This window comes from Thiohalomonas denitrificans (assembly GCF_900102855.1).
GTDB lineage: Bacteria > Pseudomonadota > Gammaproteobacteria > Thiohalomonadales > Thiohalomonadaceae > Thiohalomonas > Thiohalomonas denitrificans.
In genome coordinates this window covers 1-57,671 of the sequence record NZ_FMWD01000011.1, presented here as the reverse complement: position 1 = coordinate 57,671, position 57,671 = coordinate 1, and the positions used below count along the sequence as shown (strand labels likewise).

54 protein-coding genes (1 of these 54 running past the window's edge) are annotated in these 57,671 nt (G+C 60.2%); 27 read left to right on the top strand and 27 right to left on the bottom strand.

The window, feature by feature from the left end:
• Positions 1-70, bottom strand: partial view of an NAD-dependent epimerase/dehydratase family protein gene (locus tag BLP65_RS14660; protein WP_092998721.1) — the start only. The gene continues 2,432 nt to the left of window position 1, outside the view; the window shows 70 of its 2,502 coding nt (coding positions 1-70); its start codon is at positions 68-70; its stop codon lies off the left edge, out of view.
• Between the two features lie 139 nt (positions 71-209).
• Here BLP65_RS14660 and BLP65_RS14655 point away from each other — a divergent pair, with 139 nt between their 5' ends.
• Both BLP65_RS14655 and BLP65_RS14650 read left to right on the top strand, forming a co-directional pair.
• The gene (locus BLP65_RS14655) at positions 210-572 is read left to right on the top strand and encodes a DUF6164 family protein (RefSeq protein WP_092998719.1); all 363 of its coding nucleotides are present in this window, start codon (positions 210-212) and stop codon (positions 570-572) included.
• 96 nt (positions 573-668) lie between these two features.
• Positions 669-911 carry a hypothetical protein gene (locus BLP65_RS14650; RefSeq protein ID WP_092998717.1) on the top strand — a complete coding sequence of 81 codons (243 nt, stop codon included), beginning with the start codon at positions 669-671 and terminating at the stop codon, positions 909-911.
• Between the two features lie 14 nt (positions 912-925).
• Here BLP65_RS14650 and BLP65_RS14645 read toward each other — a convergent pair whose 3' ends face one another.
• The 3 genes from BLP65_RS14645 to BLP65_RS14635 all read right to left on the bottom strand — a co-directional run bounded on the left by BLP65_RS14645 (position 926) and on the right by BLP65_RS14635 (position 2,799).
• Entirely contained in the window at positions 926-2,098 is a 1,173-nt protein-coding gene (locus BLP65_RS14645; RefSeq protein ID WP_139181524.1) for an alpha/beta hydrolase family protein, read from the bottom strand.
• The gene (locus BLP65_RS14640) at positions 2,095-2,451 is read right to left on the bottom strand and encodes a nuclear transport factor 2 family protein (protein ID WP_092998713.1); all 357 of its coding nucleotides are present in this window, start codon (positions 2,449-2,451) and stop codon (positions 2,095-2,097) included. The genes BLP65_RS14645 and BLP65_RS14640 overlap by 4 nt, the downstream gene beginning before the upstream one ends.
• 114 nt (positions 2,452-2,565) lie before the next feature.
• Complete coding sequence (locus BLP65_RS14635; RefSeq protein WP_092998711.1) at positions 2,566-2,799, bottom strand: DUF3820 family protein; 234 nt, start codon at positions 2,797-2,799, stop codon at positions 2,566-2,568.
• Between the two features lie 217 nt (positions 2,800-3,016).
• Here BLP65_RS14635 and BLP65_RS14630 point away from each other — a divergent pair, with 217 nt between their 5' ends.
• The 5 genes from BLP65_RS14630 to BLP65_RS14610 all read left to right on the top strand — a co-directional run bounded on the left by BLP65_RS14630 (position 3,017) and on the right by BLP65_RS14610 (position 7,524).
• Positions 3,017-3,508 carry a GNAT family N-acetyltransferase gene (locus BLP65_RS14630; RefSeq protein ID WP_092998709.1) on the top strand — a complete coding sequence of 164 codons (492 nt, stop codon included), beginning with the start codon at positions 3,017-3,019 and terminating at the stop codon, positions 3,506-3,508.
• A 156-nt stretch (positions 3,509-3,664) separates the two neighbouring features.
• Complete coding sequence (locus BLP65_RS14625; RefSeq protein ID WP_092998707.1) at positions 3,665-4,318, top strand: CHASE domain-containing protein; 654 nt, start codon at positions 3,665-3,667, stop codon at positions 4,316-4,318.
• Positions 4,319-4,440: 122 nt separating this feature from the next.
• Positions 4,441-6,117, top strand: coding sequence for a sensor histidine kinase (locus BLP65_RS14620; RefSeq protein WP_092998705.1), 1,677 nt, complete (start codon positions 4,441-4,443; stop codon positions 6,115-6,117).
• On the top strand, positions 6,105-6,776 hold the full coding sequence (locus tag BLP65_RS14615; protein WP_092998703.1) for a class I SAM-dependent methyltransferase: 672 nt from the start codon (positions 6,105-6,107) through the stop codon (positions 6,774-6,776). The genes BLP65_RS14620 and BLP65_RS14615 overlap by 13 nt, the downstream gene beginning before the upstream one ends.
• 214 nt (positions 6,777-6,990) lie before the next feature.
• Entirely contained in the window at positions 6,991-7,524 is a 534-nt protein-coding gene (locus tag BLP65_RS14610; RefSeq protein ID WP_092998701.1) for a DUF2058 domain-containing protein, read from the top strand.
• A 94-nt stretch (positions 7,525-7,618) separates the two neighbouring features.
• On the opposite strand, the gene BLP65_RS14605 is transcribed toward BLP65_RS14610, so the two are convergent.
• The gene (locus BLP65_RS14605; protein WP_092998699.1) at positions 7,619-8,086 is read right to left on the bottom strand and encodes an Lrp/AsnC family transcriptional regulator; all 468 of its coding nucleotides are present in this window, start codon (positions 8,084-8,086) and stop codon (positions 7,619-7,621) included.
• Positions 8,087-8,588: 502 nt separating this feature from the next.
• Between BLP65_RS14605 and leuA the strand changes: the two genes are divergently transcribed.
• From leuA to BLP65_RS14580, 5 genes are all read left to right on the top strand, one after another.
• Positions 8,589-10,259: a 2-isopropylmalate synthase gene (gene leuA, locus BLP65_RS14600; protein ID WP_092998697.1), complete on the top strand. Its 1,671-nt coding sequence runs from the start codon at positions 8,589-8,591 to the stop codon at positions 10,257-10,259.
• 161 nt (positions 10,260-10,420) lie between these two features.
• Positions 10,421-10,825: a YajD family HNH nuclease gene (locus tag BLP65_RS14595; RefSeq protein ID WP_092998695.1), complete on the top strand. Its 405-nt coding sequence runs from the start codon at positions 10,421-10,423 to the stop codon at positions 10,823-10,825.
• Between the two features lie 104 nt (positions 10,826-10,929).
• Positions 10,930-11,643 (top strand): uracil-DNA glycosylase family protein, encoded by a 714-nt coding sequence (locus tag BLP65_RS14590; RefSeq protein WP_092998693.1) that lies wholly within the window; start codon positions 10,930-10,932, stop codon positions 11,641-11,643.
• Between the two features lie 106 nt (positions 11,644-11,749).
• Positions 11,750-12,106 (top strand): nucleotide pyrophosphohydrolase, encoded by a 357-nt coding sequence (locus BLP65_RS14585; protein WP_092998691.1) that lies wholly within the window; start codon positions 11,750-11,752, stop codon positions 12,104-12,106.
• 104 nt (positions 12,107-12,210) lie between these two features.
• Positions 12,211-12,456, top strand: coding sequence for a hypothetical protein (locus BLP65_RS14580; RefSeq protein ID WP_092998689.1), 246 nt, complete (start codon positions 12,211-12,213; stop codon positions 12,454-12,456).
• A gap of 126 nt (positions 12,457-12,582) precedes the next feature.
• On the opposite strand, the gene BLP65_RS14575 is transcribed toward BLP65_RS14580, so the two are convergent.
• Together BLP65_RS14575 and BLP65_RS14570 are read right to left on the bottom strand one after the other, a co-directional pair.
• Complete coding sequence (locus BLP65_RS14575) at positions 12,583-13,038, bottom strand: DUF302 domain-containing protein (protein WP_092998687.1); 456 nt, start codon at positions 13,036-13,038, stop codon at positions 12,583-12,585.
• Entirely contained in the window at positions 13,035-14,078 is a 1,044-nt protein-coding gene (locus tag BLP65_RS14570) for a c-type cytochrome (RefSeq protein ID WP_092998685.1), read from the bottom strand. The genes BLP65_RS14575 and BLP65_RS14570 overlap by 4 nt, the downstream gene beginning before the upstream one ends.
• 133 nt (positions 14,079-14,211) lie before the next feature.
• Here BLP65_RS14570 and BLP65_RS14565 point away from each other — a divergent pair, with 133 nt between their 5' ends.
• From BLP65_RS14565 to BLP65_RS14520, 9 genes are all read left to right on the top strand, one after another.
• Positions 14,212-14,808, top strand: a complete 597-nt coding sequence (locus BLP65_RS14565) for a DUF938 domain-containing protein (protein WP_217632011.1) — start codon at positions 14,212-14,214, stop codon at positions 14,806-14,808.
• A gap of 569 nt (positions 14,809-15,377) precedes the next feature.
• The gene (gene lysA / locus BLP65_RS14555; protein WP_092998681.1) at positions 15,378-16,625 is read left to right on the top strand and encodes a diaminopimelate decarboxylase; all 1,248 of its coding nucleotides are present in this window, start codon (positions 15,378-15,380) and stop codon (positions 16,623-16,625) included.
• Positions 16,626-16,923: 298 nt separating this feature from the next.
• Positions 16,924-17,583 (top strand): class I SAM-dependent methyltransferase, encoded by a 660-nt coding sequence (locus tag BLP65_RS14550; RefSeq protein WP_092998679.1) that lies wholly within the window; start codon positions 16,924-16,926, stop codon positions 17,581-17,583.
• Positions 17,584-17,732: 149 nt separating this feature from the next.
• Positions 17,733-18,563 (top strand): diaminopimelate epimerase, encoded by an 831-nt coding sequence (gene dapF, locus BLP65_RS14545; protein WP_092998677.1) that lies wholly within the window; start codon positions 17,733-17,735, stop codon positions 18,561-18,563.
• Positions 18,560-19,252: a DUF484 family protein gene (locus tag BLP65_RS14540; RefSeq protein WP_092998675.1), complete on the top strand. Its 693-nt coding sequence runs from the start codon at positions 18,560-18,562 to the stop codon at positions 19,250-19,252. Before dapF ends, BLP65_RS14540 begins: the two co-directional genes overlap by 4 nt.
• Positions 19,252-20,157, top strand: coding sequence for a tyrosine recombinase XerC (xerC, locus tag BLP65_RS14535; protein WP_092998673.1), 906 nt, complete (start codon positions 19,252-19,254; stop codon positions 20,155-20,157). Before BLP65_RS14540 ends, xerC begins: the two co-directional genes overlap by 1 nt.
• Before the next feature lie 354 nt (positions 20,158-20,511).
• Entirely contained in the window at positions 20,512-21,147 is a 636-nt protein-coding gene (locus BLP65_RS14530; RefSeq protein ID WP_092998671.1) for an alpha/beta hydrolase, read from the top strand.
• Between the two features lie 70 nt (positions 21,148-21,217).
• Positions 21,218-21,952 (top strand): lipoprotein intramolecular transacylase Lit, encoded by a 735-nt coding sequence (locus BLP65_RS14525; protein WP_092998669.1) that lies wholly within the window; start codon positions 21,218-21,220, stop codon positions 21,950-21,952.
• A 176-nt stretch (positions 21,953-22,128) separates the two neighbouring features.
• Entirely contained in the window at positions 22,129-22,722 is a 594-nt protein-coding gene (locus BLP65_RS14520) for a PEP-CTERM sorting domain-containing protein (RefSeq protein ID WP_092998667.1), read from the top strand.
• Between the two features lie 101 nt (positions 22,723-22,823).
• Here the strand turns inward: BLP65_RS14520 and hemE are convergent, their stop codons facing one another.
• The 13 genes from hemE to BLP65_RS14455 all read right to left on the bottom strand — a co-directional run bounded on the left by hemE (position 22,824) and on the right by BLP65_RS14455 (position 42,007).
• Positions 22,824-23,891: a uroporphyrinogen decarboxylase gene (hemE, locus tag BLP65_RS14515; protein ID WP_092998665.1), complete on the bottom strand. Its 1,068-nt coding sequence runs from the start codon at positions 23,889-23,891 to the stop codon at positions 22,824-22,826.
• Positions 23,892-24,180: 289 nt separating this feature from the next.
• Entirely contained in the window at positions 24,181-25,587 is a 1,407-nt protein-coding gene (locus BLP65_RS14510) for an FAD-dependent oxidoreductase (protein ID WP_092998663.1), read from the bottom strand.
• A 149-nt stretch (positions 25,588-25,736) separates the two neighbouring features.
• Positions 25,737-30,272: a glutamate synthase large subunit gene (gltB, locus tag BLP65_RS14505; RefSeq protein ID WP_092998661.1), complete on the bottom strand. Its 4,536-nt coding sequence runs from the start codon at positions 30,270-30,272 to the stop codon at positions 25,737-25,739.
• 198 nt (positions 30,273-30,470) lie between these two features.
• On the bottom strand, positions 30,471-30,722 hold the full coding sequence (locus tag BLP65_RS14500; protein ID WP_092998659.1) for a WGR domain-containing protein: 252 nt from the start codon (positions 30,720-30,722) through the stop codon (positions 30,471-30,473).
• Between the two features lie 322 nt (positions 30,723-31,044).
• A complete protein-coding gene (locus BLP65_RS14495; protein ID WP_092998657.1) occupies positions 31,045-32,199 on the bottom strand; it encodes a deoxyguanosinetriphosphate triphosphohydrolase in 1,155 nt (384 codons plus the stop codon).
• Entirely contained in the window at positions 32,196-33,284 is a 1,089-nt protein-coding gene (gene aroB, locus BLP65_RS14490) for a 3-dehydroquinate synthase (RefSeq protein ID WP_092998655.1), read from the bottom strand. The genes BLP65_RS14495 and aroB overlap by 4 nt, the downstream gene beginning before the upstream one ends.
• Positions 33,285-33,557: 273 nt before the next feature.
• Complete coding sequence (aroK, locus tag BLP65_RS14485) at positions 33,558-34,112, bottom strand: shikimate kinase AroK (RefSeq protein WP_092998653.1); 555 nt, start codon at positions 34,110-34,112, stop codon at positions 33,558-33,560.
• A 13-nt stretch (positions 34,113-34,125) separates the two neighbouring features.
• Complete coding sequence (locus tag BLP65_RS14480; protein WP_175452599.1) at positions 34,126-37,023, bottom strand: Ig-like domain-containing protein; 2,898 nt, start codon at positions 37,021-37,023, stop codon at positions 34,126-34,128.
• 62 nt (positions 37,024-37,085) lie between these two features.
• Positions 37,086-39,182 (bottom strand): type IV pilus secretin PilQ, encoded by a 2,097-nt coding sequence (gene pilQ, locus BLP65_RS14475; RefSeq protein WP_092998649.1) that lies wholly within the window; start codon positions 39,180-39,182, stop codon positions 37,086-37,088.
• 25 nt (positions 39,183-39,207) lie between these two features.
• Complete coding sequence (locus BLP65_RS14470; protein WP_139181523.1) at positions 39,208-39,756, bottom strand: pilus assembly protein PilP; 549 nt, start codon at positions 39,754-39,756, stop codon at positions 39,208-39,210.
• An 11-nt stretch (positions 39,757-39,767) separates the two neighbouring features.
• Entirely contained in the window at positions 39,768-40,355 is a 588-nt protein-coding gene (pilO, locus tag BLP65_RS14465) for a type IV pilus inner membrane component PilO (RefSeq protein ID WP_092998645.1), read from the bottom strand.
• A 6-nt stretch (positions 40,356-40,361) separates the two neighbouring features.
• The gene (locus BLP65_RS14460) at positions 40,362-40,934 is read right to left on the bottom strand and encodes a PilN domain-containing protein (RefSeq protein WP_092998643.1); all 573 of its coding nucleotides are present in this window, start codon (positions 40,932-40,934) and stop codon (positions 40,362-40,364) included.
• On the bottom strand, positions 40,934-42,007 hold the full coding sequence (locus BLP65_RS14455) for a pilus assembly protein PilM (protein WP_092998641.1): 1,074 nt from the start codon (positions 42,005-42,007) through the stop codon (positions 40,934-40,936). Before BLP65_RS14455 ends, BLP65_RS14460 begins: the two co-directional genes overlap by 1 nt.
• A gap of 173 nt (positions 42,008-42,180) precedes the next feature.
• Between BLP65_RS14455 and BLP65_RS14450 the strand changes: the two genes are divergently transcribed.
• Entirely contained in the window at positions 42,181-44,646 is a 2,466-nt protein-coding gene (locus BLP65_RS14450; RefSeq protein ID WP_092998639.1) for a penicillin-binding protein 1A, read from the top strand.
• A gap of 143 nt (positions 44,647-44,789) precedes the next feature.
• Positions 44,790-45,407 carry a hypothetical protein gene (locus BLP65_RS14445; RefSeq protein WP_092998637.1) on the top strand — a complete coding sequence of 206 codons (618 nt, stop codon included), beginning with the start codon at positions 44,790-44,792 and terminating at the stop codon, positions 45,405-45,407.
• An 89-nt stretch (positions 45,408-45,496) separates the two neighbouring features.
• Here the strand turns inward: BLP65_RS14445 and BLP65_RS14440 are convergent, their stop codons facing one another.
• From BLP65_RS14440 to BLP65_RS14425, 4 genes are all read right to left on the bottom strand, one after another.
• On the bottom strand, positions 45,497-46,753 hold the full coding sequence (locus BLP65_RS14440; RefSeq protein ID WP_092998635.1) for a malic enzyme-like NAD(P)-binding protein: 1,257 nt from the start codon (positions 46,751-46,753) through the stop codon (positions 45,497-45,499).
• Between the two features lie 22 nt (positions 46,754-46,775).
• Positions 46,776-48,245: a M48 family metalloprotease gene (locus BLP65_RS14435; protein ID WP_217632010.1), complete on the bottom strand. Its 1,470-nt coding sequence runs from the start codon at positions 48,243-48,245 to the stop codon at positions 46,776-46,778.
• A 120-nt stretch (positions 48,246-48,365) separates the two neighbouring features.
• The gene (gene rpmE / locus BLP65_RS14430; protein ID WP_092998632.1) at positions 48,366-48,572 is read right to left on the bottom strand and encodes a 50S ribosomal protein L31; all 207 of its coding nucleotides are present in this window, start codon (positions 48,570-48,572) and stop codon (positions 48,366-48,368) included.
• A gap of 119 nt (positions 48,573-48,691) precedes the next feature.
• Complete coding sequence (locus BLP65_RS14425; protein ID WP_175452598.1) at positions 48,692-49,048, bottom strand: DUF3135 domain-containing protein; 357 nt, start codon at positions 49,046-49,048, stop codon at positions 48,692-48,694.
• Between the two features lie 249 nt (positions 49,049-49,297).
• On the opposite strand from BLP65_RS14425, the gene BLP65_RS14420 reads away from it, so the two are divergent.
• Complete coding sequence (locus BLP65_RS14420; RefSeq protein ID WP_399352246.1) at positions 49,298-51,775, top strand: glycogen/starch/alpha-glucan phosphorylase; 2,478 nt, start codon at positions 49,298-49,300, stop codon at positions 51,773-51,775.
• Positions 51,776-51,914: 139 nt separating this feature from the next.
• Here BLP65_RS14420 and rho read toward each other — a convergent pair whose 3' ends face one another.
• Both rho and trxA read right to left on the bottom strand, forming a co-directional pair.
• A complete protein-coding gene (gene rho / locus BLP65_RS14415) occupies positions 51,915-53,171 on the bottom strand; it encodes a transcription termination factor Rho (RefSeq protein WP_092998626.1) in 1,257 nt (418 codons plus the stop codon).
• Between the two features lie 215 nt (positions 53,172-53,386).
• A complete protein-coding gene (gene trxA, locus BLP65_RS14410) occupies positions 53,387-53,713 on the bottom strand; it encodes a thioredoxin TrxA (RefSeq protein ID WP_092998624.1) in 327 nt (108 codons plus the stop codon).
• Between the two features lie 186 nt (positions 53,714-53,899).
• On the opposite strand from trxA, the gene rhlB reads away from it, so the two are divergent.
• Complete coding sequence (gene rhlB, locus BLP65_RS14405) at positions 53,900-55,213, top strand: ATP-dependent RNA helicase RhlB (RefSeq protein ID WP_092998749.1); 1,314 nt, start codon at positions 53,900-53,902, stop codon at positions 55,211-55,213.
• Between the two features lie 40 nt (positions 55,214-55,253).
• Positions 55,254-55,658, top strand: coding sequence for a YkgJ family cysteine cluster protein (locus tag BLP65_RS14400; protein WP_245688354.1), 405 nt, complete (start codon positions 55,254-55,256; stop codon positions 55,656-55,658).
• A gap of 44 nt (positions 55,659-55,702) precedes the next feature.
• Here the strand turns inward: BLP65_RS14400 and yrfG are convergent, their stop codons facing one another.
• On the bottom strand, positions 55,703-56,368 hold the full coding sequence (gene yrfG / locus BLP65_RS14395; RefSeq protein ID WP_092998620.1) for a GMP/IMP nucleotidase: 666 nt from the start codon (positions 56,366-56,368) through the stop codon (positions 55,703-55,705).
• Positions 56,369-56,698: 330 nt separating this feature from the next.
• Here yrfG and BLP65_RS14385 point away from each other — a divergent pair, with 330 nt between their 5' ends.
• Complete coding sequence (locus BLP65_RS14385) at positions 56,699-57,661, top strand: IS110 family RNA-guided transposase (RefSeq protein WP_092992258.1); 963 nt, start codon at positions 56,699-56,701, stop codon at positions 57,659-57,661.
• Positions 57,662-57,671: the final 10 nt, after the last annotated feature.

Genomic DNA, 57,671 nt, shown 5'->3' with positions numbered 1-57,671 from the left:
CTTGAGTGATCGCGGTGCCCAGCCTGCCGCCGGCGCCGGTAATGAGCACAATAGGGCGGTCCCGTTCCATGGGAAGACTCTCGCTCGGTCGTGAATGGATGTGTGCCCGCCCCCGAACCGTCCCGGTTATGGCGCGGGGCCTTCGTTTGGCCGTTCACGTCGATAGTGTAGTATGCGTCTGTCTACCTCCGCCGCCTGCGAAACCGAACATGCCCACGCTGCTTTTCAAGCTGACCAATGTTCCCGAAGACGAAGCCGAAGAGGTCCGCGAATTGCTGACCGAACACGGCATCGACTTCTATGAAACCGAGGCGGGACGCTGGGGAATCTCGGTGGCCGGGATCTGGGTAAAAGATGAGAGCCAGGTGGCAACAGCACGGGAGCTGATCGACCGGTATCAGCATGAACGGGGGGAACGGGTGAGGGCGGCCTATGAGGCAAAGCGGCGAGCCGGCGAGCACGAGACCATGGCCTCACGCTTTATGCACCACCCAATCCGATTTATCCTCTACCTGCTCGGCATTCTGGTCATCTTCTATTTTACCGTCATGCCGTTTCTCGACTGGGGCTAATGTACTGTTGCATGCTTGGCCGCCAAGCATGCAACAGTACACTGGAAAAACAATAAAAGGGAGGAGAGCATATTGGGCACTAACGACCGGTGGTCCGTGGATCCCAGCAACCAGACCGCCTCACACAGCAATGGACTGACCGTGAAACTCTCCGGGGGAGAGGTGATCGATATCCTTGAAATGCCCAAGGCGATCTCGACCCGCGAGCTGCCGGCACTTCTACAGGAGGCCGCAACGATCTACGGTCAGCAGAAGGCTTCCCCCCCTCCCCGACCTGCGACACCACCACCCACTGCCGGACCACGCAAGTCGAAGCTCTCGCTGGGCAAGCGAAAATAAGTCCCGTCAAAGCCCTACGGCGCGGTTACACGTTGCCGGAGCAGGGAATCGACGGCATGCGCCATTCGGTTCTGATCGAAAATGGAGAGTGCGCTGACATTGACGTGAAGCAGCCCTTCGAGGATAAACAGCTCCGTCTGCCCCTTCGGCAGTGCCTCGGCCAGACGCACGCTCTGGGTAAAAGGGATGATGTCGTCGCGACGGCCATGGACCAGGATTAGGTCTGCCTTGAGGGATGACAGGTCCCGGTTGGCGAGATCCAGCTCACGGATTGCCTCGCGAATTGCCAGCGGAAGCTTCCCGATGAGGGCCGGCACCCTGTCCGGATCGTCGTTGGTAACGAACCGATAGACATCCAGTGCCTCACCACTCAGCCCGACCTCCGGTTGCGGACCGGGACGCCCGGCCAAGTGCCAGTTCGCCAGCCGCCGTAGCGTGCGACGGTCATCGGAGTCAGCGAGCCGCGAGAGATTACTGAGTACGAACACCCACTTGCCATACTCATTGGGGCGACGGTATTGCCACTCGTCCTGCTGCCGGTAATAACCGGTGGTCGCAAAGGTCAACACCTCTTCCAGATCGTAGTAACCACCGACCCCGACCACGAAATCCACCTGGCCCGCCAGATCGGGACGCCGGGCAGCCAGCAGCACCGGGCCCACCGCGTAACTGAACGCGCCCGCGCCGATCCGTGGCGGTGAAGGGAAATCCCTGCCCGAAGCGAGATAGCTGATGGCATCCATCACGTGCTGAATATTGGCCGGCGTGACCTGCAGACGGCGCAAACCGGGTATGTCCGGCACCAGCACCAGGAAGCGGGCCCGCGCCAGTGTCTTCGCGGTGTTCACCAACCGTGGGTCGTCCTTGCCCTGCTCTGCCGCACCCGGCATCAACAGGATGCCGGCCTCCGGAACCGGTCCCGGTGCATAAAGATCGGCACGATAGCTCTGCTTTTCGCCGGAGAAGGTGACGGTGCGCCGTGAGGGCGTTGCGGTGATTTCCTTGAATTCGGTGGATGCCGGGCCGGCCGCCAAATCCTGCGCCACCAGCCGCGCCTCTTTTGGCGCCAGGGTACAGCCGACGGCAGTCAGCGCAGCGACGACAATGACAAGGACCACGCCTGCCTTCCTGGCAGTTGGCACACGTTCCGGCGACCGGTCCGACACCGCACCACTCATATCGGTCAAGGCGGGATCACCGTGTAGTGGATGGTCATGACCCGAATCCGGCCGTCGCGAATGAGATAGGAGTCGGCCCCGTCTTCGACTCTGGCACCGTTGTCGGCCTCTGCGGTCCATTCCAGAAACCCCATTTCCGCTTCCGCCATGACGGTGCGGTACTCCCAGCGGCCACCGGGCAGCTGGTCACTGAGCAATTGCACTTTTTCCCGCAGGCCCGCCACTCCCCGGAAGATCCCGTAACCCGTCAGCAAAACGATGTCAGCCGAGAAGTTCCGGGCCAGGTCCTCTTCGAATGCCCAGCTTTTGGCGAGCCGCAGATGGTCATCCAGCACCTCTCTCGCCGTACGCAGCCTCTCCATGGCGCTCCTCCTCAGCGGCTGAGTCCTCTTCCAATCGCAATTCTAGAGCACCAAAACGATAAAGCCCGAAGCGCAGCAACAGGCCCGTCGACGCAGGGGCGTCCTTGCGGCCGATTAACGACGCAGAGGCGCGAAGAGGTATTCCAATCCGTTAATCTTGATTTCGTGAACGATGTGCAGCAGGCGGCCCAACTCACCCTTGGGGAAGCCTTCGCGGGAGAACCAGACGACGTAGGGCTCGGGCAGGTCGATGAGCAGCCGGTCTTTGTACTTTCCGAATGGCATTCGGTAGCGCGCCAGCTTCAGAAGTTCCTGGCCATCAAACGGCAGCGGGGCAGAGTCGTGCATGGGTGCTCCAGCGTAAAAGCGCCATTATCATGCACTCAAAAGTGGGATCAACCGGTGAAATCATCGCTGTTCAGCTATCCTGTATAGTGTCACACCACCCAATCAGCATCCATTTGCCTTGGCCGTTCACACGGACTTGGGGAATCCTCGGCTGCGGTTTGGGTCTACTGTTTGACATCCTGAAGCCCATAAATCGAAAAAACCTCCATAGAAGCCCATGAAAATCCGTAAAGCTGATCCGACCGATGCGCCCGCTATCCAGCGCTTCCAGGAAGCCTCCATTCGCGAGCTGTGCAGCGAACAGTATGATGCAGAAACGATCGATGAATGGACCGGTGACCTGAAACCCGACCACTACCTCGACGCCATGGAGAACTACCAGTTTCTGGTGGCGGAGGAGGATGGCGGAGAGATCCATGCCATGTGCGTGGTGGATACCGACCGAAGCGAACTGAACGCCCTGTTCGTGGCACCACAAGCCACGGGGAAGGGGCTGGGCAAGGTCCTGGTGGCATCGGCCGAAGGCGTGGTCCTCAACGCCGGGCATCACCGCATCAGTCTGAAAGCCACCCTCAATGCCGTACCCTTCTACGAAAAACTCGGGTATCGAAAGAACGGTGAAACCATGCACTCGTTTTCAGAGGGGACGGAGCTCTCCTGCATTGTCATGAGCAAGGAACTGAGGCCCGACAAGGGAAAAGCGGCATAAGCCAACAGCAATACCCAAGGCTGCCTTCCTCCCCAACGGATCGGGCGAGGCTCTCCGCCGCCACCGACACACCATCGGCTCATCGGCCCCATTATCCACTTCCTATCGTCGACCATCGTATGTAATCTAATCGGAGATTAGAACCGGTATAGAAGTATGTGGCAAAGGCATACCGCCGATGGTAGGCACTGGCTGGCCATGTCCGTCACCATTTTGGCCGGTGCGGCTGTCACCCTCGTACTGGACGGATATTACCGTAGCGAACTGCTGTTGCAGGCCGAACGGCAGTTGGCCCGCAGTGCAAAAGCGGCCAGCCAGCAGTTGACCCGTAATATGGAGCGGCGCATCGCTGCCATCGAGGATCTCCGGGCCTTTATGCTTGCCGACACCGGGCTCCCCGGATTCGAGGCGTTCGATCATTTCGCCGCCAACCTTCGCGAACATTATCCTTCGATCGATTCCCTGGTCTATGTCGACGAAGACTTGGTCATCCGTCACATCCATCCCCCCGAGAAGCATAAAGATGCCTTGGGACTCGACCTGAAGAGACGACCGTCGGCCCCGGTCATCCAGCGGGCAATTCGTGAGCGCCGTCTGATTGTGGATTCGCCGCACCCCATTATCGGCGGGCAAACGGCTTTCCTGGCCCGTGCACCGCTTTTTCGCGATGAACATTTCCTCGGCCTCGCACAGGGGATTTTCATTATCCCGGAAATCCTTGCCGCCGACCTGAATGAGGTGTCGAAACAGTATGATATTCAGCTGACAGACTCCAATGGAAAACTTTTTGGCGTACGGCGGAAAAGCTGACCGGGCAAAGTGAAACGGAGGTCATCAAGTTTGCCGGAACGACCTGGGTCCTCGCGCTAGCCCACCGTTCGGGCAGCCTTGAACCTTCCGGCTTCGTCCTGGGCCTGATCTGGCTCGGGGGTGTGCTCTGGATTGGCCTGCTTCTTTATGTTGTCCAACGCAACTGGGCCGAGAAACGGCGGCTGACGAAAACAGTCACTGACAAGACACAGCAACTCCAGCTGCGTAACACCGAACTGGAGCGGGAGATTCGGCAGCGGCAGGAGACGGAAAGCTCGCTGCGGGCAAGTGAATCCCGGCTCAATGAGGCTCAGCGAATTGCCAACCTGGGGAGTTGGGAGTGGGATCTCGCCACCAACCGGCTCTCCTGGTCCAACCAACTGCACCATATCTTCGGCGTAACGCCTGGAACACCATTGAGCTATGCCGAATTCCTGAACCGGATCCACTCCGACGACCGTGACCGGGTTCGGCAACGCATTGCCACAGCGGAGCACGTATTTGAAAACGAGTACCGCATCATCCGACCGGACGGCATGGTGCGTCATCTGCATGGATGCGGCACCATCAGGCGAGATGATACAGGGCGCCTGATTCGTATGGCCGGAGTCGCGCGGGATGTCACCGACCAGAAAAACGCCGAGCTGGCGTTGCGGAATTCCGAACGCAAGAACGATATTCTGATGGAACACGCAGGAGACGGGATCTCCATTTGCGATCTTGATGGCCGCCTTCTGGATGCCAACCGGCGGCTACTGGAACTGCTCGGATATACCCGTGAAGAATTGCGGGCACTCCACGCCTGGGATATTGCGATCCCGAAAGAGAAAGAGAAGATCAAGCAAAAGTTTGCAGAGATTGCCGTCAAAGGGCGATCACTGACCACCAAGACCCTTCTGCGCAAAGATGGCAGTACCTTTCCCGTCGAGATCGCCGGTGCCACCCTCGAATGGGAGGGGCGGACGGTCGTACTGAATATCTTCCGAGACATCTCCGAACGCAAGCGCCTGGAAGCGGTTCTGTATCGTTATCAGAATGATCTGGAAGACTTGGTCGACCGGCGGACCGAGGACCTGCTGGTTGCCAACCGCGAACTCGAGGCCTTTAGTTACTCGGTCTCCCATGACCTGCGCGGTCCGCTACGGGCCATCAACGGTTTTAGCCAGATCCTCGAGGAAGATTACGGTGAACGCCTCGATGCCGCCGGCCACCGCTACATCGACAAGATCTGCAACGCTACCGAACGAATGGGGCGGCTTATCGATGACCTGCTTCAGCTCTCCAGGACTGTCCGTACCGATCTGCAGTGCGACCCGGTAAACCTCAGCGCCATGGTCGAGGAGATCAGCAAAGAGCTCCGGGCCTTTGAACCCGAGCGCCGTGCCCGATTCCGGATTCAGTCGAATATCCAGGCGAATGCCGATAAGGCATTGATCCAGTCATTGCTCGACAACCTTCTGCACAACGCCTGGAAATTCACTCGTGAACAGGGCCAGACGGTGATCGAATTCGGGGCTACCGAAATCGATGGTGAGAGCGTGTTCTTCGTGAAGGACAATGGTATCGGCATCGACAAGAGTGAAGCCAGCGGCTTGTTTCAGCCCTTCCATCGACTCCACGGGCCCAACGAATACGAAGGTAGCGGAATCGGACTGGCCACGGTGCAACGCATTGCCCAGCGGCACGGTGGGGAGGTCTGGTTCGAGAGCAAACCGGACCAGGGCGCCACCTTCTTCTTCTCTTTGGGGAGGAAAAGAGCGGCGCCCTCCATCCCCTTGGTCGCCAAATGGGTGAAGTGATATTCACATCGAAGTTCGGGTCCGGCGCTTGCCCTCTCTGCCATACCGCCGGGTCTGAGACTTTCTTTCAGGACCGACGCCGCGACTACCTGCACTGCATGGAGTGCCACCTCGTGTTCGTACCCCCGGCCTACCATGTGTCGGCGAAACAGGAGAAGGGGCAATACGACCTGCACGAAAATTTCCCGGAGGACCCGGGGTATCGCCGCTTTCTGAATCGATTGTACGAATCGATGCAGGCGCTGCTGGAGCCGGACAGCTCCGGTCTCGACTTTGGCTGTGGGCCGGGCCCGACACTCTCACTGATGTTCGAAGAGACGGGGCACCGAATGGCGATCTTCGATACCTTCTATAGACCCGATACCAGCGTTTTTGCCGAACGCTACGACTTCATAACGGCCACCGAAGTGGTCGAACACCTGCACCGGCCGGGGTTTGAGCTGGAGAGGTTATGGGAGTGCCTCAAACCCGGCGGCCGTCTGGGATTGATGACCAAACAGGTGCAGGATCGGGAGGCCTTTGCCGGGTGGCATTACAAGAACGATATTACCCACGTCTGCTTCTTTTCCCGGCAGACCTTCCAGTGGCTGGCTGACCGTTGGGGAGCCCGGTTGGAGTTTCACGGTAGCGACGTTATTCTGCTGACCAAGCCCGAATAGAAAGGCAGAGCCCATTCTCCGCAGGAGGAGATCCCGTGGGCGAACGAATATCGACCCGGACCAGGCCGATATTCGCTGGAGGATGGCCGTGAGGAACAGAGATAAAAACGATCAGTGATCTCCGGCAATCACCTCGGGTGAATTCCGGGCTAAACTGGCAGCCAGTGAGCCTTGCAAGGCGCGTAAACCATCATAAATCCAAAGGAGTTGCGAAGTGAGCAGTTCGCTGCGGGACCAACTAATGAAATCGGGCCTGGTTGACGAGAAGAAGGCCAAGGCCATCGACCAGAGCAAGCGCAAGAAGGCGAAACAGAAGCCGAAGAAGCAGGCCCGAGGTGTCGATGAGAGCCGGGAGCGCCACCAGCAGCAGCAGGCCGAGAAGGCGCAGCGCGACCGCGAGCTCAATCGCCGCCGGCAGGAAGAGACGCAGCGACGGGCGGTCGTCGCCCAGATCAAACAGTTAATCGAGGAGAACCGGCTCCCCAAGCGCGACGGAGAGATCGCCTTCAATTTCGCCGATGGCCAGAAGGTCAAGCGACTCTACATCAACGAGCAGGTCCACCAACAGCTCACGAACGGACAGGCCGCCGTCGTCAAACTGCATGGGCAGTACGATATCGTCCCGAGATCGGTCGCCGAAAAGATTCGCGAGCGGGATGAATCCTGTCTGATTCTCTGCAACGAACCCGGCAAGGATGACGATGATCCCTACGCCGATTTTCCGGTCCCCGACGACCTGATGTGGTAATCACGGATTCCGTTCCCCGCAGGAGAATCGTCTCCTGCGGAGAAACGGGACACTGGAGGGCAATTTTCCGGGGGGAGCGTACCCACCCGCTGGTTCACCCCTCCACTGGCAGAGCACTCTTGTCCACCACCCGGCGCATGACGAAGCTGGAGTGGACCCCGCTCACCCCTTCGATACGCGTGATCCGGCTGAGCAGCAGTTCCTGAAAGGCCTCCATGTCACGCACCACCACCTTGAGCTGGTAATCGGCATCCTGGCCGGTAATCAGCAGGCACTCCAGCACCTCCGGCAGTGCACCGACGGCGGCATCGAAGTTGGCGAAGCGCTCCGGAGTGTGGCGATCCATCGAGATATGGATCAGCGCCATCAGGGTCAGACCGAGCTTGCGGGCATCCAGTACCGCCCGATAGCCGGTAATCACCCCCGTCTCTTCCAGCGCCCTCACCCGCCTCAGACAGGGGGAGGGGGAGAGACCGATACGATCGGCCAACTCCTGATTACTGATGCGGCCCTCCTTCTGAAGCACCTCGAGGATGCGGCGATCATAGCGATCCAGTTCCATGGTCCTGTTCTCCCACTCATGCAAGATAACCCCACCGACATACTGTCAGAGATTCGGCGAGAATCAGGCAGGAGGCGCACCCCCGCAGCGATTTCCCACGGGTCCGCTATCTGGCCGCAAGGCCGCCTGCGGCCTGAAACCCCATAAAACGCATTATCATTCCACTAATTCGCAATTACAAGCAATATTATTGTGTAGAAGTCGCCAATAACAAGCCATTTCGCAAGCGACTGCCGACCACTTCAGCGTAATCTTTCACCCATGGAAAGCCCGGGGCTCACAAGGCCCCGGCTCTGCGGCCCGCCTCACGAGGGCGGCCGGTTCCCGAAGCCGACCGGCAAAGGGAAGGGGTTCCCCAACAAGGGAGCAACTCGCTACGGATAGGCCCAACCGCAAAGGCGCCAAGGCCGCAAGGTTTTTCGAACGGATTTTCTTTGCGGGCTTTGCGTCCTGCGGTGAAGGCTTTTATCGCGAACTGAAAAACCGAACAAGGAGAATCTCCGTGAAACCGTTTGACCACCGCAAATACCGCCCCGCGCCGCGCATCGACCTCAAGGAGCGTCGATGGCCGGACCGCACCATCGACAAGGCCCCGCGCTGGGCCAGCGTCGATCTGCGTGACGGCAACCAGGCGCTGCTCGAGCCCATGTCGGTCGAGCAGAAACAGCGGCTTTGGCAGGTGCTGGTGGAGACGGGTTTCAAAGAGATCGAGGTGGGATTCCCTTCAGCCAGCCAACCGGATTACGACTTCGTGCGCTGGCTGATCGATGAAAACCGCATTCCGGCGGACGTCACCGTGCAGGTGCTGGTACAGGCCCGCGAGGAGCTGATTCAAAAGACCTTCGACGCCCTCGATGGTGTGCACCGGGCGATCGTCCACGTCTACAACTCCACCTCCACCGTGCAGCGCGAGCGCGTCTTCGAACGGGATCGGGAGGGCATCAAGGCCATCGCTGTCCAGGGCGCCGAATGGTTGAGGCGCGAAGCGGCCAGGCACCCGAACACCGAATGGGTCTTTCAGTATTCGCCCGAGAGCTTCTCCAATACCGAAATGGACTACGCCGTGGAGGTCTGCGATGCAGTGTTGGAGGCTTGGGAGCCGACCGCAATGCACCCCTGCATCATCAATCTGCCGGCCACCGTGGAGAGTGCGACGCCCAATGTCTTCGCCGATCAGGTGGAGTATTTCTGCACCCATATCAGCCGCCGCGAGGCGGTCGTGGTGTCGGTGCATACCCACAACGACCGCGGTAGTGCCGTGGCCGCGGCAGAGATGGCGCTGCTCGCCGGTGCCGATCGCGTCGAGGGCACGCTGCTCGGCAATGGTGAGCGTACCGGCAACACGGACCTTGTCACCATGGCCATGAACCTCTACAGCCAGGGTGTCGATCCCGAGCTGGACCTCTCCAGGCCCGACCACATCATCCAGGTCTATAGCGAGTGCACCGGGCTCCCGGTTCATCCACGCCATCCCTGGGTGGGCGAGCTGGTCTACACCGCATTTTCCGGGTCCCATCAGGATGCCATCCGCAAGTGCCTCAACCGGCAGCAGCCGGACGAGCCCTGGCAGGTGGCCTACCTGCCGATCGACCCGCATGACCTGGGCCGCGACTATCAGGCGGTAATCCGGGTCAACAGCCAGTCGGGCAAGGGCGGGGTGGCATTTGTACTGGAACGCGATTACGGCCTCCGGATACCGCGCTGGATGCAGGTGGAACTGGCCCGGGTAGTGCAGCAGGCCAGCGAATCGCAACCGGGCGAGGTGGACAGCGCCGCCATCCACGGACTGTTTCTGGAGCACTTCGTCCGCGAAGAGGCTCCGATTCGGCTCAAAGGCTACCATGTAGACCGGCGGGACGGCCGGGAGGTGATCGAGGCGCGTCTCTCCGAGGCAGGCACGGAACGTATCCTGCAGGGTGAAGGTGAAGGGGCCCTCTCCGCCCTGGTGGATGCCTGGATGCGGCACAGCGGCGCCGATGTGAGCGTAGTGGACTATAGTGAACACGCCCTTGGCGAGGGTACCGATGCTGAGGCCGCCGCCTACGTGCTGCTCAATGTCGACGGACAGCGGGTCTCCGGTGCGGCCCTCGACCACGATACTCTCAGTGCTCCCATCAAGGCCGTCCTCTCCGCCCTCAACCGGGTTCGGGCCCCGGCCTCGGAGGCGGCCTAGATTGCGCATCGGAACGGCTTTACACATGACCACGGAGAAACACGGAGAACTGCAATGCATGGACCTGCATAACGGGCTTCAAGTCCGGGCCATGTTTCTCTGTGTTCTCCGGGAGCTCTGTGGTGAAATATTGAGTCCAAAAGCGGAGGAAGAGGAAGATCATGCCCAAGCAGCCCCGTCGCCCCGGACAGTCCATCGATTCCGGCAAACTCGATCGCATAGTGGCCGAAGGCCGGCGCAATGCCGAACAGCGTCAGCAGGGCTACCGCGAACAGTCGCTGAAAATCCATCCGTGGGTCTGCGGCCGCTGCGGCCGTGAATTCACCCGCGCCAATCTCCATGAACTGACGGTCCATCACAAAGATCACAACCACGACAACAATCCGCCGGACGGCAGCAACTGGGAGAATCTCTGCCTCTACTGCCATGATAATGAACACCAGCGTTATGAAGAGCACGTCCGCGGCCATGAAGGGCTGGGCAAGGAGGAGACCGCCCCTGCCACCCACAATCCATTTGCCGACCTCAAGACGATGCTGGGAAAAGACGACGGCAAGGAGGACTAGTCGGCCATGCGGCGCCAAGAATCCCTCTTTACCGCCTGCGAATGGATAAGTGGCTTTCCGTTGCCGGATAATAGCGGGAAACCTTCAGTCAGAAAGTCTATTGGATGATTAGCGGACAGCAGCGGCGGGCCTTTCAGGCCCTTGCGCAGGAACTCGAAGGCGTCGATACGGCAGTCTATGCGGAGTGCGGAAAAGACCCCCTCGAACCGATCATCGGGCTGGGAGATCCGGAGGTCCGGGTCGGCTTTTTCGGCCGCGATCCGGGCCGTGACGAAATCCGCCACGGCATGCCCTTTATCGGGGCGGGCGGCCAGAAGGTACGAAACGCCTGCTACGAGCACCTGTATAGTAAGCCGATGCCGGATTTCGAAGCCTCAGTGGCGGTGGGGAAGCACTTTTTCTGGGCCAATACCGTCCCCTACAAACCCCTCGGCAACAAGGCCTGGTCGATGCGGGCCAAGAAGCAGTTTCAGCCGCTGATGGCCGAATTGCTGGTGAACGGCTGGAGGGGCAGTGATGTCATCACCCTCGGCCGGGAGGCCTTTCTCTGGTTCGGCATCCATCAATCCCGCGAAACCCGCCAGGCCCTGGAGTCTTTCTGGGCGCGGGAGGATCGCTTCTCTGCCTGCATCGAAGTGGCGCTGGTCTTGGCGGACGGACGCCGCCGCACCCTGCGCCTGCACCCCCTGCCACACCCTTCGCCCCTCAACGCCACCTGGTACAAACGGTTTCCGGGACTGCTGAAGGCGCGTCTGCAACAGCTGAATTTGCACCTTGATAATGTCAAACTGGCGGAGGCCGCCACGGCAACAAAGTAACGCCGCTACCGAATCCCGCCCGGAGGGTCCATCCGGGCAGGCCGAGACGCAGAGAGCGCAGCGTCCCCGGGAGACCGCGCGTACATCATCAACACCGCAGAGGCTTATGACGGACAGCATCGACGAGCTCAAACAGAGACTCCGGCGCTTCGCCGAGGATCGCGACTGGGAGCAGTTTCACTCCCCCAAAAACCTCTCCATGGCGCTTATCGCCGAGGCGGCGGAGCTGGTGGAGCACTTTCAGTGGATTACCGAGGCCCAGAGCGCCGAACTGGCTCCTGAAAAGCAGCGGGAGGTGGAGTTGGAGCTGGCGGACATCTTCATCTTCCTGATCCGTTGCGCCGATCGCCTGGGCGTCGACCTGGTCAAGGCCGCCAACGAGAAGACCGATATCAACGAGGGGCGCTTTCCGGTGGAACGGGTCCGGGGCGTGGCCGGCCGGGGATCGGACTTCGAGCCATGACACGCTTCGTCTAGCCTGCTTTACTTGCTTCAGGTTGTCTCGGTCCCGGGCGAGCCGCTATCCTCGGGCATTGTAGCCCCCGGAAATCAGAGGGAGGAAAAACAGTGAGCGAGAGAGTCGGAGCACCCCATGTCGGCGCACCCGATCCGGAGAAACGCAATTCCCCTATCGTCGAAGAGACCGCCGAGGACTTCGAGGTGGTGGAGCAGGAGCTGGGTGAAGCGCCCGTCTGCTACTTCAACGGCAAGAACTACGCCGACAAAAGCATGGTGTGCAGTGGTGATGAACTACTGCGTTGCGAGCGCGGACAGTGGCTGCGGCTGGGAAGCTGCGACCCGGATAACCCCTGACCATCGACGCCCAAGAAAACCCGTCCCGATCGCCCGGAACAGGTGGTCAAAGCGGCGGCTTCACCACCCGCTAGTGTACTGTTGCATGCTTGGCGGAGGGGATTCGCCAGGCCCGCTTTCAGGCAGCTACTCCGCTCCCGAGATCTCATCGAGCATCGACTCCACGTCCGAACGCCACTGCTTAAAGATGGCATGCGCCTCCGGGTCGGCGACGAGCTTTCGGTAGAAGGAGGGATCCACGGTGGTCACCAACGTATCCCCCTCTTCCGCGAAGATGGTGATCTTTTGCGGAAGATAAGGGATCAGCTGCGGGTATTTCGCGGTCAATGAGCGGACCTGTTCGGGCTTTCCATAAAAGACGATGCGGTATTTGTCGGTCGCATAGCCGCTGGCCGTCAGTCCTATATCGACCCGTTGCACACGCGATACGCGGTATCCGTGGTCGCTGATAACGCCCTGCAGGGCCAGCATGGTTTCGGGGAAAGACTGCTGGGCGCGTACCATCAGCAGCGGCTGGGCGTTGACTACTCCCGCCAGGAACAGGCCAAGGAGCAGGAGAAGTGATGCGGTGTAGCGGTTCACAGGCTCGCCTCCTCCATGATCCCCAGATAGAGCTCGGACAGCTCCGTGCACGGCTCATTCAGGGCATTATTGTTAAAGAATTGCGACATGAACTTCGGGTTGATGGACATCAGTTTGACCGTGCCATCGTCCATCTCCACCACCGTGATCCGGCAGGGCATGAAGATACCGGCCCGCGGATCGAGCTTCATCGCCTCGTTAATCAGCTTGAAATTGCAGAAGTAGACGATGCGCTGGCGGGCATTCTCCTCCTCTTCGGAGAAGAGACCGTTTTCCAGATTCTGTTCGCGAATGATCCGGAAGTTGCGACCGAGAGCCGCCTGCTTGAGGTTCGCCACCGTGTCGTCGAAGGAGGAGAACGATTCGATGGACAGGTAGGGCTCTTCGCCCTCGTGCTGTCCCGAGGGCAGGGGGTCTTCCTCGAAGGAGCGAACGTAGGCCACCACATCGTTGATGTCCTGCTCCGAAAGTCCCTGCTTGAGAAACGACTCCATCGGGGTACCGTCGCGTCCTTGCATCAAAGTCGTTCGGATCATCTGATCGGTGGCTGCGTGCAGAAAGGCCGCGTTGTGCAAGGCGGGGGCAATCACCGGCAAGTCGCGTGGCCGCGAAAAGGTGACGCCGGTTCCCGCGCCGCCCTCACCGTTGGCCCCGTGACACTCGGCACAATGCTCGGCAAACAGTCGCTTGCCCCGTCCGATATCACCGACGACCGGTGTCGTATCATGTTCGGGCGTCGCGCTGCCTTCGGGCATCCAGGTACGGATGTAGTCGATAATTGCTCGCAACTGAATGTCGTCGAGGTTTTCAAAGGCGGGCATCACCCGGCCGGGACGCCCGTCGCGAATGGTCCTGGACAGATAAGTGTCGCTGACATTGGTCAGAAAATCCGGCAGCGCCAGCGGTACACCGACACCGCCGTTGCCATTATGCCCGTGGCAGGCGGCACAGTGACGTCCGTACAGGGCTTCGCCATCGGGCGCTGCAAAAACCGGTCCTGTAACCAGTAGTGCAAACAGCAGGGCCAGCAGGTGTTTCATCGTCCGCGTCCTTATCTGTAGGCCAGTCAAATTCGCTAATAGATTAGCATATGCTAATCATCTAACATTGATCTACATCATTAGGATTTCATCCATTGTGACCGAAGACCCACCAGGGTGTACAGGAGGGATCATGCCCAAGCCTTTTGCCGAATCCTGCGAGCAGAACAAAGCGCCGATCCTCGACGTGCTGCGCAGGGAATTCACCGACCCGGGACGTGTGCTCGAGATCGGCAGTGGTACCGGTCAGCATGCCGTGTGGTTCGCCCGCCATCTGCCGCATCTGGTTTGGCAGACGGCCGATCTCAGAGACAACCACCCCGGCATTCACGCCTGGCTCGTCGATGGCCCCGACAACGTACTGCCGCCTGTCGACCTGGATGCCTGCGGCGGCAACTGGCACGGGATGGAGGACTTCGATGCAGTGTTCTCGGCCAACACGATTCACATCATGGACTGGCCCTCGGTCGAATGCTTGTTCGCCGGGATCGGACAACTGCTGCCCGTCGGCGGCAAGTTCGCCCTTTACGGCCCGTTCAACTATGACGGGCGCTATACCAGCGAGAGCAATCGTCGCTTCGATGAATGGCTCAGGGAGCGTGACCCCGCCAGCGGGATCCGTGACGCCGAGGCAGTCGATGAGCTGGCAAACCGGGCCGGCCTGATACTCCGGAACGATTACGAGATGCCCGCCAACAACCGCACGCGGGTTTGGCGGAAATCCGGCTGATTGCCACCGCCTCCACCCGGACAACCGCACACTCAACAGGTGCGGCGCCGGAGAGCAGCTATAGGGCACTTCTATTAATCCAACGCGGATTCTGTTGGGTCCAAAATCGCCGAGGCCAAGGCGCGCTGCGCAGGCAAGGGTGGCTCCCTTGTCAAGCAGCGCAACGCCGGGATCGGCGATTTTGGGCCCAACCCTTCGGGCTCGGGACCGTTTTGCCCGCTGGGCTGCGTTACAGCTCGTTCATGTGAAGCAACCACACATCACTCGCTGCGCCTTGCCAGCGGACAAAACGGCCGCGAGCAGAACCGTGTTGGATTAATAGAAGTGCCCTATGGGCCTGCCAACCTGCCGCCGATTTGGTCACGTTCCATCGGCTCGGTTTATACTGGGCGGCTTGGATTAAGCCAAACCGGATTGAGGCCATTGTGATGCGGATTTGTTGGGCACAATACGCCCTGTGGGCGGTCATCGCACTGCTGGGCGTGTCGGCGATGCTTTCCTCGGGATGCGGGGCCAAAGGCCCGCTTCACCTCCCGGGAGAAGAACAGCAGGATCAGGGGAACTAGCGCGTGGATCATTTTGGATACCGTACCGGCCGGCTCTATGCGGAAGATGTCGACCTCAGCGAGGTTGCTGTCCGCTACGGCACGCCCGCCTATGTCTACTCCCGCGCGACTATCGAGCGCCACTGGCGGGCCTTTGATGCCGCCTTGGCGGGCGTAGAACACCTGGTGTGCTATGCCGTCAAGGCCAACTCCAACCTTGCCGTACTGGGGCTGATGGCACGCCTTGGCTCCGGCTTCGACATCGTCTCGGTGGGTGAACTGGAGCGCGTGCTGGCAGCAGGAGGCGATGCGTCAAAAGTGGTTTTCTCCGGCGTGGGCAAACGTGAGGAGGAGATGCGCCGGGCCCTGGAGGTGGGGATCCGCTGCTTCAACGTCGAGTCGGAACCGGAACTCGAGCACCTCAACCGGATTGCGGGTGCATTGGGCATGAAGGCGCCGGTTTCTCTGCGGGTCAATCCCGACGTGGACGCCGGCACGCATCCCTATATCTCCACCGGGCTTAAGGAAAACAAGTTCGGCATCGATATCCATCAGGCCGAGACCGTCTACGTTCGCGCTGCAGAGATGCCCCACATCGAAATATCCGGCATCGACTGCCATATCGGCTCGCAAATCACGGAAGTGACCCCCTTCATCGATGCGCTGGAGCGCGTACTCATCCTGGTGGATCGTCTCTATGAGCACGGTATTACCATCAACCACCTGGACCTGGGGGGCGGGCTGGGCATTACCTACCGGGATGAACAGCCGCCGCTGCCCGGAGATTATCTCGACCCACTGCTGAAGCGCCTCGCCGGCCGGGGTCTCGAAGTGCTGATCGAACCGGGACGGGCCATTATCGGCAATGCCGGCGTGCTATTGACCCGTATCGAGTACCTGAAGCATACCGAACACAAGGATTTCGCCATCGTCGATGCCGCCATGAATGACCTCATGCGTCCGGCCCTCTACAACGCCTGGCAGGCGATCATACCGGTGATCCCCCGGGGTGATATCCCGCCGCGCCTCTACGATATCGTCGGGCCGGTGTGCGAGACCGGGGACTTCCTGGGCAAAGAACGGGAGTTGGCACTGACGGAAGGTGATCTACTGGCGGTACGCTCGGCGGGGGCCTACGGCTTCACGATGAGTTCGAACTACAACACCCGGCCACGCCCCGTGGAGCTGATGGTGGACGGCGACACCGTCCACGAGATCCGCCCCAGGGAGCGCATTGAGGAGCTGTTCGCCCGCGAACGGCTACTTCCCTAAACTTCAAAACCATTCACCGCAAAGGCGCAAAGGGCGCAAAGTTTTTTCTGGGATCTATTGTAACTACTCACCCCCCTGACCCTCCCCACAGGGGGAGGGAATGGCCTACGCGAGTCTCGGAGACGCCGTTACGCCTCGTCACTCCCGGCTCTTAGGGTTCTGATAGGGTGAGCAATTACGATCTGTTTAGGGTGGGGTCAGCTGAAAAGGAGCCGAAAGCTGCTCAGAAACGATCCTTCAGCTCCTTTAAAAATTATCTTAGCGCTCTCGGCGCCTTTGCGGTTAGGCCCATAGTAAAATGGAAAGAGTCCCCGAACCTGAATTGATGGACGAAGCGGAGCAGGCGCGCGCCTATGCCGAAGCCGACTTCGAGGCTCCGCACGAGCGTTTCGTGGAGTTGCTGAACGACGCCTTCGGCAGCGAGGCTCTGCGCGGTTGCGTACTGGACCTCGGCTGCGGCCCGGCGGATATCACTATCCGGGTGGCCCGGCACCACCCGGCGTGCACATTGCACGGTGTGGACGGTGCCCCTGCCATGCTGCAGCTGGGGAAGGCGGCCATTGCCCGCTCCGGCCTGGAACAGCGCATCCGTCTCATCGAAGGTTATTTTCCGGGTGCCGACCTGCCCCGGAGGCACTACGATGCGGTGATCAGCAACAGTCTATTACACCATCTGGCCGATCCAATGGTACTTTGGGAGGCAATCGCCGTTCACGGCCAGCCCGGTGCACCGATATTCGTGATGGACCTGATGCGCCCCGCAAGCCGTGAACAGGCTCAACGCCTGGTGGACACGTATGCTTCCGGCGAACCGGAGGTCTTGCGGCACGATTTCTACCACTCGCTGCTGGCCGCCTACCGGCCCGAAGAAATAGAGCAGCAGGTGAAAACGGCGGGGCTGTCGCTTCAGGTCAGGGCGGTCGGTGACCGCCACCTGACCATCAGCGGGCGGCTATAAGCCCGAGCGAAAGGGAGGCAGGAAGCGGAGACCATGTTGAGACCAGGTTTTCTTCAGTGTTCTCCGTGGTTTAGGCTCTGTTCAACTCCGTGTACTCCGCGCCCCGTGGTACACTGTTCACCATGCGGGTTGCCCCGAAAAGGAGTGAAATGAGGCTCAATTTCAGCAAAATGCATGGACTTGGCAACGATTTTGTTGTTTTCGACGGAATCCGCCAGAGCGTTTCGCTCTCTGAGGAACAGGTGCGCTTCCTGGCCGACCGGCGTCTGGGCGTTGGCTGTGACCAGGTGCTGCTCGTAGAGTCCCCGCAGCGCCCCGGGCTCGACTTCCGCTACCGGATTTTCAACGCCGATGGCGGCGAGGTGCAGCAGTGTGGCAATGGCGCGCGCTGCTTCGCCCGCTTCGTCCGTGACAAGGGGCTGACGGAAAAGGACGCCATCGCGGTGGAAACCGCCTCGGGCGTCATTCACCTCCATGTTGAAGCCGATGGCCGGGTCCGGGTAAATATGGGCCGGCCGCGCTTCGAACCGGCGTCACTGCCGATGGCGGTGGAACAGGAACGGGAGCACTACCATCTCAGCGCAGGTGGGGAGGAGATTACTCTGGGCGCGGTATCCATGGGCAATCCCCATGCAGTCTTGCTGGTCGGTGATATCGACAGGGCTCCGGTTGAAGCGCTGGGCCGCGAGCTGGAATCCCATCCGCTATTTCCCGAACGGGTTAACGTCGGTTTCATGCAGGTCGTCGACAGGCACCATGTCCGGCTGCGTGTATTCGAGCGCGGTGCCGGCGAAACCCGGGCCTGCGGCACCGGCGCCTGTGCTGCCGTGGCGGTAGGCCGGCGCTGGGACCTGTTGGATGAACAAGTGGATGTGGAGTTGCCGGGCGGCTCGCTGACCATCCGCTGGCCGGGTCCGGGGCAGTCGTTGTGGATGACCGGCCCTGCGGCCCACGTATTCGAAGGCGAGATCGAACTATGAAGGAATCGAGCACCCCGAAGGCGAAGGCGGAATCGAGCGAGGAGAGCGTCGCTGCCTACCTCGAAGTCCACCCGGAGTTTTTCGAGGGCCGCGAAAAGCTACTCGAAAAACTCCATATCCCCCACGCCACCGGCGGCGCCGTATCCCTGGTCGAGCGCCAGGTACAGCACCTCCGGGAGCGCAATAACGAGCTTCAGCGGCACCTCCAGCACCTCGCCCGCGCCGCACGCAACAATGAACTGCTGCTGGAACAGCTGCAGGTGCTGATTCTCCAGCTGATCACCAGCGAAAACATCGACGAGGCCCTGGCCGTACTGGAAAAAGGCCTGCGCGAAGACTTTCACGCCGACTTTGTCGCTCTGCGGCTGTTCGGCGATTGGGACCGACCGGAGGCCATCGAACCAACGGCCCCCGAACTCGCCTCGTTTGCGCGAACCATGGACCGCAAGCAACCGGTCTGTGGATATATCACTCCCGAACAGAAGCAGTTTCTGTTCGGAGGCGCGGCAACCAAAGTGACCTCATCGATCCTGCTGCCGCTTTGTGAATCCCGGCACGATGCCTGCCTGGGGCTGCTCGGCATCGGCAGCATCGATCCCAAGCGCTTCCACCCGGAAATGGGCACCGTGTTTGTTTCCCACCTGGGTGCGGTGGCCACGCGCATTCTCCGTGCCCACCTGGCGGTCTGATGATTGAAGCAGAACTGGCGCAGGTCGATGCCTTTCTTCAGCATCTGCGCCTGGAACGCCGCCTCTCCCCCCACACCACTGCGAATTATGCCCGCGACCTGAGTCGACTCGTGCTCTTCTGCAACGAAGCGGGAATCGACGAATGGAGCCAGGTGGATGTGCATCGGGTCCGCGCCTTTGTTGCTTGGCGCCACCGGCACGGCGCCGGGGGCCGCACCCAGCAACGGGAGCTTTCCGCCCTGCGGGGCTTTTTCCGCTATCTGATCCGGGAAGGCTTCGCCACCCAGAATCCCGGCGCGGATATCCCGGCCCCGAAGAGCGACAAGCGCCTGCCCAAGGCCCTCAATGTCGACCAGATGGAGCAGCTCCTGACCATCACCGGCGACGATGCGCTGGCGGTGCGGGATCAGGCCATGCTGGAGTTGATGTACTCCTCGGGGCTACGTCTGGCGGAAATGGTCGGACTGGATACGAGCGATCTGGATCGGCATGATGCAGTGGTGCGGGTAACCGGGAAAGGCGCCAAGACCCGAGTGGTACCGGTAGGCCGGAAAGCACTGGAGGCGATAGCACTGTGGCTGCGCCGCCGAGGTGAACTGGCGGACCTGGAAGAGACGGCGCTATTCGTGGGAAAGGGCGGCAAACGCCTCTCGGGACGCGCGGTACAGCTGCGTTTCCGTGAGCACGCCCGGCGGCAAGGGCTTGAGGTGCCGGTGCATCCCCACATGCTGCGCCACTCTTTTGCCAGCCACATCCTCGAGTCTTCGGGGGACCTGCGTGCCGTGCAGGAGCTGCTCGGGCACGCCGACATCAGCACTACGCAGGTCTACACCCATCTGGACTTCCAGCACCTGGCAAGCGTCTATGACCAGGCCCACCCGCGCGCCAGGCGACGCAAGCGTTAGCTGACCCGTAGTTTCCGCTGTCTCCTGCGTCCTTATCTTCATCTCCGACGGAAGAGATTCCCCGTACCTCATGGGGTGCATTCTTCAAATGCACCGTTTTCGGCGATGGTCAGAGACGGCGCATTTGGTTGTGCCCCGGACGATCAGAATGCGCCCCTACGGGGACCATTCGATGGGGGTCGGAGACGGCGCATTTGGATGTGCCTCGGGTCTAGGATTGGTGCCAGCTTGAGATCTGGCGGTTTTATTAGAGTGATGGTGACGCGTCAGAATGCGCCCTACGGTGCGCGTGTGTCGCTGTATCACCGTCAGGCTCCTAGACTGCAGGGAGGGATTTCATCGGCGGGAAACAGGATGACGGACTACCGACGCGTTCATCTCGAGTTACTGGATGACGGCCATATCGAGGGTCGCCTCTACCCGGCCCCCGGAGCGCAGGCGGCGGTGATCTGGGTTGGCGGGATTGGCGGAGGTTGGGACACCCCGGCTCGCGGTCTCTATCCAACCCTCGCCACCGAACTGACTGATAACGGCATCGCCTCGCTTCGACTCAAGTTCCGCAATCCGCGCGAGATGGAGATGGGTATCGAGGATGTACTGGCAGCGGTGAGTTACCTCTACCACGAAGGGTTCAGCCGCCTGGCACTAGTGGGGCACTCGCTGGGGGGTGCTGTGGTGATAAGGGCCGCCGCCGAAGCCACCGAGCCGGTCACTACCGTGGTAACGCTCGCCAGTCAGAGCCGGGGTGCCGAACCTGTGGTCGGCCGTCTGGGACCGGAGTGCTCGCTGCTGCTCTTGCACGGCGATGCCGATAAAGTGCTGTCCAGCGAAGCTTCGATGGCGCTGTTCCGCAATGCGCAGGAACCGAAAACGCTGCGTATCTATCCGGGAGCCGGCCACGTACTGGATGAGGTCGCCGAGGAGGTCCACGGCGAAGTGAAACGCTGGCTTCTTGCGGCACTCGCCGGTCGGGAGGGGCGCAGTCCCTGATCGCGAGCCCGTCCTGTATTTTCGGGGGCCCGTCGGTATAGGATCAGCCGATGACACAGGGCTCCTCTTAATGACCTTTGCAACCGACCTTGCCCGACGCTTTTCAGTCGCCGTGCTGCAAACACTCTTTATTGTCTCTCTGGCAGTGACAGCGGCCGGGTTGGCGTGGAGCAGCCTGCGGGTCGTTGATTTCGGCTACCCCTGGCTTTACGAGACACTCACTATCGAGCAGCACATCGAGCAATGGGCTGCGCGGAATCGGTACCGACCGGGTTTCGAAGCCACCATCCGCGAGGAACACCTGGCGATCTTCAGCGCCATTAGCACCGCGGTACACCAACAGGGAGAAGGGCTGGATACGATCCGCTATCGGGATCACCAGGACAATACCCACCCGTTTCTCCGCACTCCGGAGCGGGTCCACCTGCAGTCCGTCGCTCGCCTGATCGACAGGTTCTACCGTGCCGTTTACCTCGCAGTGGCCCTCCTTGTGGTCGGTGCCGTGCTCCTGCGCCAGTCCGGAACGTCGGTCCCCCGCCTCTCCCGTGTGCTGATCGGGACCCTCGTTTTCACGGCCGTGGCCACCCTGCTGGTCATCGGCATCGGTCCCACGAAGCTGTTCTATGCCGCCCACCAGTGGATTTTTCCAGCGGGGGAGCAGTGGTACTTCACCTATCAGGAGTCTCTCATGACCACCCTGATGAAGGCACCCGACCTGTTCGGTGGTATCGCTCTCCTTCTCGCCGCTGCCATGCTGTTTTACTTCGGCGTACTGTTCACCGTTGCACGGGTCTTGAATCGCTGATATCGAAAAGGCTGGCGATGTCACGGAGTCGCCGGCTTCCCTTGCCCGCGGATCTACCGCTTTCCCGCAGTCGGGAGTAGGGATTGACTGTATATCGGACGGCCTATCCAGCTTATAGACTGTCGTTAGTCGCACTACTGCGGCTGGTTATACACGTGCTAAAAAGGAGAAATTGCATGAAGACAAAGGGAATTTGGCACCTTACCGGAACCGTGGCGGCGCTAACGCTGGCATCCGGTGCCAATGCAGCTGCCATTGTCGACTTACAGGTCGAAGGGGGTGGCACTCAACAGGTCTATCAACTCAGCAATGGTAACTATCTCGGCCTATGGGGCTTCGATGCCAGAAATATCGCCAGCGACGTCAACATTACCGGCGCCGCCGATATCACCGGGGGCTTTGCATCCGGGGGCGACACTATCAAGGAGTACTATAACGGCCCCAACCCCGTGAACGACGGAGCCCACGAATTCGACAAGCTGTCGTACGATTTCACGGTAGGAAAGGGCGAGCGGTGGTTCGATTCTCTATGGGTCGAATGGTCGGGAGGCAACCTGGTGTACCAGTTCGGTGACGGCACCCGCACCATGTCCACCATGCCCTCAACGCCGACGCTGGAATCCCGATTGTGGGCCGATGGAGGGGGAAACGGGGTCTCCGTCTCCGAACCCGGCAGCCTGGCCCTGCTTGTCGCGGGCTTCGCCGGACTGGGCCTGCTGCACCGCCGGCGCAAGGATAGTGGAGAATCACCGATCGCTGCACCGGCCTGAGGCCTCAACGCCGGGCCGGCGGAAAGGCGCCGGCCCGGCGCCCGGGGCTGTCAGCCACGATCGACATGGACTCGAGGAGGGGTTTTTCGAAGCTACGGGCGTCAGCCCTGGTGATATTTGGCCGACAGTTCGTGAACCGCTTCGACGAAAACGGCCGCATGGTCGGGCTCGGCATGTTGGTGGATGCCGTGGCCAAGATTGAAGACGTGACCCTCCCCGGGCCCGAAACTCTCCAAAATCACCTCCACCTCCTTGCGGATACGCTCGGGTGAGGCGTAGAGCACGGACGGGTCCATATTGCCCTGCAGCGCCACCTGATCGCCCACGCGGCGACGAGCCTCGCCGATATCAGTGGTCCAGTCCAGGCCAACGGCGTCGCAACCGGTCGCGGCGATATCCTCGAGCCACTGGCCACCCCCTTTGGTGAAGAGGATAACCGGGACCTTCCTGCCTTCCGACTCCTGGGTGAGGCCTTCGACAATGCGTTTCATGTAACGCAGCGAGAATTCCTGATAGTCGCGCGGCGTGAGAACACCGCCCCAGGTGTCGAAGATCTGCAGCGCCTGGGCACCGGCCGCCACCTGGGCGTTGAGATAGGAGATCACCGAATCGGCGGTCTTCTCGAGGAGCCGGTGCATCAGGTCCGGTCGGTCGTACATCATACCCTTGACGCGGGCATAGTCCTTGGTGGAGCCGCCCTCGACCATGTAGGTGGCCAGTGTCCACGGGCTGCCGGAGAAACCGATAAGCGGCACGCGACCATTCAGCTCACGACGAATCACCCGCACCGCATCCATGACATAGCGCAGCGAATCCTCGGGGTCCGGCACCGGCAGCTGGTTGACGTCCGCCTCACTGCGGATTGGCCGTTCGAATTTGGGACCCTCGCCAGTCTCGAAATAGAGGCCGAGGCCCATGGCGTCCGGAATAGTGAGGATGTCCGAGAACAGGATCGCCGCGTCCAACGGGAAACGCTCCAGCGGCTGAAGGGTCACCTCACAGGCCAACTCCGGATTCGTGCAGAGGTCCAGAAAACTGCCCGCCTTCTCCCGAATCGCCCGATACTCCGGCAGATAACGCCCCGCCTGGCGCATCATCCACACCGGCGTCACATCCACCGGTTGACGGGCCAGGGCACGCAGAAAACGATCGTTTTTCAGTTCAGACATAAAAGGGCCATTAACCGCAAAGAGCGCCAAGGTGCGCAAAGGATTTAATTGGTTTACTCCGCTCGTCCCGGAGAAAACCGATACTTATCGAATCATGCACTCTTCAGACATAAAGGGCCATTAACCGCAAAGAGCGCCAAGATACGCAAAGGACTTGATTGTTTACTCCGCTCCCGGAGAAAACAGACACTTATCGAATCCGCACTCCCGATTATGGTTGCCGCCAAGTGTGGCACGCCATCCGTAGGATCAGCCTTTGCGTTCTTCGCGTCCTTAATGGTTAATCTTTTTAAACTTCAAGATAATCCAGGATCCCTTCGGCGGCCTTGCGGCCTTCCCAGATGGCGGTGACCACGAGATCGGAGCCACGGACCATGTCGCCGCCGGCAAAGATCTTTTCATTGCTGGTCTGTTTTTTGTAGTCCTGCTGCTCGGCAGCCTTGACCCGGCCGCTTTCGTCCACTTCGATGCCGGCACCCTGGAACCATGACGCCGGGCTCGGGCGAAACCCGAATGCGATGATGACGCGATCGGCGGGGATCACCTCTTCGGAACCGGGCACCGGTTCAGGCCGGCGGCGGCCGCGTTCGTCGGGTGCACCCAGCTGTGTGGAAACCACCTTGACGCCTTCCACCTTGCCTTCGCCGACGATCTCTACCGGCTGACGATTGTACTGGAATTTCACACCCTCTTCCTTGGCGTTGGCCACCTCACGCTTGGAGCCCGGCATGTTGGCTTCGTCACGACGATAGGCACAGGTGACGCTCTTCGCGCCCTGCCGAATCGAGGTGCGGTTGCAGTCCATGGCGGTATCGCCGCCGCCGAGTACCACCACACGCTGATCCTTCATGGAGACGAACGTCTCATCTTCATCCAGCATGTTGAGACAGTTTTTTACGTTGGAAACCAGAAACGGCAGGGCTTCATGGACACCGGGCAGGTCTTCCCCGAGGAAGCCACCCTTCATGAAGGTATAGGTGCCCATACCCAGAAAGACCGCGTCATACTCGTCCACCAGCTCCTGAAATGCGATGTCCTTGCCGATTTCCGTATTCAGCCGGAACTCCACGCCCATCCCTTCAAAGACCTCGCGACGGCGGGTCATGATGGTTTTTTCCAGCTTGAATTCGGGAATACCGAAGGTGAGCAGGCCGCCAATCTCCGGATTACGGTCGAAGACGACCGGTTTGACCCCATTGCGCACCAGCACGTCGGCGCAGCCAAGCCCTGCAGGACCGGCACCGATTACCGCCACTCTCTTGCCGGTTTCGCTGACCTGGGAGAGGTCCGGACGCCAGCCCATGGCGAACGCAGTGTCGGTAATGTAACGCTCCACGGCGCCGATAGTGACCGCGCCGAAGCCGTCATTCAGTGTGCAAGCCCCTTCACAGAGACGATCCTGGGGGCAGACGCGCCCGCACACCTCAGGCAGCGTATTGGTGGCATGAGAGAGCTCCGCCGCCTGCGTGATGTTGCCCTCTTCCACCAGCTGCAGCCAGTGCGGGATATAGTTGTGAACCGGGCACTTCCAGGCACAGTAGGGATTACCGCATGACAGGCAGCGATCCGACTGCTGAGCGGACGACGCCTGGTCGAACTGCCCGTAGATCTCCCGGTATTCCTTGACCCGTACCTCCGCCGACTTTTTCTCGGGGTCGGAACGCGGTACCTGAATGAACTGAAAATTATTGCCCATCGTTCAGTCTCGGTTTGGAACCACAGAGGACACAGAGAACACAGAAAAACCAAGGGTTGGATATCTCGTCTGAGCTGCCGAAAACCCGTCCCGTTTTTCTCTTTGGAAAAAACTCTCTGTGCCCTCTGCGTCCTCTGTGGATAAAGCTGTTAGGCCGCCCGCTCGAGGGTGTCCAGCAGGGTGGCGATTTCGGAGGCCTTGGGTTTGACCAGCCAGAACTTTTCCACGTAATCGGAGAAGTTCTCCAGGATCTCTCTGCCCCAGGCGCTACCGGTTTCCGCCACGAACTCCTCGATCTGCGACTGGAGAAACTCCCGGGGGCCTTCCATCTCCTCGCTGCCGATGCGATGGATATCGATCAGTTCGTGGTTGTAGCGGTCCACGAAGCTGTTATCCCGATCCAGTACGAAAGCGAAGCCGCCGGTCATGCCGGCACCGAAGTTGACGCCGGTGTCACCGAGAACGGTGACCACACCACCGGTCATGTACTCGCAGCCGTGATCGCCTATCCCTTCGACGACAGTATGCGCCCCGGAGTTGCGAACGGCGAACCGTTCACCGGCCAGACCGGCCGCAAGCAACTTGCCGCCGGTTGCACCATAGAGACACGTGTTGCCGATGATGGTGGTCTCATTGGACTGGAAGCGGCTGCCTTTTGGCGGATGGATCACCAGTTTCCCGCCGGTCATACCCTTGCCTACGTAGTCGTTGGCGTCGCCCTCGAGATGCATGTGCAGGCCACCGGCGTTCCACACCCCGAAAGACTGCCCGGCGGTGCCGGTCAGTCGCAGGACCAGGGGGCTCTCCGCCATGCCCTGGTTGCCGTGGCGCCGGGCGATCTCGCCCGAGAGGCGGGCACCGATTGAACGGTTGACGTTCTTGACGCGATAGCTGAACTCGCCGCCCGTCCTGCCCTCGATGGCGGGCAACGCGTCCTTTACCATCTGCTCGGCCAGCTCGGCACGGTCGAACGGTTCGTTCCTGGGCGCCACACAGTAACGCGGCTGGTCGGTGGAAACGCCGCCATCGGACAGTACCGGACGGAGGTCCAGCCGTTTTTGCCTGGGCGTCACACCCTCCAGTATCTCCAGCAGGTCGGTACGGCCGATGAGGTCGGTGAGCGTACGGCAACCCAGCCGGGCCAGCAGCTGGCGCACCTCTTCGGCAATGAAGCCGAAATAGTTGGTGACCATTTCCACTTCACCGACGTAGTGCTGCTCGCGCAGGGTCTTGTCCTGGGTTGCAATACCGGTGGCGCAGTTGTTGAGATGACAGATGCGCAGGTACTTGCAGCCGATGGCCACCATCGGCCCGGTACCAAAGCCGAACGATTCGGCACCGAGTATGGCCGCCTTGATCACATCCAGGCCGGTCTTCAGGCCGCCATCGGTCTGCACCCGGACCTTGTCGCGCAGATTGTTGGCACGCAGGATCTGGTGGGTCTCCGACAGGCCCAGCTCCCAGGGGGAACCGGCGTACTTGACCGAGGTGAGCGGACTGGCGCCGGTACCGCCATCATAACCGGAGATGGTGATGAGATCGGCATAGGCCTTGGCGACACCGGCGGCGATGGTGCCAACGCCAGCCTCCGCCACCAGCTTCACCGAGACCATGGCGTCCGGATTGACCTGTTTGAGATCGAAGATCAGCTGCGCCAGATCCTCGATGGAGTAGATGTCGTGGTGCGGCGGCGGCGAAATCAGCGCCACCCCGGGATTCGAGTAACGCAGGCGCGCGATCAGCTCGTTCACCTTGTGACCCGGCAACTGGCCGCCCTCGCCCGGCTTGGCGCCCTGAGCCACCTTGATCTGCAAGACCTCGGCATTGACCAGGTAGTGCGGGGTGACACCGAAGCGGCCGGAGGCGATCTGCTTGATCTTGGAAACCTTGTCGGTGCCGAAACGGACCGGGTCCTCACCACCTTCGCCGGAGTTGGAGCGGCCGCCGAGACGATTCATGGCCCGCGCCAGGGTCTCGTGGGCTTCGGGTGACAGGGCCCCCAGCGACATCGCCGCGGAGTCGAAGCGGCGCACGATCTCGGAGACGGGCTCTACCTCGTCCAGCGCAATCGGCTCAATGTCGTCGCGTAACCGGAACATGTCCCGCATGCAGGCAATCGGACGCTTGTTCACCAGATCGGCGTAGATCTGATAGTCGGCGTAGTCGCCGGAGCGCACGGCCTTGTGCAGCGTCTGGATCACATCCGGGTTGTAGGCGTGATACTCGCCATCGTGCCAGTACTTGAGCAGCCCGCCATGCTGAATGGTCTTGCGGGGGTTCCACGCTTCCTTGGCCAACAACTGCTGATCGGCTTCCAAATCGGCGAAGTTGGTCCCCTGAATGCGGTTGGTGGTGCCCTTGAAGCAGAGATCCACCACCTCATCCGAGAGGCCCACCGACTCGAACAGCTGCGCACCGCGATAGCTGGCGATGGTGGAGATACCCATCTTCGAGATGATCTTGTAGAGGCCCTTGTTGATGCCCTTGCGGTAGGCCTCGGAGAGCTTGACCGGATCCATCCCTTTGAGCTCTTCGGTACGGACCATTTCGTGCAGCGTCTCGAAGGCGAGATAGGGATAGACGCAAGTGGCACCATAGCCGATCAGTACCGCGCTGTGGTGCGAGTCGCGTGCAGTACCGGTTTCGACCACGATGTTGGCATCACACCGCCGTCCCTCGGCCGTCAGCCGGTGGTGGACGGCGCCGGTGGCGAGCAGAGCGTGGATGGTCGACTTGCCTTTCTCGATGGGTCGGTCGGTGAGCACGAGAACGGTCTTGCCATTCTCGACGGCCTGGAGGGCCTTATCGGTGACCGCCTCGATGGCCGACTTGAGATCGAGGCCCTCGCTATAGTTCAGATCGATGATTTCGTGCCGGTATTCACCGCCATCGGTGGCCAGCAGCTTCTGGAACTTGGCGCGGGAGAGGATCGGCGAATCCACCAACAGACGCCCGGCATGCTCCGGGGTCTCCTCGAACATGTTCTTCTCGCGGCCCAGACAAGTCTCCAGTGACATCACAATCTGCTCGCGGAGCGGATCGATAGGCGGGTTGGTGACCTGGGCAAACTGCTGGCGGAAATAGTCGTATAGCGAGCGCACCCGGGTGGAGAGCACCGGCATGGGGGTATCGTCACCCATGGAACCGACCGGCTCCTGGCCGGCCTCCGCCAGCGGGCGCAGTACCGCCTCACGCTCCTCGAAGGTCACCTGGAACATCTTCTGATAGATCTTGACCCGATCCTCATCCAGGTCGGCCACGCCATCGGCCTGCTTGTCCAGCTTCGACTCCAGACGACGGACATGCTCGCGCATCCACTGCTTGTAGGGCTGGCGCGACTTGAGCATGCCATCCACGTCGGTGGGCAGCAGCAGCCTGCCCGTGTCGGTATCGGCGGCAAGCATCTGACCCGGCTTCAGGCGCCCCTTGGCCAGCACATCGGCCGGCTCGTAATCGAACACGCCGATCTCGGAGGCCAGTGTAATCACACAGCCGGTGTAATCGCCGGACGCGGGATCGCCCGCCTTGTCCGTCCTGGTGATCACCCAGCGCGCCGGGCGCAGGCCGTTGCGGTCCAGTGTGCAGGCGGCGTAGCGGCCGTCGGTGAGCACGATACCGGCCGGGCCGTCCCAGGCCTCCATGTGCATGGAGTTGTATTCGTAGAAGGCGCGCAGATCGGCATCCATGTGCTCGATGTTCTGCCAGGCGGGCGGCACCAGCAGGCGCATGGCACGGAAGATGTCCATCCCGCCGGCAAGGAGCGCCTCGAGCATATTGTCGAGACTGTTGGAGTCGGACCCGTCCATGGAGACCAGCGGGCGCACCGCCTCCATGTCCGGGATCAGCGGCGTCTCGAATTTCGCTGCACGGGCCACCGACCAGTTGCGGTTGCCCTGCACGGTATTGATCTCGCCGTTGTGAGCCAGATGGCGGAACGGCTGTGCCAGACGCCATTCAGGCAGGGTGTTGGTCGAGAAGCGCTGGTGGAAGACACAGATGGTCGAGGCCATGCGCTCATCGTTCAGGTCCTTGTAGAACACCGGCAGGTAGGCCGGCATCACCAGACCCTTGTAGGAGAGCACCTGCGAGGAGAGGCTGGGAATGTAAAAGGCCTCATCCTCCGCACCTACCGCCTTTTCGGCCTGACGGCGGGCGATGAACAGCCGCCGCTCGAAGGTTTCCCCGTCCATGCCTTCGGGGGCATTGACGAACACCTGCTCGATATCGGGCAGCGACTCCAGCGCCTCGGGCCCGCAGGCCTCCGGATCGACCGGTACCACACGCCAGCCGGCGACGGCGAGCTCCTGCGCCTGCAGGGCAGCGTCGATCCGCGCCCTGGCGGCATCACGCTGCACTGTGTCGCGGCTCAGGAATACCATGCCGACGGCATAGTCGGCCGCCAACCGGAAGCCGGAATCGGCCGCAACGGCGCGCAGAAAGCCATCGGGCTTTTTCAGCAGAAGGCCGCAGCCATCACCCGATTTGCCGTCCGCCGCAACCGCACCACGGTGCGTCATGCGCGAGAGGGCATCGATGGCGGTGTTCACCAGCCAATGACTGGCGTCACCATCCATGTGGGCAATCAGGCCGAAGCCGCAGTTGTCTCTTTCGAATGAGGGGCGATAGAGCCCCTTCGAGCTATTGGCTGCCTGGTTCACGATCGTTTCCGGCGTTGTTCTTTGCATGGCTCCGAGGGATGCCGTGTAGCGTAGGCAAAATGGCCAAGCAGTATACTGCCGGCCATGAAACTCTTCAAATGGGTGAATGCCTACTGGCGTCCCCGGCGATAAATTCAGAAGGTAGCGCTTTTGTGGGTGGGTGTCCCGGCCGCTGGCGTATGCACCGCAAAGCGGACCCCGCACAGCCGCCACACGACAACCTCGTCACTTGGGCTGTTCGCCCTGCTGGAACATGACCCGGTAGCCTCGACCGAGCTGATTGTCGCGGTGCTTCAACAATGCATCCTCGGCACTGTCATAGGAGACGAAGTGGTCGCGTTTGATGCGCCCGGGCGAACCCTGGAATCCCCACTCTCTCATCAGCGTCCAGCCTTCCAGCAGATCCTCCTGGAGAAACAGGTGGTAATAGCGCGGCGGGCGCTCGTCGGAAACCGGTGTCTGCAGATAAATACGCATGGAAACCTGGAAACTAGGTGCCTAGCCGCTTTCAACCTGGATTTCGCGCCCGCTGCACCCGAGCACCTCGGGATGGCTGACGCGCCAAAGGCCACAGCCTTATCCGGTAGACCCGGTTATCGGCGGGAGAATGGCGCAGTATGCCGCCAGGGCCCGCCCGCTGTCCAGGAACCGAGGGCCTGGTGGTCCATGCGGGAAATAGCGTCCAACACGCTCCGTTGGTGACATACCGAGATACCTGTAGGAGCGGCGGAAGCCGCGATTCGGCGTCTCGCGACTTCCGTCGCTCCTACATGCAGGGACACCAATTTGGAACACGTATTCAGGTCAGTTCCGGGGGACTGAACAGTTTACGGTGCTCGGCGAGGGCGAAGCGGTCGGTCATGCCGGCGATGTAATCGGCGACCACCCGGGCGCGGCCGGGGAGGCCCTGTTCGATCTCGAGGCGGCTTACGACGGCCTGATAGGGGGGCGGCAGCAGGCGGACATCCTCCAGGAATGCGGCAAACAGCTCGCGCATCACCCGCTGCGCCTTGACCATCATGCGGTGCACCCGATAGTGGCGATACAGGTTGTGATACAGAAAGCGCTTCAGCTCCTGATGCCGCTGGTGCATGCCGTCACTGAAACGGATAAGCGGCTGGCTCTCGCCACGAACGGCGTCGATATCGGCAGGGTTGGCCCGGCTCAGTCTGAGCTTGCTGCTCTCCACCAGGTCCACTACCTGGCGACCGATCATCCGCCGCACGATTTCGTACACCAGACGTCTGCCGGGCAGATCCGGGTAGGCGGCGATCACCGCCTCGTACTCTTCACGGAAGAAGGTCGTCTCGCACAGCTGCTCCACGCTAATCAGACCCGCCCGCAGTCCGTCATCAACGTCGTGGTTGTTATAGGCGATACCGTCGGCCACATTGGCGATTTGCGCCTCAAGGCTCGGCTGGCCGCCAGTCAGGAAGCGTTCACCCACCTCACCGAGTGCTTTAGCCCGGCTCTTCGGACAGTGCTTGAGGATCCCCTCGCGGGTTTCGAAGGTAAGATTGAGTCCATTGAACTCGGCGTAACGCTCTTCCAGTTCGTCCACCACCCGCAGCGACTGCAGGTTGTGCTCAAAGCCGCCGTACCCGGTCATGCACTCGTTGAGGGTGTCCTGTCCGGCATGGCCGAACGGCGTATGACCCACATCGTGAGCGAGGCTGACCGACTCGACCAGTGCCTCATTGAGCCCCAGAGCGCGGGCGACGGTACGGCCGATCTGCGCCACCTCGATGGAGTGGGTCAGGCGGGTCCGAAACATGTCGCCTTCGTGGTTGATAAAGACCTGGGTCTTGTACTCCAGGCGGCGAAAGGCCGAGGAGTGAATGATGCGATCCCGATCGCGCTGGAATTCCGTCCGGTACTGGGGCGGCGACTCCGGGATGCGGCGCCCCCGGGAGCGCTCGTCACTGGCGGCATAGGGGGCAAGCGTGTCGGTCATGCGGCCCGCGCGTGGTGCGCCTCGATAACAGCACGGATATCGGCGGGATCGAAGCGGTCGGTGACCACGGATTGACCGAGCCCCTCCATCAGGACCAGCCGCAGTTTGCCCCCGATCACCTTTTTATCCACTGCCATCAACTCCAGGAATCGATCGGCGCTCAGTTCCGCGGGAGCCTGTACCGGCAACCCGGCGCGCGCGATCAGCGCGCGGGCCCTCTCCACATCCGCAGAGCCGATCCAGCCCAGTCTCTCCGAGAGCTCGGCAGCGAGCACCATTCCCGTGGCAACCGCTTCACCGTGCAGCCAGCGCCCGTAGCCCATGCCGGTCTCGATGGCATGGCCGAAGGTGTGGCCCAGATTCAGAAGGGCGCGACTGCCCGCCTCCCGTTCATCCTTTGCCACGACCACCGCCTTGTCGGCACAGGAGCGCTCGATGGCAAAGGCCAGGGCCTGCGGATCCCGTCCGGTCAGGGCTGCCATGTGCTCTTCGAGCCAGGCGAGGAATTCCGGGTCGTTGATCAGCCCGTATTTGATCACCTCGGCGATACCGGCTGCCAGCTGCCGGCTATCCAGCGTCTGGAGCGTGGCGGTATCGGCCAGTACGCAGCGGGGCTGATGGAAGGCACCGATCATGTTCTTGCCGAGCGGGTGGTTGACGCCGGTCTTGCCGCCCACCGAGGAGTCCACCTGTGACAGCAGGGTGGTCGGGATCTGGATGAAATCGACCCCGCGCTGGTAACAGGCCGCGGCAAAGCCGGTGATGTCGCCCACCACACCCCCGCCGAGCGCCACCAGCGTGCAGCGACGGTCGAAACGGCGCTCCAGCAGGGCATCGAAGATCCGGTTCCACGTCTCAAGGGTCTTGTACTGTTCGCCGTCGGGCAGCACCACATGCCCGGTCTCGAATGCGGCGAAGGCCTGAAGCGTCTTTTCCAGGTAGAGCGGCCCGACGGTCTCGTTGGTTACCACCATCACCTGGCTGCCACGCACATGAGGAGACACCAGCTCGGGGCGGCCAAGGAGATCGGTACCGATATAGATGGGGTAGCTGCGCTCCCCCAGATCGACATGCAGGGTCTTCATGGGAATGGTTTCGACATCAGGGGCTTTGATTGTACCGGATCAGAGTAGGGAGTGGGGAGTGGGGAGTGGGGAGTGGGGAGTGGGGAGTGGGGAGTGGGGAGTGGGGAGTGGGGAGTGGGGAGTGGCAATGGGGGAGGGGAAGTGGGAGCGAGCGGCTATTAACGAAATCACTGCTTCATGTTTTTGAATGGTCGAACGACGCACAAAAAATGAAATCTTCAGGAAACAGGGATTCGTTCCCCGTGCGCCCCGTGGTTATCGATATCCGGCGGCCTACTTCGCCTGGCGCTCCTTTTCCATGTGCCGGTAACGGGCGACGATCTCTTTCACCACGCTGCGGACCGAGCGTTCGTCGGTATAGATCACGGCGTCGGCTACCTCCCGGTAGAGGGGGTCTCGTTCGGCCATCAATGCCTCCAGCTTGGCGCGGGGGTTATCGGTCTGCAGAAGCGGCCGGTTGCGATCGCGGCGGGTCCGGCGCAGCAACTGATCAATCGATCCGAACAGGTAAAAGACCGTCCCGCGCCCGGACAGATGCGCCCGGTTCTCCGGCTTCAGGACCGCACCGCCGCCGGTGGCCAGCACCAGATTCTTCTCGGCGCTCAGTGCATCGATCACGTCCTGCTCTCGCCGGCGAAAGCCCTCTTCTCCTTCAATCTCGAAGATCAACGGGATCCGTGCGCCGGTACGACGCACGATCTCGTGATCGCTGTCCTTGAAGGATTTCCCCAGGACCTCGGCCAGCTGACGACCAATCGTGGTCTTGCCGGCCCCCATGGGGCCGACAAGGAACAGGTTGCCTCTATCAAAGGCCGTGTCCTGGCTCATTCGAAAACCACAGCTACTCGACGTAGTTAACGGTCACGGTTACCGAGTTACTGGTTCCGCTCCAGAATTGGACTTCTGCCGTGTCCCCTTTATTAAAAACCGTTCCACTCACGGAGAGTGTTCCGGCACATGCGCCGGAGCCATCGGTACGGGTATTACAGCCCGTGGCCGTCACGGCGAAGTCGTTGTCCTGCCAAACTTCACCTTCACCCTCGCAGTCCTTGCGGCTCTCCTGGATGAGGTCACTACACTGGCCTTCACCCCTTTCGACCGAACTCACCACCGCAGCAATGGGCATTCCCGGTAGCGCAACGCCTTGGCCGTCTGTTGAATTATCAGTAAGCTCAAGTCCGATTTGGTAATCACCAGCACCGAAGACGCTTATTGTCGTCGGTGTCGCTGTGAGTTCCACTGGAGCAATTGCGGAAAAGCACCCACCGGTGGAGATTGTGGTCGCGCTGTTGTCACGGGAAGCGGCGAGCACATAGACATCACCGGAATTGTCAGGAGGGTTCCGATCATCAGCTACCGCGAGGCCACAACCGGTCAATATCGTGTTCGCGTCCGCTGGGTATAGAAGGTAATACGTAATCGTCCCATCGACCGTTGTGGCGGTGCCGCGAGTCTCGTCGCCAGTTTGTGCATTGACTCCCTTGATTTCTCCACCCAGAAGGGCCGCACCAATGATGTAATCCAGGTTGGTTTGGTTAGCATTGAGGTAGTCACTCTGAACATCGGTCAGTGTATTGCTGATGCTACGTACATGGCGGCTCTTGTCTTCTGCTCGCGCGTTCAGAAGGAGCGCCCTGTCACCCGCCTGCACAAACCGGTCGGTATCGTTACGAGTAATAGAAGCCGTATCGAACCCGACCGATGTGCCATCGGTCAGTTGCGGTGAAACATCGTAGAGTTGATTGGGTGTCGTCGTGTTTGCTGTTCGGACTTCACCACCATTGCCTTCGACAATGACACTGTCGACGACACCCAGATTGATGGTAGTCCCATCCGGGACGGGATTGCCGTAGCGATCAGTTACTGTCGCTCGGCCAATTCGTTTATAGATCCCACCCAAATCTTCAACAGCATCCCGGATCGGCCAGGTCATGGCGATCGTATGAGCTGGACCAGAAGCAATGGAGATCTGCGGAACGAGGGCAATCACACCAGGAGAAAGGGCACTGCCGCTGGAATCCAATGCCTCGATTTGAATTTCGACAGTCCCGGGCAAGGTTCCGGACTGCAACCCGAACGCAGCTTCTCCGCCTTCCGTGCGAACCGATATCGGAGTCGAATTCGATGTGGTCGTGACCATATCGTCAGCGTTGCGCCCGATTAGATACTCCCCCCCATTGGGATGAGTAACAAAGCCGATACGAAGATTATTCACTCCATCATCGGCATCGGCAATTCGATTACCTGCACTATCGGTCACAACGACTGTCATCGTTGTGCCTGCTACCTCTCCGACGCCAGCGACATAAATCTCTTGGCTTTCTGCGGAAACTTCGATATTAGCGGGCTCTCCGGTGGAGGTCGTACCGGCAGAAACAGTACCGGTTATCCCCGCGTACTCAGCGATGGAAAGGTTGATCAAGGTCGTCGACTCGGGCGCCTGCAGTTCAAAAACGGCCCGTCCCGAGGTGGTGGTTGTGGGATTAGTTGTCGTAATCTCGCCAGCGCTTGCCGACAGCGTGACACTGGTTCCGTTGGCCACCAAATTACCTTGGGAATCGGCTAACACCGCCGTAACAGTCGTGACAGTAGTGCCATCTGCCGGAATCGTATTGGGCGAAGCTATAAGAGACGAGTTCGACGGATCCGGTTCGCCGGGGACAAACGCCACTTGCACCGCAGGGTTGAACCCACCATACGCGGCGGAAACTGTAGCATTCCCCGCATCTACCGGTGCCTGCAAGTACAGCTCGGCTATTCCATTTGAATCAGTCGTTGCCGAATTTGCACCGTTATTATTTAAGTCAACTAGTGTTCCAGCTGATGTGGAAAACTGCACAGTAGCACCAGAAATGCCATTGCCATTGTGGTCGACGACCGTAGCACGAAGCAGGGTTGTTTTATCTCCGTCGGCCACGATCGAATCATCACCGGAGATCAGGGTTACATCGCCGATGATCGCCGCGGTGTCAGTGACCGTCACCGATTGCGTGTTTTGCACCTCGTTGATCACACTCACCTCGAGTACACGATCACCAGTGCTACCCAATACATTCAGTGTCGTATTCAGGACACCATCATCGCCTGTTTCCTCTTCAAGGCTATTGATGACGGTATCCGGATCAGCCGGGTCGTAGAGCAGTAACGAAACCCTGGTGTTGCTAATCCGATTGTCGTGGGCGTCGTTGACAGCAGCCGAGATGGAAAGATCTCCCCAGGGGGCAAGAATAGTAGGGCTGACTGAAAGTAGAATTTCATCCGGGGCGCCCGGTTCGAAGGAAACTTCTGTGTCACCGGTGAAGCCACCGGCGTCGGCAATGACTTTCGCAGTACCCGTATTGGTAGAAGAAACCAGTGTCACCTCTGCATAGCCATCAGTGTCTGTGGTCGTTGATGAGGCCGAAAGAGTTCCTGCCGTAGTCGTGAAGTTTACGGTAAGGCCGTAAATTGGAATGCCGCCGGTATCCAGTATCCGAGCACGGATGGTGGTAGCGCTTGTACCATCCGCCACGATTGAGCCGGCGCCGGGTGCCACCGCGACAGAGTCAATTCGACCGGATGAGGAGGAGGAATCTTCACCGTCCGAGAGGTCGGTTTTGTCGTCGTCCCCCGTGATTTCATCGGTTACGCTGTCTTCTTGTTCGCCCGAGCCGAAGACAGCCCCGCCGTCACCACCCCCGCAAGCCACCAGCGAAGCAAACACAACAGCCAGAAACAGACGAACCAGTCCACTATTCATTGTTATTACCCTTTTCCCCAACGGCAGCTTCCTAACTACCGGCATACTATCCTTTTTTTGTACTATTCGAAACTGCCGGAAAGACCCTCCTTGAGGATCTTCGGTGTAACGAAGATGAGCAGTTCGGCCTTGCTGTCCACTGTGCTGGTGCGCTTGAACAGGCGTCCGAGCAGCGGCAGGTCACCGAAGAAGGGGACTTTTTCGACATCATTGAGCGTGGTCTGCTCGTAGATACCGCCGAGGACGACCGTATCGCCGTTGTTGACGAGTACCTGGGTCTCGACCTCGCGGGTGTTAATGGTGGGAATGCCGCCGACAGATTGCCCTTGGCTATCCTTGCTGACCGCCAAGTCCATGACTATACGATCATCCGGTGTAATCTGAGGCGTCACACTCAATGCGAGAACCGCTTCTTTGAATGAAGTGGAGGTGGCTCCACTGGCACTCGCCTCCTGATAGGGGATCTCCACGCCCTGCTTGATGGTGGCCTCCTTCTGGTTGGAGGTCACCACCCGCGGATTGGAGATCACTTCACCTTTTCCTTCCGTCTGCAGGGCGGAGAGTTCAAGGTCCACCAAGTAGTCACCGGAAAGGAAAGCCACGGCGAGCTGACCGGCAGCTCCGGGCGCCGACAGATCGACATTCAGTCGATCCTCCGGGGAACCAAATACGATTTCACCTGCGCTGGATTCGTCCCAAATCGTCTGGGTTCCCTCGACAGTCCCCGACGTAAGCCCCACCGTGTCGCCATCCACTTCATAACCGCTGACACCGAAACGGACACCGAGGTCCTTGCTGAAGTCGTCATTGGCGATAACGATGCGGGACTCGATCAGTACCTGGCGAATGGCGACGTCGAGTCTTTCCACAAGGCGCGCCACATCCTCCAGATTTTCGGCCGTCTCCGACACCATCAGCGTGTTGGTGCGCACATCCACCGAAACGTTGGCGCGCTCCGAGAGGATGGAGCTCTCCCCCGACTTCAAGAGGCTGGCAATTTCAGATGCCTTGGCATAATTGACCTCGAAGTATTCGGTACGCAGCGGCGCCAGATCTTCCTTCTGCCGGTTGGCCTCGAGCTCCTGCTTCTCGCGTGCAGCCAACTCCTCGTTCGGTGCGATCAGCACGACATTGCCGCTCTGGCGCATCCCCAGGCCCTTGCTCTTGAGAATAATGTCCAGGGCCTGGTCCCAGGGGACATTCTTCAGGCGCAGGGTAATCTGTCCCTGGACCGTGTCGGAAGCGACGATATTGAGCCCGGTGAAGTCGGCGATGAGCTGAAGTACGGCCCTGACTTCGATGTCCTGGAAGTTGAGCGACAGCCGCTCTCCCGTGTAGCCATCCGCTCCGAGATCCGCCGTGCCCGTGGATTCCTTCTCTTCGACCGGCATCACTTCGAGGACGTAGGTGTCGCCGGTCTGATAGGCCAGGTGTTCAAACGGGGACCTGGCGTCGACCTTCATCCGAACGCCATCGCCCGTGCGATAGGTGTCGATGGTATTTACCGGCGTGGCGAAATCGGTGACGTTCAGGCGACGCTCCAGCTCTTCGGGCAGGTCGCTGTTAAGGAAATCTATGACGACATCGCCGCTGCGCTCCTTCATATCAACGGAGGTGCCCGGGTCCAGCGTAACAATGATTTTCCCCTGACCCTCTTCGCCCCGGCGGAAGTCAATCTCTTTGAGGTCGCGCACTCGGCCGGCATCGATTTTATCGCTATCCGGAATGCCCGTGGCCGCCGTCTTTGCGGTCTTGCCGCCGATAGTCAGAAGGATACTGTTCCCATCGCGCTCCAGCTCGTAGGGCACCATGTGGCTCAGGGCAACCACGACCCGCGTGCGCCCGTTGGCTGCCACCGCGCGGACACTCCGCGCCGGCGCGGCATCGATATCCATGAACCGCTTGGCAAGCGCCACTTCCGTTTCCGGAAGATCGATTGCAATACGCGCCGGATCATCGATGGTGAAGCTGCCCGGCTCGGGGGCCGGTCCCGACATCTGTAGCCGCAATTCGACCCGATCCCCCGGAAGCTCGGAATAGCTGACATCTTCCAGCGCCCGTGTCGCTGCCAGCGCGTTTTCACCGACGGATATCAGCAAAATAGCGGCGACCAAAGCCGGTAGCCGTGCCGCATCAAAAAGAAATCGATGGAGAATCATTGGGACCGCCTCTCTCCGTGCAAAGTTATTCTTCTGAGTCAAGGGCAAGGGCTGCCTCACGCTCTATCCAGCCACCAATACCGTCCGGTACGATTTCGACCAGCTCGATACGGGTCTCGGTCACATTGGTGATTCGACCGTAGTTCTGGCCGAGATGGTTACCGACCTGAACGCGATGCACCAGGCCATCCGGGGCCGTCAGGATGGCCCATTTCTGCTCCTTCTTTTCGAGATGACCCGCAAAGTTGAGCGTATCGAGCGGAAACTGCTCAAGCGGCTCTTTATGCCTGTCCTGATTGGGACTGATACCGTTATTGGAGACGGGTACTCGTTCAGCATCCATACCGGCCAGGGTAAAGGGCTCGCGCCTGTCGAAAGCGGAGTACTCGAAACCCTCGTACATCTGAAATTCCGGCATCGGGGCGATCCGGCTTCCCTTGCGCGCCTTCACCTCGTTGACGAATTGCTGCAGGTCGGCGTGCCCTCCGTCCGACCCCATACAGCCGGTTAGTGCGAAAAGCGTACCGAGGGCAACTGTCCCCAGGATCCGTAACCACGTTTGTCCAATTCGCATGACCTGCACCACTACTTGGCCTCGTCTTCATCAAGGTAACGGTAAGTCTTGGCAGTCGCATTCATCACCAGGGACTGGTCGGAGCCCGAGATGGAGATGTCGTGAAGCGTGACGATGCGAGGCAAGGCTGCGATACCGCTGACAAATTCACCAAACTTGTGATAACCACCCGTCACCCGCAGTGAGATCGGCAGTTCGGCGTAAAACTCTTTCGGAGCTTCCGCGCGGGGCTGGAACAGTTCGAATTCGAGACCGGTGGCAAGCCCGGTCTGGGTAATGTCCACGAGCAGATCGGGGACTTCCGTTTTACTCGGCAACTGACGGAGCATCGTGCCGAAGGATTCCTTCATTTCCTGCATCTGCTGCTTGTAGGCATCGAGGTTGGCCGCTTTGGCCTGTTTGGTCTCGAAGTCTTTTTTGAGCACGCTCTCCTTGGCACGAACGCGCTCGAGCTCCTGCCACTGATGCTGGGTATCGAAGTAGTAGCCCGCACCGAGGGTCAGAATACAGAGAATCAGGATAGAGATGCCTTTTACCAGCGGTGGCCAGTTGCCGACATTCTCGAGGTCGAGATCGTTGAAATTGATATTCAGGTCCATCGCCCCTTACCCCTTCTCTCCATTCCCGGATCCGCCGGCAGGATTGGCCTGCTGAATCCGCAACGTGAAGGAACGCGTACGGTCGCCACCCCTGGAGCTGGACTGGATCACATCCAGTTGCGGTTTGGTAAACCAGTCCGAACTGTCCAGCGCCCGCATGAAAGAGGAGACCCGCGCATTGGATTGTGTCTGACCTTTCAGGGTAATGGCCGAACCACTTTGGCTCAATTGGCTCAGCTGCACCCCTTCAGGTATGCGTTCCACCAGTTCCTGAAAAAGGTGGACGACTTCGGGACGGTTTCGCTGCAACCGCTCAATGACGCGCATGCGCGCGATGAGCTGCGCCTTCTGCTTCTCGATATCCCGGATTTCCCTGATCTTGGATTCGACTTGTTTGATTTCTTCCTGGATATAGCGGTTGCGCGACTCCTGATAGCCGATCATGCCGTTAATCTGTATGTGCGCGAGAAGCACAATGCCGCCCATCAGCAAAACCGAGCCGGCAGCAGCGACCCCGAATTCGCGCTTCTTCTCGTTGCGCCGTTCTTCGCGCCACGGTAACAGGTTGATGCGTGCCATCAGTCGAAGCTCCTCAGCGCAAGACCGCAGGCGATCATCAAGGCCGGAGCGTCATTCTTTAACACCTGAGCCTTGATTCTCGGCGCGATACTCATGCTGGCGAAAGGATTGGCGATGGAGGTGGGAACGCCGATTTTTTCCTCAATCAGTGAGTCCACGCCGGGTATGGAGGAACTGCCCCCGGCCAGCACAATGTGATCCACGCCGCTGTACTGACTGGACGAGAAGAAGAACTGTAGCGAGCGACTCACCTGCTGGGCCATGGCTTCCTTGAAGGGTTCCAGGACCTCGGGCACGTAGTTGTCCGGCAGCCCGCCCTGGCGCTTCGCCATGCCGGCCTCTTCGTAGGAGAGGCCATACCGCCGCTGGATCTCTTCCGTCAGCTGCTTGCCGCCGAACACCTGTTCACGGGTGTAGATCGTCTTCAGGTCGTAGAGCACATTGAGGGTGGTCATGGTGGCGCCGATGTCCACCACCGCTATGGTCTTGTCGAGACCGTGGTCTGGGAGCTGACTGCCGATCAGACCGAAGGCATTTTCCATGGCATACGCCTCGACATCGATGACCTTCGGCTGAATCCCGGCTAGCTCGATGGCGTCGACCCGCACTTCGACATTCTCGGTGCGCGAGGCAGCGAGCAGCACATCTACGCGTTCGGGATCATCTTCGGAGGGTCCGAGCACCTCGAAGTCCAGATTGACTTCGTCCAGGGGAAAGGGGATGTACTGGTCGGCCTCAACTTCGATTTGGCTCTCCAGCTCATCCTCGGAAAGCGAAGCGGGCATCGAAATGACTTTCGTAATGACGGCAGAACCGGCCACCGCCGCCGCCGCAAACTTCAACCGGCTACCGGATCGCTTTACGGCACGCTTGATGGCTTCACCGACGCCCTCGACATCCGAGATATTCTTCTCGATGACCGAATTGGGTGGCAACGGCTCCACGGCATAATTTTCAACTCGATAGGAGTCACCGCTTCTACTCAGCTCCAGCAACTTGATAGCAGTGGTGCTAATATCAAGTCCCAGGACCCGGGGCGTGCTCCGAGCCAAAAATCTCGGCAGCTGGATCATTTTTCCTTTAAGTACCCGTGCTTACGCGCAAAATTTAGACGACTACATTAAATACCAGTCACAACTAGCGGTCAACAGGCAAAACGTGACATGGGTTCATAGTTAGCCGCCAACGAAACCTTTATACTGTTTTGCCCCTGAAATGCCGTTGAACCAGTTCTCAAGTCCAAAACATGAAATTTTTTCTTCGCTTGATCCGCCGTGGCCTGCTCACGGTATTCATCCTGGGTGTTCTGGGCGCCGGGGCGGTGGTTGGCGCCTATCTCTACGTCGCTCCCGAACTCCCCTCCATCGAGAAGCTCAAGGATGTGCAGCTGCAGGTGCCGTTGCGGATCTACTCCCGCGAAGGCGAGCTTATCGCCGAATACGGGGAGATGCGACGCACCCCACTGGATTACGAGCAGATCCCCACGGCCATGGTGCAGGCGGTGCTTGCAGCCGAAGATGATCGCTTCTTCGAGCACCCGGGCGTTGATTACCAGGGCATCATTCGGGCAGTGGTGCATCTCATCCGTACCGGATCAAAGGGTCAGGGCGGCAGTACCATTACCATGCAGGTAGCCCGCAACTTTTTCCTCAGCAGTGAAAAAACCTACCTGCGCAAGGTTCGCGAGATCTTCCTTGCCCTCACGATCGAACGGCAACTGACCAAACCGGAAATACTGGAGCTATACCTCAACAAGATCTATCTGGGCAAGCGCTCGTACGGCGTGGCGGCCGCGGCGCAAGTCTACTACGGCAAGGAGATCAACGAGCTTGGAGTCCCCGAACTGGCGATGATTGCAGGACTGCCGAAAGCCCCGTCGCGGTTCAATCCGGTGGTGAATCCCGAGCGGGCGATGGAGCGTCGGGATTATGTACTGCGCCGGATGCACGAACTCGATTTCATATCCCGCGACGAGTATGAGGAGTATCTACAGACACCCGCCATTGCCCATCTGCATGCCTCATCCAACCAAATGGAAGCCCCCTTCCTGGCCGAGATGGTCAGGGCCGAAATGGTCAAACACTTCGGCCCCGCAGCCTACACTGCCGGGTACCGGGTCTATACGACGGTAGAGGCCCGCCTGCAGACCGGGGCCAACCAGGCGTTGCGGGAGGCACTCCTGGAGTATCACCGCCGCCACGGCTATCGGGGACCGGAAGCGCACGTCGTGCTGGAACAGGACGCCGGTCCGGAGGCATGGAAAGCGGCGCTGAAAGATCGGTCGAGCATCGGCAACCTGCAGCCCGGAATCGTCGTCGATGTTGGTGAAACCTCCGCTAAAGTGTACTTGCGTGGTGAAGAGGAGCCGGTGGAACTCGACTGGGAAGCGATGGCCTGGGCCCGTCCGTATATTGATGATTTCCGCGTCGGACCCGAGCCGAAAAAAGCGGCAGATATTCTCAACGTCGGCGACATCGTTCGGCTTGAACCTGCAGGGGAAGAGCAGTGGCTACTGGCCGAGGTACCCGAGGTGTCGGGGGCGCTCGTCTCGCTGCGACCGGATGACGGGGCAGTACTGTCCGTGGTTGGCGGCTTCGACTACTATCAAAGCAAATTCAATCGAGCGATCCAGGCTGAACGGCAGCCGGGCTCCAACTTCAAGCCCTTCATCTACTCCGCGGCGCTAGCCAACGGCTTTACTCCGGCGAGCGTGATCAACGACGCGCCGGTAGTATTCGCGGACCAGGCGCTGGAGACGGAGTGGCGACCCCAGAATTACAGCGGGCGCTTCTTCGGACCTACCCGCTTGCGGGAGGCCCTGGTGCGCTCCCGTAACCTGGTATCGATCCGTTTGCTCCGTTCGATGGGAGTCCCCAGCGCCCTGGATCATGTAGCGAAATTCGGTTTCGATCCGAAAAGTCTGAACCGCGATCTCTCCATGGCGCTAGGAAGCTCCGCAATGACCCCGTGGGTACTCGCACGGGGCTATGCGGTTCTGGCCAACGGCGGTTTTCAGGTGAAACCTTACTTCATTCAGCGCATCGAAGATGCCAAGGGGAACCTGCTGTTCAAGGCTGATCCGGCAAGGGCGTGCCTCCCCTGCGAACAAGAAGGGGAGGAAGAGGCGGAGCAGCCGCCAGAGCCGGAAATCGAACCGAAGGTGTTCGTAACAGCAACGGATCCCCTGGCCGATTTCCTGCGTGAACCGCATCTGGCGCCCCGCAGCGTCGACCTCCGCAACGTCTATCTGGTAACCTCGATGCTGCAGGACGTGATTCGGCGCGGCACCGGCCAGAAGGCACTCACGCTGGGCCGGCGCGACCTCGCCGGAAAGACCGGCACGACCAATGAACAGCTCGACGCCTGGTTTTCCGGGTTCAACCGGGACGTGGTGACCACCACCTGGGTGGGCTTTGATACCCCGCGATCCATGGGGCGGTACGAAACCGGCTCCCGTGCCGCACTTCCGATGTGGATCAAATACATGGCGGTGGCCCTGGACGGTCGAAGCGAGCACAAACTCGAGCAGCCACCAGGTCTTGTGAGCGTCCGTATCGACCCCGAGACCGGACTGCTGGCGCGCAGCGGCACTCCGGATGCGATGTTCGAGACCTTCCGTAGCGAATATGTACCCGAGCAGAAAACCGAGCCGGTAGCCACTGGCACTGAAACCTCCGGGGGTGGCAGTACGGTGACGGAGCAGTTGTTTTAAGGCACGGGAATACCGGAGTCCGAGTGTCCGTTGTCGACCCGCGATCGACAACGGCACACAGCCGCAGCCCTGTGGGACTCAAGTCCACCCGTGCCCTATGATCGTTTGTACCCACACAAAGACCGTTCCAGAACTATCTCACCATGCCGAAACAGTCCCCCAGGCGGGAAGCGCAGGTACGCCAGCAGTTGGCCCAGGAAGCGGCCCGCTTCATGATCGAAGGTGGCATACGCGATTTTGCGATGGCCAAGCGCAAGGCGGCTGAACGACTCGGCCTGAGCCAGACCCGGAATCTGCCCACCAACCGGGAGATCGAACAGGCACGGGCGGAATACCTCTCGATCTTCCAGCCGGAGAGCCAGCCTCAGCGGTTGAGGGAACTACGGGAAGCAGCGGTCGGGGCCATGAAGATGCTCGGGACGTTTTCACCCCGACTGGTAGGACCGGTGCTCGCCGGCACGGCCGACGATCACTCGCCGATCTACCTTCACCTGTTTTCCGATACCCCGGAACAGGTGGACTTCTTTCTTGGCGATCGCGGTATCCCGTTCGAACACGACGAACGCCGCGTTCGTCTCGAGCCCGAAAAGCAGGAAACCTTTCCCATGTACCGGATCCTCGCGGACGACATCGTCGTCGAAATGACCGTGTTTCCGGTAAAGGGCCAGCGTCAGGCCCCGCTCAGCCCGGTGGATGGCCGGCCGATGCGCCGGGCCAATCGCCACGAGGTGGAGGCGCTGCTTCAGGAAGAGCGCGGTTAGCCCGCACGCCTCCGGAAAAAAACGGTAGGTCGGCCTTTAGGCCGTCGTTCCAGTCTGACGGCTGAAGGCCGTCCTACGGGTGCCAGGCCCTACTGCTGCGGGTAGTGCGCGGGCCAGCCGTAGCGGGCGACGCCGGTGTCGATGGCAGCGCGGGCGACGGCAGGGGGCACGTTTTCGATTAGTCGCGGATCAAAAGGTTTGGGAATGATGTAGTCCGGCCCGAACTTCATCGTTTCCTGCTCGTAGGCCTCCAGTACGCTGTCGGGCACCGGCTCGTGGGCCAGTGCCTTGAGCGCATGCACCGCCGCGATCGCCATCTCAGTATTGATGGCCCGGGCCCCGACATCAAGCGCACCCCGGAAGATGAAGGGAAAGCCCAACACATTGTTGACCTGATTCGGGTAGTCGCTGCGACCTGTCGCCATGATGAGGTCATTTCGCGTCTCGCGGGCCAGCTCGGGGCGGACTTCGGGCACCGGATTCGAGAGCGCAAAGACGACCGGCCGGGGCGCCATACTCGCGAGCATTCCGGCATCGACCAGGTCCGGTCCCGACACTCCGATGAACACATCAGCGCCCGCCATGGCATCCGCCAGGGTGCGCCGTCCGGTCTCGACCGCAAACTCGCGCTTGTAGGCGTTGAGGTCATCACGCCCGGTATGCACAATGCCCCTTCGATCCACCAGCATGATGTTTTCACGCCGGGCACCGAGCGCCACCAGCAATTCCATCGAGGCGATGCCGGCGGCACCCGCCCCGAGACAGGTGATTTGCGTCGCGTGGATCGATTTCCCCTGGATATCCAGCGCATTCAGCAGCCCGGCGGCGATAATGATGGCGGTCCCGTGCTGGTCATCGTGGAACACGGGAATATCGATGCGCTCCTTCAGCTTTCGCTCCACCTCGAAGCAGTGCGGAGCGGCGATGTCCTCCAGATTGATACCCCCGAAAGTGGGCGCAATCGCCGCCACCGTATCCACGATTGCATCGGGGGAGTCCGCATCGATCTCGATATCGAACACATCGATCCCGGCAAAGGTCTTGAACAGTACCCCCTTGCCCTCCATGACGGGTTTGCTGGCAAGCGCCCCGGTGTTGCCAAGGCCCAGCACTGCGGTACCGTCGGTCACCACGGCCACCAGATTGCCCTTGTTGGTATAGCGATAGGCATCCAGCGGCTCTTCGGCAATGGCCCGCACCGGAACGGCAACACCCGGGGTATAGGCCAGACTCAGCTCCCGCTGGGTTTCACAGGGCTTGGTGACGGCCGTGGCGATCTTCCCCGGAACGGGCTGTGCATGATAGTCGAGTGCCTGTTGCTCTTCTTCGGTCCAGTTTCGGGTCATGATATTGCCGGTTGGTTGTTATTCATTGAACGGTCTTCAACCGCTCCCCGGGGATCGGTTCGCCGCGAGGGTAGCGGGCATTCAGCAGCCGTAGTTGCTCTTCCGCATGGTGGTGAATCCGGGATTCGGCGGCCAGCTCCCGGAAGGTGGTGCCGTCTCGGGCTTCGATGATCGCGAGTCTCAGCGGCTCGGCCAGGTCCCGCTCTTCCTCACTAAGGGCGTGAAAAGTACGAATGCTCCGCATCATGGCATCATCATGGGCCTTGAGCCCGTCGGCCTTTTGCGGAGTCCCCAGAAAGACAAAGGCCTGCGACCCTTTGTAGAGAACCGCCACGCGGGCGTTTCGCACGTCCGCACCAGCGCCAGCCGAAGCGACGCCGGTATAGCCGTCCAGCCCGTCGACCCTCAGGGGTTCGCCGCCCTGAAGATCATCGAGTTTCAGTCGATCCCGCAAAAAACGCTCCGGGGAGATGCGTTTGTTGCGATCCGCCACGGTGACCTGAAGAGCCGCGGACCGATCCGGAGAGATGGCGACCAGCCGGTCAGGTCGGTTCTCGACCCTCCACCCCTCCGGAAATTGCAGGGCGATATCGAGATCCCGATGGTAGAAGGCATTACCGCGCAGGGTTCCCTCGGAGGCGCTTTCCCCGAATACCAGGCCATCCAGGCGGCGCAGGAACGGCCCCCTGGGCGCTGTTGCCTGTCCACCCGGCAGCGCCTCGGCCTGGCGTACCACCGTTTTGAGGCGTTCATCGTTGTCGGGATGGGTGGCAAACACACCGTGATAGACGCGCGGCTCCCGATTCTCTTCTTTGGCAAGCTGGATTTCGAATTGCTCCTGATTCTTCAGCACGCCCACCACATCCAGCATGGCCTCGGGGTCACGCCCGGTTCCGGCCAGGTATTGCGCCCCCAGCCGATCCGCTTCCAGCTCGTGCTCTCTCCCGTACCCCCGCAACAGTGCGGTACTCAGGGTGCTGAACAGGTCGCTGACGCCGCGGTTCTGCAACTCCGGCACCAGCAGGGCGCCCAGGGTAAAACCCAGATTGGCAGCAGTGGAGGCGCTAATCTGGCGTACGCTGTGGCGCGCCGTCACGTGACCGATTTCGTGGCCCAGAACCGCCGCCAGTTCATCCTCGGAATTCAGGTAGGCGAGGAGACCGCGGGTGATGTAGATATAGCCACCCGGCAGGGCAAACGCATTGACCTCACTGCTATCGAGAACCGTAAATCGGTAGATCAGATCCGAACGGTGGCTCCTGGCCGCCAGCCTCTCACCGATGCGTTGTACATAGGCCTGGAGTTCCGGATCATCGTATGCGCCGTAGGCCTCGATGATCTTCGGGTGCTCCTGACGACCGATGGTGATCTCCTGCTGCTCGCTGAGCAGGGAAAGTTCGCTCTGGCCGCTGACCGGATTGACCGCGCAACCGGCCGTGGCAGCGACCACCGCCATGCCGATAACAGCGGCCAGACGTCGAAAGAGGCTCATCTCATAACTTCTCCGCGGTTTTTTCAATCCGCCAGGAGCCGGCGGCCCGGAACAGGCACAAAAAAGGGGCGCCCTCTCGGTACGCCCCTTTTACCACCCTCATGCGGGGCATGGGAGGTCTTATTTTTTGATTCCGTACTTCTGACGGAACTTGTCCACACGACCGCCGGTATCGACCATCTTCTGTTTGCCGGTGAAGAACGGGTGGCAAGCGGAGCAGACGTCGAGGTTCAGGTCCTCTTTGGCGGTCGAGCGGGTCTTGAAACTGTTACCGCAACTGCAGTTGACGGTGATTTCCTGATATTCAGGATGGATATCCGACTTCATTGCACTAAGCCCCTTGGATTGTTTCGCATGCCGCTACCCACGCCTTTTGGCAGGCACCGCACGCAGGAAACCGCCGATTATAGGAAAACCCAGCTCCGGCGGCAAGCGGTATGCGGTGACTACTCGGCGGGGGTGTGCTCCGAATGCGGCATTCGATGCCGATTCAGCGGCAGAACCGTGGCACCCGTTTCATCTTCGCGTACCCGTTTGCCATTATGGAGCACATCCAGCAGTCCATGGTTCCCGGTTACCGAGTCCCACATCATGCGCGAGAGAGTGATGCAGGCGGAGAGGGGGTTTGTGCAGCGGAGTCGTTCCTGGTCGATTCGCCACTGGAGGCGCCGCATTCGCTGGCGGCGCTCTTCGGGAACACGTGCCAGCGCCGACTCGATGATTTCACGGCGCCGACGCTCGAAGGCGTCCGGGTCCCGCTGGGCCAGGGCCCTCAGGTCTTCGTATTCCGGCGGCGTGATCATCTCTCCTCCTTGAGCGGTCGCCGACTTCCCTGTCGATGGTCTCGACAGTGTAGCCCAGCCATAGCCCCTGCCAACCCTCCGGGAACGCGTAGAAACACTCATCCCGGGCATCAACTATCTTTTCGTCAGGGTCTGGCGGGGCTCAGGCGACCATATTCCTTTGATGACCCCTCGAGGTTCAATTCGCCGCCGGGTGCTGCCGCAACCGAAACACCTCCACCTCTCTACCCAGGGATAAAAATGGATCGAATGCCCTCAGGACGCATGAACCGGGCCTTCAAGTACGACTACGAGGGACTCGACGTCGCGTCCATCAAACAGTCACTGGCCAACCGCATGATCTACGCGGTGGGCAAGGATAACTATACGGCGACCGACCGTGACTGGTTCCATGCCACGGCCTATGTCGTGCGCGACCGCCTCATCGAACGCTGGATGGAGACGATGCGCACCTACTACCGTGAGGACACCAAGAGGGTCTACTACTTCTCTCTGGAGTTTCTGATCGGCCGCAGCCTCATCAACAGCCTGTTGAACCTGGGATTTTGCGACGAAACCAGGGAGGCGCTGCTCGAACTGGGTCTGGACCTAGAGGCGATCGCCGACCTGGAGTTCGACGCCGCCCTCGGCAATGGCGGTCTCGGCCGGCTTGCCGCCTGCTTTCTCGATTCCATGGCGACACTGAGTCTGCCCGGCTACGGCTACGGTATCCGTTACGAATACGGCATGTTCCGCCAGGCAATCGAAAACGGACATCAGGTGGAGCACCCGGACAACTGGCTCCGCTATGGCAATCCGTGGGAGTTTCCCCGCCCGGAGGTGCTCTATCCCGTCGAATTCTACGGGGAAGTGGTGCAGTACCACGATGAGAGGGGACGGGTTCACCATCATTGGCAGGACACCGATGAGGTGATGGCGATGGCCTATGACACTCCCATTCCCGGCTACGGGGTGGATACGGTCAACAATATGCGACTCTGGTCGGCCAAGGCGTCCCGTGACTTCGACCTGCGCTATTTCAACGAAGGCAACTACATCAAGGCGGTGGAGGACAAAACCGACTCCGAGAACCTCTCCAAGGTCCTCTATCCCTCGGACGAGACCACCGAGGGTCGCGAACTCCGATTGAAGCAGCAGTATTTTTTCGTCAGCGCTTCCCTGCAGGACATCATTGCACGCTTCCTCAAACAGCATGATTCCCTGCTCGATCTGCCCGACAAGGTGGCCATTCAGCTCAACGACACCCATCCGTCGATCGCCATTCCGGAGCTGATGCGCCTGCTCATCGACCGCTACCACCAGGAGTGGGAGACGGCATGGGAGATCACCACCCGCGTATTTGGCTACACCAACCATACCCTGCTGCCGGAAGCCCTGGAAACCTGGCCTGTATCACTGCTGGAGCAGTTGCTGCCGCGTCACCTGCAGATCATCTATGAGGTGAACCATCGCTTCCTCAATCGGGTGATGCATCAGTTCCCCGGCGATGTGGACCGCTTGCGCCGAATGTCCCTGATCGATGAAGAGGGTGGCAAGCGGGTACGCATGGCACACCTGGCCATCATCGGCAGCCATACGGTCAACGGGGTGGCAGCGATCCACACGAAGCTGCTCAAGGAGCGGATCTTCCGGGATTTTCACGAGTTGATGCCCGAACGGTTCGTCAATGTCACCAATGGGATCACCCCCCGGCTCTGGCTGCATCAGGCGAATCCGGGCCTTTCCGGTCTGATCTCCCGCTATATCGGGCATGACTGGGTCACGGACCTGCCGGCGCTGGCGGAACTTGCGACGTTCGCCGAGGACGAGGAGTTTCTGGAGGCGTTTCGGCAGGTAAAAAGGGCAAACAAGGAATCCGTGGCTGCCTCACTAGCGGATCGGGTCGGAGTGAGGGTCGACCCGACCTCCCTGTTCGATGTGCAGGTGAAGCGGCTCCATGAATACAAGCGCCAGCTACTCAACGTGCTCCACGTGGTGACACTCTACAACCGTATTCGCAACGGGCAGGCGGACGATCGTGTCCCCCGCTCGGTGATGTTCGCGGGCAAGGCCGCCCCGAGCTACCGGATCGCCAAACTGCAAATCGAGCTCATTCACGCGGTGGCCGATATCGTCAATAACGACCCGCGGATTGGCGACCGGCTCAAGGTGCTGTTTATTCCCAACTATGACGTTTCCACGGCAGTCGGGCTGATTCCCGCTGTCGATCTCTCCGAGCAGATCTCCACCGCCGGAACCGAGGCCTCGGGAACGGGCAACATGAAGCTGGCATTGAACGGGGCCCTGACCATCGGCACGCTGGACGGTGCAAACATCGAGATCCGGCAGGAGGTCGGCGAGGAGAACATCTTCATCTTCGGAAATACGGTCGAAGAGCTGGAAGTCCTGCGCCGAAATGGCTACGACCCCAGGTCCTGGGTCAATGCCGATCCCGAATTGAGGCAGACCCTGGAGATGATTGGCGGCGGGTATTTTTCCCCGGAAGAGCCAAACCGCTTCAAGCCTATCGTCGAGGGACTTCTCAACCACGACCGCTATTTCGTCCTGGCCGACTACCGCTCCTACATCGAACGTCAAAAAGATGTGGACCGTATCTACCACGACCCGGATGTCTGGGCACGCCGGGCGGTACTCAACACCGCGCTGATGGGAAACTTCTCGTCCGACCGGACCGTGCAGGAATACGCTGAAAAGATCTGGGGAGTAAAGCCGGAGCGGAATCTCTGATTCGGGACCGTATCGGATGATCACCGCAGGGACGCAGAGTAACTCACTGCGTACGTAAATCACTGAACGGCGGGCCGTCGTCCCCCGTACTCTGCGCCTCTGTGGTGCTCTTTGGCGGCACTCTCGCGCCGCCGCCGAATCAGCCCTTCATCGAACCGAAGAATTCGGCATTGGTCTTGGTGACCTTGAGCTTGTCATGGAGGAACTCCATGGCCGCCAGCTCATCCATCGGGTGCAGGAGCTTGCGGAGAATCCACATCTTCTGCAACTCATCGACGCTGGTAAGCAACTCTTCACGACGCGTACCGGAGCGATTGATGTTGATCGAAGGATAGACCCGCCTCTCGGCAATCTTCCGGTCCAGGTGGATCTCGAGATTGCCGGTGCCCTTGAACTCCTCATAGATGACATCGTCCATGCGCGACCCGGTATCGACCAGGGCGGTGGCCATAATGGTCAGCGAGCCACCCTCTTCGATATTGCGCGCCGCTCCGAAGAAGCGCTTGGGACGATGCAGTGCATTGGCATCGACACCACCGGTCAACACCTTGCCGGAAGAGGGAATGACGGTGTTGTAGGCCCGGGCCAGTCGCGTAATGGAGTCGAGCAGAATAATGACGTCTTTCTTGTGCTCGACCAGCCGCTTGGCCTTTTCGATCACCATCTCCGCCACCTGCACATGCCGGCTGGCCGGCTCGTCGAAGGTGGAAGAAACCACCTCGCCACGTACCGAACGCGCCATCTCGGTGACCTCTTCAGGCCGCTCGTCGATAAGCAGCACGATAAGGTAGCACTCGGGATGATTGTGGGCGATGGATTGAGCGACGTTCTGGAGGAGCATGGTTTTGCCGGCCTTGGGCGGGGAGACAATCAGGCCTCGTTGCCCCTTTCCGACCGGTGCCACCAGGTCAATCACCCTGGCGGTGATATCTTCGGTGGAGCCATTACCCAGTTCCAGGTCGAGCCGCTCATCCGGATGAAGCGGTGTGAGGTTCTCGAACAGAACCTTGCCCTTGGCATTCTCGGGCGGCTCGAAATTGATCTCGCTGACCTTCAGCAATGCAAAATAGCGTTCGCCCTCTTTGGGCGGCCGAATCTTGCCGGCGACGGTATCGCCGGTGCGCAGACTGAAGCGGCGAATCTGGCTGGGCGAGATATAGATGTCATCCGGGCCGGCCAGGTAGGAACTACCAGCCGAGCGCAGGAAGCCAAAGCCGTCCTGCAGGATTTCCAGGACCCCGTCACCGTAGATATCCTCACCCTGCTTGGCCTGGGCCTTGAGGATGGAGAAGATAACGGCTTCTTTACGGGAGCGGGATATGCCTTCAACGCCGAGGGAGCTGGCAATATCAAGCAGTTCCGAGGCGGGTTTTCTCTTAAGTTCGGTCAGGTTCATCGTTTTGGCTGTGGATAGCTACTGCATGAGCGCGAGTAGTGTGGAGGAATCAACGGGTACACGAAAAGGCCCGAATGGCCCAACAACTCTGGAAAGGGGAGTGCCGGATACGGCGGTCTGTCTGTACGAATTCAGATGCGTATCCCTTGGAAGGGTATCACCCGGATCGGGTCCCGTCCAGCAGGATACGCCAGACGGGACGAAATTTTCTATTTTCAGAGATTGCTGTCGATGAAGGCCGTCAGCTGCGACTTGGAAACGGCGCCCACCTTGGTCGCCTCCACACTACCGTCCTTGAACAGCATCAAGGTCGGGATCCCGCGGATACCGTATTTCGGTGGCGTGTTCGGGTTTTCGTCGATATTCAGCTTGGCGACCTTGAGCTTGCCGGCATACTCCTCGGCAATCTCATCGAGAACCGGCGCAATCATTTTGCAGGGGCCGCACCAATCCGCCCAGTAATCGACGAGGACAGCACCCTCGGCGCCGATCACCTCTCCCTCGAAAGTATCATCGGTGACGTAAACGATTTTGTCGCTCAATTTTCGCGTGCCTCCAATTCGCCCGATTCAGGAATCGGTCGGATTGCGGAATCGCCACGGATTCCATAATCCGACCGACTCCCAGCCGGAACATATCGTTAGTTGTGGGTTTTCAACCCATTTGAGCCCAATACCGTCCCCATTTCAAGTCCCAAAGACGGCCGTTTCTGTTATTCTTCCCAACTTATGAGTGATACGCTATTGACAGACGTTTCGTTCCGTTCCTTCGATCTGCCCGAGCCCGTCCTCCGGGGTGTCGAAGAAACGGGTTTTTCCCAATGCACCCGAATCCAGGCCGAGACGCTGCCGCTTGCATTGGCCGGCAAGGATGTCGCGGGCCAGGCCCAGACCGGCACCGGCAAGACTGCCGCCTTTCTCATCGCACTTTTCACCCACCTGATTCGTGAGCCGGCCAAAGAGGGGAGACGCCCCAATCAGCCGCGCGCCATCATCCTGGCACCGACACGTGAGCTGGCCATCCAGATCCATCGTGATGCCGAACAGATTGGCCGCCACACCGGCTTCCGGCTCGGTCTGATCTACGGCGGTACCGGCTACGAAGAGCAGCGGCAGCAGCTGCGGGACGGCGTCGATGTGCTCATCGGTACGCCCGGTCGCATCATCGATTACTTCAAGCAGAAGGTGTTCGACCTCAGGGCCATCCAGGTGATGGTACTCGATGAAGCCGACCGAATGTTCGATCTCGGATTCATCAAGGATATCCGCTATCTGCTGCGCCGCATGCCCCATCCCGAGGAACGCCTCGGACTGCTCTTTTCCGCTACGCTCTCGTTCCGGGTAGCCGAGCTCGCGTACGAGCATATGAACAACCCTCACCAGGTAGAGGTGGAGCCGGAGCAGGTCACTGCCGAACGGGTCGAGGAGTCGGTCTACTTCCCGGCGATGAATGAAAAAATCCCGCTGCTGCTGGGCCTGATCGAACGCTTTAAGCCGGAGCGCAGCATCATCTTCGTCAATACCAAACGCGTCGCCGATCGCGTATGGGGCTATCTGGAGGGCAACGGGCACAAGACCTCCATTCTCTCCGGCGACGTTCCACAGAAGAAGCGCCAGCGCCTGCTGGGCCAATTCGAATCCGGAGAGTACGCCTTTCTGGTGGCCACCGATGTCGCGGCCCGGGGACTGCACATCCCGGATGTCACTCACGTGTTCAACTTCGACCTGCCCCAGGACGCAGAGGATTACGTGCACCGCATCGGCCGTACCGCACGAGCCGGGGCCGCCGGAACGGCGATCAGCTTTGCCTGCGAGGAGTACGCCTTCTCACTCATGGAGATCGAGGCCTATATCGGCCACAAGATCCCGGTAGAGCCGATCAGCGAAGGCCTGCTCGTGGAGCCCAAGGCGCCGGTAAGGGCCCCGCGGCGGGACAAGCAACCGGGGGGCCGGGGAGGCAAACGAGCCGATGGGAACCGCGGCAGCGGCGACCGTTCGCGGCACCGGGGACGCAGTAGCCACCGCAGTCCCTCAAAGGGATAATGGACCGGCCCGCCCCGCGGGCCGAAATGAAGGGGTCGCCGTGGCCAGGAAACAAATCGAGATTACGCCCGAGAACAAGTGCAGTTTCTGCACAGGCTCCAAATGCTGCACCTACGTCACCCAGGCGATCGAGACACCTCGTTCCAAGGCCGAATTCGAGCATCTGCTGTGGCAGGTCTCACACCGGGATGTGGAGGTCTACAAGGATGATGACGGATGGTTTCTGATGTTCAACACACCATGCCTCCATCTCCGGTCCGACGGCGGCTGCGGCATCTATGAAGCTCGCCCCACGATCTGCCGTGAGCACTCCAATGACTTCTGTGAGTATGACGAACCGGCCGAAAAGGGTTTCGACCTCTACTTCCCCGATCATGACACCCTGCTGACCTACTGCCGCAAGCGCTTCAAGTCCTGGGACAAGAGAAAGAACCGGGGCAACTAAAGACGATTCACCACAGAGGACACGGAGGGCAGGTTCGCGAAATCTCAGGTCCCGACGGTGTCGGGCATGATGTCCCGGAAGCTCTCGATCGCATCGAACTCCTCCACGTCCTTGGCGGGGCGCCGGGTATCGGGCTTGTGAACAGCCAATAACCAGTCGATACCGTATTCGCGTGCCGATCGCAGCACCGGCAGACTGTCGTCAATCAGCAGGGTCCTGGCCGGGTCGAAAGACTCGCGACTCTGCAGCTGATCCCAGAACTGCGGATGCTCTTTGGGCATCCCGAAATCATGGGAACAAACCAGATGATCCAGGTGACCGGCGAGCCGGGTCTTCTCCATTTTCAGTTCGAGACTCTTCATATGGGCGTTGGTCACCAGAACCGCGCGCCGGCCGCTGCCCCGTACCCCGTCGAGAAACGGGGTCACGTGGGGATGCACGGCGATCAGGTGGTCGACCTCCTGTTTCAATAGCGCGATATCGAGGTCCAGCTCCCGCCCCCAGTAATCGATACAGTACCAGTCCATGGTGCCCTCCACCGCATGCATGCGCGGATAAAGCTCGGCCTTGGCCTGCTTGATGCTGATACCGTTCTTTTCGGCAAAACATTTGGGCACGTACTCCACCCAGAAGTAGGTATCGAAATTCAGGTCCAAGAGAGTGCCGTCCATATCCAGAAGGACGGTATCGATCCGGCTCCAGTCGATCATTGCGCGACAGTGACTCCATGAAAATGGATGGGAAAGTGCCAACATTGTAACCAGTTGAGTCGCCCGTTTCCCAAATATGCAGCGGGGTCCTTGGAGGTTATCGCGGCTTCCGCCGCTTGTATGTTTGTTCCCGGCAAGTCACAAAGGGGCTTGTCGGGGTGGAGGGACGAACGCCGCATCTGGCCAAAGGCACAGACCGTAGGAGATATCGTCCCGCCCCTCACCTAATCGCCAATATGGAATCTATCGGCTATGGACCGACGATTAATGGCAAGCCAGCGCTAGGGTGAGCCCCGACAAGCATGTTCACATTAGTCGGGGGAGCATCTCATGGCAATGCCTGTACGGCCGTATCTGGTGGGGGTGGATGTCAGTAAGGCGGAGCTGGCTATCTGCGAACATCCTGAAGCTCCGGTAATCCTTCTGGAGAATGACCCGGGGTCGATAGCCGGGTGGCTAAAACAGTTGCAGGCTCCGGCCTGCCTGGCCGTCGAGGCCACCAATACCTACCACATGGAACTTGTGGACCAAGCGCACCGCCTTGGCCATACGGTGTACGTGGTCGATGGCTTTCGCCTGAACCGCTATCGCCAGAGCATCGGCGGCCGCGCGAAGACCGACAGTTCCGATGCCCGCCTGCTATGGCGGTACCTGGACCGGGAACGGGCTGACCTAAGGCCCTGGACACCGCCCTCGAAGGGCTATCGCACCCTCCAGCAGCTACTCAGACGCCGCGCCGTGCTCGTCCGGGCCAAATCAGCTCTGGAGCAGAGCCTGCGGGAGGTACCTGAGCTCAAGCGAGAAGCCCAAGGGCTCACCAAACAGTTCAAGATGCTCGACAGCGCCATCCTGCGCCGGATTCGAGAATGTATTCGCCACCACCAATGGCAGGCGGATATGGAGCGCTGCCAAGGCATTGAGGGGGTGGGACCACTGAGCGCCGCCGCGCTAACCATGGCCTTCCAGCGAGGTCACTTCCGCAGCAACGACGCCTTCGTCGCGTTCCTGGGGCTTGATGTGCGGGTCCGGGACTCCGGCAAGACCCGGGGGCAACGGAAACTGACCAAGCAAGGCGACCCGGAGCTGCGCCGACTTCTCTACCTAGCCGCTATGACCGCGAGCCGAAGCGCCACTTGGCGCGGCTTCTATCAGCGCCACTTGGACCGCGGTCTATCCCCAACGCAGGCGTTCATCATCCTCGCAAGGAAAATCGCAAGAATCGCCTTCTCGCTCCTTAAGAACCAAACCACCTATCAGCCCAAACCTCACATCGAGGCTTGCGCCGTGACATAGAATCTCCTAC

Coding starts and splice junctions, on each gene's coding strand:
- BLP65_RS14420 (WP_399352246.1), top strand. CDS start 49,298: ATGCCCTCAGGACGCATGAACCGGGCCTTCAAGTACGACTACGAGGGA.
- BLP65_RS14585 (WP_092998691.1), top strand. CDS start 11,750: ATGACGGACAGCATCGACGAGCTCAAACAGAGACTCCGGCGCTTCGCC.
- BLP65_RS14445 (WP_092998637.1), top strand. CDS start 44,790: ATGCCGAAACAGTCCCCCAGGCGGGAAGCGCAGGTACGCCAGCAGTTG.
- pilO (WP_092998645.1), bottom strand. CDS start 40,355: ATGGACCTGAATATCAATTTCAACGATCTCGACCTCGAGAATGTCGGC.
- BLP65_RS14425 (WP_175452598.1), bottom strand. CDS start 49,048: ATGATCACGCCGCCGGAATACGAAGACCTGAGGGCCCTGGCCCAGCGG.
- BLP65_RS14655 (WP_092998719.1), top strand. CDS start 210: ATGCCCACGCTGCTTTTCAAGCTGACCAATGTTCCCGAAGACGAAGCC.
- aroB (WP_092998655.1), bottom strand. CDS start 33,284: ATGAAGACCCTGCATGTCGATCTGGGGGAGCGCAGCTACCCCATCTAT.
- rpmE (WP_092998632.1), bottom strand. CDS start 48,572: ATGAAGTCGGATATCCATCCTGAATATCAGGAAATCACCGTCAACTGC.
- BLP65_RS14520 (WP_092998667.1), top strand. CDS start 22,129: ATGAAGACAAAGGGAATTTGGCACCTTACCGGAACCGTGGCGGCGCTA.
- rhlB (WP_092998749.1), top strand. CDS start 53,900: ATGAGTGATACGCTATTGACAGACGTTTCGTTCCGTTCCTTCGATCTG.
- BLP65_RS14640 (WP_092998713.1), bottom strand. CDS start 2,451: ATGGAGAGGCTGCGTACGGCGAGAGAGGTGCTGGATGACCATCTGCGG.
- aroK (WP_092998653.1), bottom strand. CDS start 34,112: ATGAGCCAGGACACGGCCTTTGATAGAGGCAACCTGTTCCTTGTCGGC.
- xerC (WP_092998673.1), top strand. CDS start 19,252: ATGATTGAAGCAGAACTGGCGCAGGTCGATGCCTTTCTTCAGCATCTG.
- BLP65_RS14630 (WP_092998709.1), top strand. CDS start 3,017: ATGAAAATCCGTAAAGCTGATCCGACCGATGCGCCCGCTATCCAGCGC.
- BLP65_RS14455 (WP_092998641.1), bottom strand. CDS start 42,007: ATGATCCAGCTGCCGAGATTTTTGGCTCGGAGCACGCCCCGGGTCCTG.
- BLP65_RS14440 (WP_092998635.1), bottom strand. CDS start 46,753: ATGACCCGAAACTGGACCGAAGAAGAGCAACAGGCACTCGACTATCAT.
- BLP65_RS14615 (WP_092998703.1), top strand. CDS start 6,105: ATGGGTGAAGTGATATTCACATCGAAGTTCGGGTCCGGCGCTTGCCCT.
- BLP65_RS14625 (WP_092998707.1), top strand. CDS start 3,665: ATGTGGCAAAGGCATACCGCCGATGGTAGGCACTGGCTGGCCATGTCC.
- rho (WP_092998626.1), bottom strand. CDS start 53,171: ATGAACCTGACCGAACTTAAGAGAAAACCCGCCTCGGAACTGCTTGAT.
- BLP65_RS14385 (WP_092992258.1), top strand. CDS start 56,699: ATGGCAATGCCTGTACGGCCGTATCTGGTGGGGGTGGATGTCAGTAAG.
- BLP65_RS14590 (WP_092998693.1), top strand. CDS start 10,930: ATGATTAGCGGACAGCAGCGGCGGGCCTTTCAGGCCCTTGCGCAGGAA.
- BLP65_RS14525 (WP_092998669.1), top strand. CDS start 21,218: ATGACCTTTGCAACCGACCTTGCCCGACGCTTTTCAGTCGCCGTGCTG.
- BLP65_RS14450 (WP_092998639.1), top strand. CDS start 42,181: ATGAAATTTTTTCTTCGCTTGATCCGCCGTGGCCTGCTCACGGTATTC.
- BLP65_RS14605 (WP_092998699.1), bottom strand. CDS start 8,086: ATGGAACTGGATCGCTATGATCGCCGCATCCTCGAGGTGCTTCAGAAG.
- BLP65_RS14595 (WP_092998695.1), top strand. CDS start 10,421: ATGCCCAAGCAGCCCCGTCGCCCCGGACAGTCCATCGATTCCGGCAAA.
- BLP65_RS14480 (WP_175452599.1), bottom strand. CDS start 37,023: ATGAATAGTGGACTGGTTCGTCTGTTTCTGGCTGTTGTGTTTGCTTCG.
- BLP65_RS14435 (WP_217632010.1), bottom strand. CDS start 48,245: ATGAGCCTCTTTCGACGTCTGGCCGCTGTTATCGGCATGGCGGTGGTC.
- hemE (WP_092998665.1), bottom strand. CDS start 23,891: ATGTCTGAACTGAAAAACGATCGTTTTCTGCGTGCCCTGGCCCGTCAA.
- BLP65_RS14460 (WP_092998643.1), bottom strand. CDS start 40,934: ATGGCACGCATCAACCTGTTACCGTGGCGCGAAGAACGGCGCAACGAG.
- pilQ (WP_092998649.1), bottom strand. CDS start 39,182: ATGATTCTCCATCGATTTCTTTTTGATGCGGCACGGCTACCGGCTTTG.
- BLP65_RS14570 (WP_092998685.1), bottom strand. CDS start 14,078: ATGAAACACCTGCTGGCCCTGCTGTTTGCACTACTGGTTACAGGACCG.
- BLP65_RS14495 (WP_092998657.1), bottom strand. CDS start 32,199: ATGACCGACACGCTTGCCCCCTATGCCGCCAGTGACGAGCGCTCCCGG.
- dapF (WP_092998677.1), top strand. CDS start 17,733: ATGAGGCTCAATTTCAGCAAAATGCATGGACTTGGCAACGATTTTGTT.
- BLP65_RS14550 (WP_092998679.1), top strand. CDS start 16,924: ATGGAAAGAGTCCCCGAACCTGAATTGATGGACGAAGCGGAGCAGGCG.
- BLP65_RS14540 (WP_092998675.1), top strand. CDS start 18,560: ATGAAGGAATCGAGCACCCCGAAGGCGAAGGCGGAATCGAGCGAGGAG.
- yrfG (WP_092998620.1), bottom strand. CDS start 56,368: ATGATCGACTGGAGCCGGATCGATACCGTCCTTCTGGATATGGACGGC.
- BLP65_RS14565 (WP_217632011.1), top strand. CDS start 14,212: ATGCCCAAGCCTTTTGCCGAATCCTGCGAGCAGAACAAAGCGCCGATC.
- gltB (WP_092998661.1), bottom strand. CDS start 30,272: ATGCAAAGAACAACGCCGGAAACGATCGTGAACCAGGCAGCCAATAGC.
- BLP65_RS14470 (WP_139181523.1), bottom strand. CDS start 39,756: ATGCGAATTGGACAAACGTGGTTACGGATCCTGGGGACAGTTGCCCTC.
- BLP65_RS14530 (WP_092998671.1), top strand. CDS start 20,512: ATGACGGACTACCGACGCGTTCATCTCGAGTTACTGGATGACGGCCAT.
- BLP65_RS14635 (WP_092998711.1), bottom strand. CDS start 2,799: ATGCACGACTCTGCCCCGCTGCCGTTTGATGGCCAGGAACTTCTGAAG.
- BLP65_RS14500 (WP_092998659.1), bottom strand. CDS start 30,722: ATGCGTATTTATCTGCAGACACCGGTTTCCGACGAGCGCCCGCCGCGC.
- BLP65_RS14510 (WP_092998663.1), bottom strand. CDS start 25,587: ATGGGCAATAATTTTCAGTTCATTCAGGTACCGCGTTCCGACCCCGAG.